This is a genomic window from Carnobacterium jeotgali MS3, assembly GCF_000745125.1.
Lineage (GTDB): Bacteria > Bacillota > Bacilli > Lactobacillales > Carnobacteriaceae > Carnobacterium_B > Carnobacterium_B jeotgali.
In genome coordinates this window covers 173015-230685 of sequence record NZ_JQNF01000007.1, presented here as the reverse complement: position 1 = coordinate 230685, position 57671 = coordinate 173015, and the positions used below count along the sequence as shown (strand labels likewise).

Genomic DNA, 57671 nt, shown 5'->3' with positions numbered 1-57671 from the left:
ATCTAGTCGTGATGCTACTGAAATGGGAGAGTTGTATGAATGGTTAGGCTTAACTGTGGGCTTAAACTTAAATTCAAAATCTTCAGAAGAAAAACGTGAAGCTTATTTAGCGGATGTTATGTACAGTACGAATAATGAATTGGGATTTGATTACCTTAGAGATAACATGGTTGTCTATAAAGAACAAATGGTACAAAGACCATTAAATTACGCTATTGTCGATGAAGTCGACTCTATTTTAATTGATGAAGCTAGAACACCATTGATTATTTCAGGTCAAGCAGAGAAATCTACAGCTCTTTATAATCGAACAGACTTTTTTGTTAAAGGATTAAAAGAAGAGGAGGACTATACAATTGATATTCCTTCTAAAACAATTGCTTTAACCGAAAATGGAATTGAAAAAGCTGAAAAAACATTTAGAATTGATAATTTGTATGATGTTGAAAATCAAGCTTTGACACACCATATTGACCAAGCGTTGAGAGCTAATTTTATTATGCATCATGACGTGGATTACGTTATCCAAGAAGGAAAAGTAATGATTGTTGACCAATTTACTGGTCGAATTATGGAAGGTCGTCGCTATTCTGATGGCTTGCATCAAGCTATTGAAGCAAAAGAAAATGTAGAGATTCAAAATGAATCAAAAACTATGGCAAATATTACGTTCCAAAACTATTTCCGTATGTATAAAAAATTAGCAGGTATGACAGGTACGGCAAAAACGGAAGAAGAAGAATTCCGTGAAATTTACAATATCCATGTTGTTTCAATACCAACGAATAAACCACTTATTCGTGAAGATAAAGCCGATTTGCTTTACCCAACATTGGAAAGTAAGTACAATGCTGTAGTGGAAGAAATTAAAGAACGCCATGCCAATGGTCAGCCAGTACTAGTTGGAACGGTTGCCGTTGAAACTTCTGAATTGATATCAGGGTTGTTAAGAAAAAATAAAATTCCACATCAAGTTTTAAATGCTAAAAATCATTTTAAAGAAGCTGAGATTATTACTAATGCTGGCCAAAAAGGCGGCGTTACTATAGCAACAAATATGGCTGGACGTGGAACAGATATCAAATTAGGCGCAGGTGTTCGTGAAGTAGGCGGATTATGTGTCATTGGTACAGAACGTCATGAATCACGTCGTATTGACAATCAATTGCGTGGACGTTCAGGTCGTCAGGGAGATCCTGGTGTGACTCAATTCTATCTTTCTTTAGAAGATGAACTGATGAAACGATTCGGTTCAGAACGTATTCAAGCTGTTCTTGAACGCTTAAAAGTTAGTGAAGAAGACGCTGTAATCCAAAGCAAAATGATTTCTCGTCAAGTAGAGTCTGCTCAAAAACGTGTTGAAGGAAATAACTATGATACACGTAAAAATGTGTTGCAATATGATGATGTGATGCGTGAACAACGCGAAATCATGTACAATCAAAGACTTGAAGTCATCATGGCTGAAGAGTCACTAAAACATGTGACTGTTCCAATGATCGAGCGTACCATTTCACGTATTGTTCAAATTAATACTCAAGGAACAAAAGAAGAATGGAAATTACAAACCATACTTGATTTTGCACAAGCTGCATTAGTTCATCCGGATGATATCTCTCTAAGTGATTTAGAAGGTAAAACAGTTGCAGAAATTGAAACAGTATTGTTAGATGCAGCACAATCTATCTATACTGAAAAAGAAAAACAATTAAATGGTAAAGAGCAAGTATTAGAATTTGAAAAAGTTGTTATTCTACGTGTGGTAGATAGTAAATGGACTGAACACATCGATACGATGGAACAATTGCGTCAAGGAATTGGACTTCGTGCTTATGGACAAAGCAATCCATTAGTTGAGTATCAAGCAGAAGGGTTCAAATTATTTGAAGAAATGATTGCTTCTATTGATTATGAAGTTACACGTCTACTCATGAAATCACAAATTCGTCAAAATTTAAAAAGAGAACAAGTTGCAAAAGGAACGACTGCACGTTCGACGGGTGATGGCCAAGTAGTGAAAGAAGCGCACAAAAAACCGATTAAAATAGAGAGTTCAAAAATAGGTCGTAATGATCCTTGTCCATGTGGTAGCGGTAAAAAATATAAAAATTGCCACGGAAATGTTGAATAAGCAGCATCCGTAAATATTTTTTTAAGAATCAAGTCAACTAAAATAGATAGAAGAAAAACACGATTTGCTAGTAGAGTCGTGTTTTTCTGAATTGGAGTGGGAATAATGGAGTTAAGTGATATTAGAAATTATTTAGAAACGGCAGATAAAAAAATAAATGGTTTTGGGAGGTCTCTTTGACTTAGAGAATCTGGAAAGAGACATTGCTGAATACAATGATAGAATGACGGAACCAACTTTTTGGGAAGATGCCCAAAAAGCTCAAACTGTTATTAATGAAGCAAACGAGTTGAAAGAAAAATACAATCAATATAATGACCTTGTAACCGAGAAAGAAGATTTAGAGTTGTTACTTGAAATGGTCAAAGAAGAGAATGATGAAGAATTAGCCAAAGAGTTAAATAGTAAAATCAGTCCTTTCTTAGATAAGTTAGATCAATATGAACTAGATCTATTATTGAGTGACCCATATGATAAAAATAATGCGATTATTGAACTTCATCCTGGAGCAGGTGGAACCGAATCACAAGATTGGGGAAGCTTATTGCTTCGTATGTACACGAGATGGGCTGAAAAAAGAGGATTTAAAATTGAAACGCTAAATTATCAATCTGGCGATGAAGCAGGTATCAAGAGTGTTACGTTGCTTATCAAAGGAATGAACGCATATGGATATTTAAAAGCTGAAAAAGGGGTTCATCGCTTAGTACGGATTTCACCTTTTGACTCTGCCGGAAGAAGACATACGTCGTTTGTTTCTATCGATGTTGTTCCAGAATTAGACGACAGTGTGGACATTAAAATTAATTCAGATGATTTGAAAATAGACACTTACAGAGCAACTGGAGCAGGTGGACAGCATATCAATACCACCGATTCTGCTGTTCGAATTACGCATATTCCAAGTGGCGTAGTAGTGGCTAGTCAAGCTCAGCGCTCACAATTGAAAAATAGAGATCAAGCTATGAGTATGTTGAAAGCAAAACTTTACCAACTTGAAGTTGAAGAACAAGAAAAAGAAATGGCTGCTATAAGAGGCGAACAATTAGAAATTGGTTGGGGTTCTCAAATCAGATCATATGTTTTTCATCCTTATTCAATGGTGAAAGATCACCGCACAAATTATGAAACGGGAAACATTGCACAAGTTATGGATGGTGGAATAGATCCGTTTATACAGGCCTATTTAAGAAGTAAAGTATCTGACCTAGAAGAATAAAATAAAAAAGTCAAAATTCCGACATATTTAATCTAATTGTCAGAATTTTGATTTTTTTGTCTGTAATAAAAGAAATCTACCTAATCCCAAAAATGTAGCCTTTTATAGAATGTATTGGGGAAAGAAACCTGTATTTAGGTTTTTTTAAAGAAAATAGTGGGAAAATAAAGATAAATGCTAAAATGCGATAGGATAAAACAGTTACATTACAAATATAATACGAATTGAAATGAATTTGTAAAGAAAATACAACCGACATATTTTTTTATAATGCTATAATAGTTAAGCATTGAGGAAAAGTACCGATTGAGGTAGAAGCAACACCTGAATTGTGATTTAGAAACTAATAAAAGTTAGGTGATAATAATGATTGAAATGCTAAATGTCTACAAGAAATACCCTAATGGCATTACAGCAATTAACGGTTTATCTGTTCGTATTGAAGCAGGTGAATTTGTTTATGTTGTCGGACCTAGTGGTGCTGGTAAATCAACTTTTATTAAGATGATTTATCGTGAAGAAAAAGCTACTAAAGGAACGATTAAAGTCGGTGATTTTGATTTAATGACAATAAAAGAAAAAAACATTCCATATTTAAGACGTTATGTAGGAGTAGTTTTCCAAGATTTTAAATTGCTACCTAAATTGACAGTTTATGAGAATATTGCGTATGCGATGGAAGTTGTCGAAAAAAACCCTAAAGCCATTCAAAAAAGAGTATTAGAAGTTCTCGAACTAGTCGGTTTGAAACACAAAGTGCGTATGTTTCCTAATGAATTATCAGGTGGTGAGCAACAACGAATTGCAATAGCAAGAGCGATTGCAAATACACCGCACATTCTGATCGCAGATGAACCTACAGGAAATCTTGATCCAGATACTTCATGGGAAATCATGAAAATTCTAGAAGAAATCAGCAATCAAGGTACAACCGTAATAATGGCTACTCATAATAGTCAAATCGTTAATGTTGTTAAACACCGTGTTCTTGCGGTTGAGAATGGACGCATCGTCCGAGATCAATTGGAAGGAGATTACGGTTATGAAGCCTAGAACAGTAAAGAGACATATAATTGATAGCTTTAAAAGTTTAAAAAGAAATGGCTGGATGTCTCTAGCAGCAGTAAGTGCTGTAACAGTAACGCTCCTACTAGTAGGAACATTTATTGCTATGTTGATGAATGTTAATAAACTAGCTACAGATATTGAAAATGATGTAAGTGTTCGAGTTTATATTGATCTAGCTGCAAATGAAGATCAGCAAAAAGAATTACAGACAGAATTAGAAACACTTGAGAATGTAGACTCTGTTGAGTTTTCAAGTCGTGAAGATGAACTGAAACAAGTAGTTGGAAGCTATGGTGATGAATTTAATTTATTTGATGGAGACGATAATCCTCTATATGACGTTTTTATTGTCAATACGGATGTTCCAGAAAATACAGCACCAGTTGCAAAACAAATTGAAGATTTAGAGTATGTTACTCAAGTCAATTATGGTGGAGCAACAGCAGACAGCTTATTTAAAACAATGAATACTGTTCGTAATATTGGAGCAGTTGTTATAGTAGCTTTAATTTTAACGGCTGTATTTTTAATCTCGAACACGATTCGAATCACGATCTTCTCACGTCGTACTGAGATTGAAATTATGAAATTAGTCGGTGCAACAAATTGGTATATCAGATGGCCTTTCTTAATTGAAGGAGCTTTAATTGGACTTGTGGGTGCCATAATTCCAGTAGCTATACTAAGTTTTGTATATGTAACGGCTTATGGTATAGGAACAGACTTCTTAAAAGGTACGTATTTTGGATTATTAGCACCAAATCCATTTTTATACCAAGTTGGAGGATTAATGTTGGCAATCGGAATTATCATTGGTGCGATTGGATCATTTATGTCAATTAGAAAATTCTTAAAAGTATAATAACTTTAACTAAAAATCAAAAACTAAAATCATTTGGGAAAACGGGGGATAACAAAGTTGAATAAAAAGTTTATTAACATAGCTTTAGTTGCAGCATTAGGATTTACAACCTATATAGCACCTATAACAGCATTTGCAAGTACAGATAAAGATATCCAAACAACTACAGAAAAATTGGTGAATTTAAAAGATAAAGAAGTTTCAGCTGAATCTCAATTAGCAGCTATTACAACTGCGATCACTGATAATGAAAACAAAGCATCATCTTTGATGAATGAAATGAAGGAAACGCAAACTAACTTACAAAAGTTAAAAGTGCAAATTTCTGATTTGAATGCAGCTATTGAGAAACGTGAAGCTAAATTAAATGAGCAAGCACGTTCTGTACAAACAGACGGAGATAGCCAAAATTATGTGGAATTTGTCATAAATGCTAAATCATTTGCTGATGTTATTGGACGCGTTGATGTTGTTTCTCAAATTGTTTCTGCAAACCAAGAGTTAGTTGAAGCTCAAGCAAATGACAAAAAAGCGGTAGCTGCAAAACAAAAAGAAACCGAGTCAAATATAGAAAAACAAACAGTAGTTGCTGCGAAATTGGAAGCTTCTAAAACAGATTTGGAACAACAAAAATTAGAAAAAGAAGCAGTAGTTGCATCGATTGCTGCTGAAAAAGCTGGTTTAGAAAGTGAAAAAGAGAAGTTCTTAGCTGTTAAAGCTGTTGCGGAACAAGGTGCAGAAGAATTGGCACTTGTTAAAACAACTACTGCTACAACTGGAAAAGTTGAAACAATTAGTACGAGTACTGAAGTGAAAGATTCTGCTACTTCAACTAATATTGCTTCAAAAGTAACAGCTAAACCAGTTGAAACAGAAAATGCTGCTTCAACAACTAAAGCTCCAATTGGTTCATGGGCAACAATTAAAAGTGCAGCCTATGGAGTTAGTGGAACACCTTATCTTTATGGTGGAACGACTATTAGTGGATTTGATTGTTCTGGTTTTACTAGATATGCATTTGCTGCAGCTGGAATCAATCTTCCTCGTACGGCTGGTGCACAATACGCAGCTACAACTAAAATTTCACAATCTGAAGCTCAACCTGGAGATTTAGTATTCTTTAATCAAACAGGAAGCATTGATCATGTGGGAATTTATCTTGGAAACAATCAGTTTATTGGCTCTCAATCTTCAACTGGAGTTGCTGTTACAACAATTAGCCAAGCTTACTGGGCTCAATACCTAGTTGGTTTTGGTCGTGTAAACTAAAAAATTCTATGTAACAATTAATTTATTCTAACCGTTTCCCAAAAACGATTTAAAAACCATTTGCTAATTTGGTGTTAGCAAATGGTTTTTTTTTTGCGTTTTTTTTAGGCCCTTCGTCAAATAGTGTGAATGCTTCTAAAAATTCTTTCGAAATAACCGGATTTGCTCGTAAGAGCTTTGAATACTACACAGGGCTACAAATAATTCTATTACTCCAGAATGTTAAACATGAACTAAATTCAACTATCTACAACAAAAAGTATGGAGGCTTTTTTCAGATAATAGAAGAAATATAAGCTAGAAACTGTTTTAAGTGTAAAAATCATGTAAACTATATTTAGAAACGGATATATCCGTGATTATATTGAATTAGTTTGATAAAATAGAAAAGAAGCAGAAAAGGAGTAGATGTAAATGGCTGCAAATTTTTTTATTGCACTAGCGCTATTTTTTGTTCAACCCGTATTTATCATTGGATTGGTTTTTACGATTTGGACAAGTTATCGTAGAATCAATCATGAAAGAAGCAATCATAGGGTAGCAATTTATAATACATTGTACGAAATTAAAAATTATTTACTATTAGGACTTCTTTTTGGAGTAGTTGGATCTATTCTGTTAACCATTATAGGAGTTCCGGTTACAATGGATTGGATTATAATCTATCAAATCGTAGCAATCGTGAGTTTGATTTTTGGCTATCGATTTATTCACCCTTTATTTACATTTTCAATAAGTTCTTTACTGCTAATAGGACTATCATTTATGTTAAACAGTAGTGATTTTTCTTTTATGCCTAGCACTTGGTACCACCCATTAAGTCAAGCTGAGTTCAATGGGAAACCGTTATTAATGAATGTGTTTATTATACTTATTTTCTTATTAGCAACCTCTATTTTTACAATTAAGAGAACCGCTGATCGTCACCTATCAGCACGGTTTTTAAAAACAAAACGTGGGAAAAAAATTGCGAAATACCCTATTAAACCATTTTGGGTATTGCCGTTACTATTAGTTGTTCCAGGCGAAAGCTTTCATGCTTTCTTTAGCTGGTGGCCAGTCTTTTCAATTGGAAATGAACAGTACTCTTTCTTTTGGCTTCCCGTGTTAATGGGCCTGCAATTTACAGTACAGTCTCAGATTCCAAAAGAAGCAGTTTCAAAAATTGCTAAAGATTTAATGATTTTATTAGGAATTGCTTTGATTAGTGTGATTAGCTCTTTCTGGGTTCCGTATGCTTTGGTTGCGGGTTTTGTCTTATTGATTGTCGGTGGACTAATCACCCTGGACCGACACCGTAAGCGCGAAAAACAGTGGAGTGTTCTTTTTGGACCAGCTGAAAATGGAATAAAAATTATTGGTATTCGTCCAGATACTCCAGCTGAAAAGATGAATTTAATGGTTGGCGATACTATTATTGAGTGCAATAATCTTACTATCGAAACTGAAACAGATTTTTATCAAGCTTTATCAAAAAACAGTGTTTATTGCCATCTGAAAGTTAGCGGTGTGGATGGTGAACTCCGGTTAACTGAAACGGCGATCTATGCAGATTCTCCACATGAAATCGGAGTAGTCATCTTAACAAAGTAATTTAGTTTATGGAACTTATAAATTAAAATTTTTTTATAGGCGGGATAAAAAATGAAAAAAGTATTAATTGTCGATGATGAACAATCAATTTTAACATTGTTAGCTTTTAATCTAGAAAAAGAAGGTTACCATGTAGATACTGCTTTGGATGGCTTAGAAGGTTATGAAATGGCACTAGCACACGCTTATGATTTTATTATTTTAGATTTGATGTTGCCATCAATGGGTGGTATGGATATTTGTAAAAAGTTGAGACAAGAAAAAATTGACGCACCGATAATGATGTTAACAGCAAAAGACGATGAACTTGAAAAAATCATTGGTCTCGAATTAGGTGCAGATGACTATATGACAAAACCATTTAGTCCACGTGAAGTACTTGCTAGAATGAAAGCCATTATGAGACGAATGAGTAGTAAAAGCAATGCAGAAGAAGCTTTAAAAACTAAAGATACTATAAAAGAAGAAGCTGAATTGGTCCAAGTAGGCGATATTCGAATTGATCCTAGTCAGTATGAAGTAATTGTTAGAGATGAAAAAGTTGATGTTACACCAAAAGAATTTGAATTACTGATGTATATGATTAAGCGAATTAACCGTATTTTGAGCAGAGAACAGTTGCTGGATGCTATATGGAATTTCGATTACGCTGGTGAAACGCGGATAGTGGATGTGCATATTAGTCACTTAAGAGAAAAAATAGAAGTTGATACAAAAAATCCTACTTATATTCGAACGGTTAGAGGTTTCGGCTATAAGTTTGAGGATCCAAAAAAATGAGAAAGCTCCAATTTCGAATTTTAGCCATCTTTATTGCGATATTTACAATTTTTAGTATTTCTATTGTTATTTTCTCAACGAACTTATTGCAAGAATATGCTAGTACTAGTCAACAAGAAGCATTGATTAAGCAAGCGAAAACAGTTGCAAGTATGCTTCAATTAGATACTGAAAATACAACAAATCTAGCATCTTTAGCGACTAGTTTAGCCACTCTGGATATGCAATCAGAAGAAAGATTAACCGTTATTGATCTTTCTGGTGTGGTAGTTTATGATTCTGTAACCAATAAAGAGGTATTAGAAAATCACAACAATCGGGAAGAATTTAAAGCTGTATTGGCAGGAGACGAAATAGGAACTTCTGTTAGAAAAAGCAAAAGTACTAATGAAACGTTGTATTATGTCGCTGTCCCATTATTCGGAAAACAAGATGAACTGTTAGGTGTTTTACGTTTGGCTAGACCAGTTGCAGATATTAATCAAATCAGCGAACAGATAAAAAAATCTCTGTTGATTTTTAGTGTACTGGCACTTATCCTAACTACCTTTATTACGCTTATTATAACTAAACGTATAGCAAAACCCATCAATGATATTATGGAAGTCGCTGAAAGTCTTTCAGATAAAAGATATGAAGTTAGATACACAGGTAATGCTTATGGAGAAGTGGCTGATTTGGGTGAAACAATCAATGATCTAGCGACTAGTTTAGAAGAACAAAACTTAGAGCTAGTTCAAAATGATAAACGACTGTATGAACTGATTAATCATCTTGTTATCGGAGTTATGCTAATTGATGAACACCGCATTATAAAAATGGTCAATCCAGCAATGAGCGTTATTTTAGGCGAAGATGTCAGTCAATTGGTCGGAAATTCATACGTAGAAGCAACAAAAAGTTATGGCTTAAGCCACATGATTGAAATGGCTTATCAAAAAAATGAACAACAAAATGATGAAATATATTTTTATTATCCTAAAGATAAAATTGTTGATGCAAATATTGTCCCAATTGATGGAAAAGAACCGGGGGAGCAAAATTTAATCGTACTTCTTTATGATATTACAGAGATTAGAAGATTAGAAAAAGTGCGAACGGACTTTGTAACGAATGCTTCCCATGAATTAAAAACGCCAGTTACAGCTCTTAAAGGTTTTTCAGAAACGTTGTTAGATGGAGCTATGGAAGATAAAGAAGTCCTAAAACAATTTTTAGAAATTATGTTAGCTGAAAGCAGTCGATTAGATTTTTTGGTGAATGATATCCTAGAGTTGTCCAAGTTGGAACAGAAACAAGTCCCACTTAAAATAGAAGAAATTAATCTTACTGAAGCTGTTATATCAACATTTCAATTGGTTAAGCAAAAAGCAGATGAGAAAAAAATGAAGTTGAATATAATCGAAGAAGATAACCTGTTCATCACTGGAGACAGCAGTCGTTTAAAACAAATATTAGCTAATCTAATCAACAATGCAGTTGTTTATACGCAAGAAAGTGGCGAGGTAGAAGTCACTATAAAAAAAGAAAATAATTTTGCTGTTATCAAGGTTTCAGATAATGGAATAGGAATACCTGAAGACGAGCAAGATCGAATTTTTGAACGTTTTTATAGAGTAGACAAAGCCCGTAGTCGTAATTCTGGTGGAACTGGTCTAGGCTTATCCATTGTTAAGTATTTAGTTGAAAACTTGAATGGATTTATTACGGTTGAGAGTAAGCTTGGATTAGGAACCACTTTTATTGTCAAATTGCCTATTCAACCGAAATGATGACAGAGCTTACTAGTAATAATGAAAGAGAAGTTGCTATTTAAAAATGATTGTCTAATAAATAGTTTGAAGCCGAAAAACCTTGGGATTAATTTCTTGAGGTTTTTTTTGTATGCAAATAGACTGTAAAGCATTTACAAAATTTTAACACTCTTTACAAAAATCAACAAAAACATTACATGAAGTGAGGCTAAAATTAATATTCATTGGGTAAGATGGGTTATGTGGACGAGGGGTAAAAGTGTCCAACATTATAACTGAAAAGGATGGGAAATATGACTATTACAAAACTATCAAAACTGACTTTAACAATGGGCGTAGGATTAACATTAGCAGCTTGTGGAGCTGATTCAGGTTCAACAGATTCATCAAAAGATGCAGGAGGATTTGATGCTTCTCAAACAATCAATGTTATTTCAAGAGAAGACGGTTCAGGTACTCGTGGAGCATTTACAGAAATTACAGGTGTGCTAGTAAAAGACGGAGATAATGAAACAGATAATACTTACTCTGCAGCAACGATTCAAAATAGTACTAGCGGTGTTATGACAACCGTTGCTGGAGATCCTACATCAATTGGGTATATTTCATTAGGTTCATTAGATGATAGTGTTAAGGCCGTGAATATTGAAGGAATAGAAGCAACAGCTGAAACTGTTCAAGATAATTCCTATGCAATTGCTCGTCCATTTAATCTTGCTCATAATGGAGAATTAAGCGAAGTAGCACAAGATTTCTGGAGTTACATCATGAGTGCTGAAGGACAAGAAATCGTTGTTGGTGAAGGTTATGTTGAAGCTGTAACGGATGCTCCTGCATATGAAGCAACTGATGGTATGTCAGGGAAAATAAGTGTTGTCGGATCTACTTCTGTAACACCTGTAATGGAAGTTTTAGTTGAAGGTTATACAGCACTTAATCCAGATGTCACAATCGATGTTACATCAAATGGTTCTTCGGCTGGTATGACAGCTGCAATGGACGGATCAGCTGATATTGGAATGGCTTCTCGTGAACTAAAAGACGAAGAATTAGAAGTCTTGACTGCTGAACCGATTGCGATTGACGGTATTGCAGTAATCGTTAATACTGAAAACTCTATTGAAGATTTAACAATGGAACAAGTTAAGCAAATTTTTACAGGTGAAGTAACAACATGGGACGAAATTGCTAAATAATCATTAGGTATAAACTAAAAATACCCAGAATGGTTCTGGGTATTTTTATAAATTGAATTTTTGTCAATTGGGAAATTGACAAATGAATCCAACCTGTTGATAGATAAAAATAAAGATAGGTTGGTTTTCATTTATGGGGATAAAAGTAGGTAAAAATTATTTACAATTATCCATAAATGCAATTGAAAACAACTGTATTTATGAATGATTTATTCTGTTTTATGTTAAAGGAGAACTCTATGAAAACGAAAAAATTAGATGGATTTATGAAAGGTGTCTTTTTTGTATCTGCATTGACATCAGTCTTAGCCATCATTTTAATCTGTATTTTTATTTTTGCAGGTGGCGTTCCATTTATACTTGATTATGGGTTGTCGGAATTTTTATTCGGCCAAAAATGGTCACCATCTAATACACCAGCCTCATTTGGTATATTGCCAATGATCATGGGATCTTTAGCTGTAACCTTTGGTGCTATTATCGTTGGAGTGCCTATAGGAATTTTAACTTCTATTTTTATGGCTGAATTTTGTCCGGTATGGTTGCATAAAATCTTGAAACCGGCAGTCAACTTAATGGCCGCGATACCTTCTATTGTTTATGGATTCTTTGCATTGCAAGCGATTGTTCCGATCATGCGACAATTTGTCGGCGGTACCGGAATGAATATGCTGACAGCAATCATCTTACTGGGAATCATGATACTTCCAACAATCATTGGCTTGTCAGAATCATCTATCCGAGCTGTTCCGAGAAGTTATTACACAGGAAGTATGGCCCTAGGAGCGACACACGAACGGTCTGTTATGAGAGTTGTTGTACCAGCTGCTAAGTCTGGAATCGTCTCTTCTGTTATTTTAGGAATCGGACGTGCCATCGGAGAAACGATGGCAGTTGTCTTAATTGCGGGAAATCAACCCATTATGCCAGAAAGTTTAACTTTAGGCGTTCGTACTTTGACAACAAACATTGTACTGGAAATGGCTTATGCAAGTGGTGAGCATAGAGAGGCACTCATTGCAACGGCAGTGGTGCTATTTGTATTCATCTTAATCATTAATGGGACGTTCTTGATTATTAAGAAAAAGGGGGCTAAATAATGATGGCCAGCAAATTAACGAGAGGGTTCATTTATTTAGCAGCAGCCATAACTTTTGGGTCACTCTTTTATGTTGTCGGATTTATATTAATTAAAGGAATACCTTACCTTAACCTTGATATGTTCGCTTGGAAGTATACGACAGATAATGTATCTTTGATGCCTTCATTAATTACAACCTTGATCGTGGTAGGCATGACGTTAGTGATTGCGACTCCTATTGGTGTGTTTACAGGTTTCTATTTAGTAGAGTATGCAAAAAAAGGCAATAAAGTCGTTGGAATTGTGCGGATTGCAACAGACACTTTAGCAGCAGTACCGTCAATTGTGTATGGATTGTTTGGAATGTTATTTTTCGTTACCTTTTTGAACTTTCAATATTCAGTTTTAGCTGGAGTACTGACTTCTGTGATTATGGTTTTACCATTGATTATTCGTTCAACAGAAGAAGCATTACTAGCGGTAAATGATTCGTTAAGAGAAGCTAGTTTTGCTTTAGGTGCTGGCAAATTAAGAACGATTTTTAGAGTTATTTTACCAGTTTCAATGCCAGGAATTTTATCTGGTGTGATTCTTGCAAGTGGACGAGTTGTAGGTGAAACAGCAGCGTTATTGTACACGCTCGGAAGTTCGACCAACTTACCAGACAGTCTGTTTTCTTCAGGAAGAACGTTAGCGTTGCATATGTACGTCTTATCAAGTGAAGGGATGCATGTAAATGAATCCTACGCAACGGGGGTCATTTTAATCGTCGTTGTGTTAATGATTAATGGGTTGTCAACATTTTTGAGTAATAGACTGACAAAGGGGACAAAGTAATGAGTAAATTAAGTATAAAAAATATGGATTTATTTTATGGTGAATTTCAAGCTTTGCATAATGTTAATTTAGAAATTCCTAAAAATCAAATTACTGCTTTTATTGGGCCATCTGGTTGTGGCAAATCAACCTTGATTAAAAGTTTAAACCGGATGAATGATCTAATTGAAGGCTGTAAAATTGAAGGTGAAATTTTACTAGATGAAAATAATATCTATAAAAAAGATTTTGATGTTAATGAGCTGCGCAAAAAAGTTGGTATGGTTTTTCAACAACCAAACCCGTTTCCGATGAGTATTTATGATAATATAGCTTATGGGCCACGAACACATGGTATTAAGGATAAAAATACATTGGATGCATTAGTTGAAAAAAGTCTTCGCGGAGCAGCTATATGGGATGAAGTGAAAAATGATCTGAAAAAAAGTGCCTTATCGTTATCCGGCGGACAGCAACAACGAATCTGTATTGCACGTGCTTTAGCGGTTGAACCTGAGATTTTACTAATGGATGAGCCTACAAGTGCTTTGGACCCTATCTCAACAGCTAAAATCGAAGAGCTAGTTACAGTTTTAAAAGAGAAGTATACGATTGTAATGGTCACACATAATATGCAGCAAGCTTCTCGTGTTTCAGATAGAACAGCCTTTTTCTTGAATGGAAAAATTGTTGAAACTGGCGAGACGAGAAAAATATTTACAAATCCAAAACAAAAAGAAACAGAAGATTATATTTCAGGTCGTTTTGGTTAACTATTCTAATAATAGATGGAGGAAAATGAATTGAGAAAAGTATTTGAAGAAGAACTTGCAGACTTACATGTTCATTTTTCGGAAATGGGTATGATGGTTAATGAGGCCATTTATAAGTCGGTTAAGGCTTTTATTAATCATGATAGAGAACTAGCCCAAGAAGTTATTGAAAATGATGTACTAATCAATACACGCGAAACAGAGTTAGAAAAGAAATGTTTTGAATTGATTGCACTGCAACAACCGGTTACAAGTGATTTGCGGAAGATAGTAACAGTCATGAAAGCTTGCGCCGATTTAGAGAGAATGGGAGACCATGCAGTGAGTGTGGCGAAATCGACTATTCGAGTTAAAGGTACTAAACGAGTTCCAAAAATCGAAGCAGAGATAGCTGAACTTTCAGAAAAAGTAAAAGTAATGGTTGAAGGTGTGCTAGAAGCATATATTAAAGAAGATGCTAACAAAGCGAAAAATCTCGCAACAGCTATTAATGCTATTGATTTTGAGTTTTATGAAATTTATCGACAATGTATTGATGAAATGAAAGTCGATCCAGAATTAGTTCTAGGAGCTACAGATTACATGTTGGTAGCGCGGTATTTAAAACGGATGGGTGATTATGTTACTAATATTTGTGAGTGGATTGTTTATTTGAAAACAGGTAAAGTTGTAGAATTAAATACAAGCAAACATTAGATAGCAATTAGGTAAGAAGGATGGTTAATAGGGTTGGGATTAGATGAAAAAGTCCTCATTAACTTATTTGTAGGATGAATAGGATAAACTAGCGTCAAATAGAGATAAAACTCAATTTGACGCTATTTTCTTTGCTCTTTTAATTTAAAAAAGATAGAATAATAATAGAATGTAAAGTGGGTTTACATAAAATTTACAATTATGCTATTTAATATTTACAATAGTAGGTTATTATTAAGAAGTATGTAATTTAGCTAAATACCTAGGAGGTATAAAATGAAACTAAAAAATAGTCGACTTATGTTAACTATTGCATTTGCATTTATTCTGACAGCATGCGGTCCAGTAGTAGAAGAGGAATCGATTACTGCAGTTGGATCATCTGCATTGCAACCACTTGTAGAAGCAGCCGGTGAACAATATGGTGCTGAAAATGTTGGGAAGTTTATTAACGTACAAGGTGGAGGTAGTGGAACAGGCTTAAGTCAAATTGCTGCAGATGCAGTAGAAATCGGAAATTCAGATATTTTTGCAGAAGAAAAAGATGGTATAGACGCCTCTAAATTAGTAGATCATCGTGTGGCGGTTGTAGGCATTACGCCAATTGTTACACCAGGTACAGGAGTTACTGATGTTAGTATAGAAGAATTACAAAAGATATTCACAGGTAAAATTACGAATTGGTCAGAATTAGGCGGGAAAGATTTACCGATAACGGTTTTAAACCGTGCATCTGGTAGTGGAACACGTGCTACATTTGAACAATGGGTTTTAGAAGAAGGACAAAATAGTATTATCACACAAGAACAAGAGTCAAGCGGTACAGTAAGACAAATCGTGGCAAATACTCCTGGAACAATCAGTTATGTTGCTTTTTCGTATGTAAACGATGATGTTGAAGCATTAACAATTAATGGAGTAGAGCCAACAGACGAAAATGTAAAAACAAATGAGTGGTTGATTTGGTCTTATGAGCATATGTATACTCATGGAGAACCTACTGGATTGACGAAAGAATTCATTGATTACATTATGTCTGATGATATTCAAGCAACATTAATTGGAGCGTTGGGATATATACCAACTAGCCAAATGGAAGTAGAACGAGATGTTGAGGGAAATACAGTGCCCGTAGAATAAGTAAATCAATAAATAACAGTATTAGAAAATTAATAGATAGCATGGATTGAAGACGACTATTCAATAGAAAAGCCGTCTTTCAACTTGTTATATTTGATATAAGAGGAGGGCTTCTTTTGGAAGAGATTCAAGCAAAATTACTTGGAAACTCAAAAAAAGGCAGACTGGAAAAATTAGGAAAAACAGTTAGTTTTATTTGTATCGCTATTATCGTATTTGTAGTTGTCTCAATTTTGTATTTTGTTACTAGCAAAGGACTTTCTACATTCTTCACAGATGGCGTTTCTTTTTGGGGCTTCCTGACAGGTTCTGTATGGAGTCCTGGTAATGTTGGTGAAAATGGTCAACCACTTGTTGGAGCACTTCCAATGATTACAGGATCATTTTTAGTTACCTTGCTTTCAGCAGTATTAGCAACACCTTTTGCAATTGGTGCGGCCATTTTTATGACGGAAATCTCTCCATCTACTGGGAAAAAAGTTCTACAGCCAGTAGTTGAATTATTAGTAGGAATACCATCGGTTGTTTATGGATTTATTGGTTTGACCGTGGTTGTTCCTGTTGTTCGTTCTGTTTTTGGCGGTACTGGATTTGGTATTCTATCTTCTACTTTCGTATTATTTGTAATGATTTTGCCAACTGTAACAAGTATGGCGGTAGATGCTTTAAATTCTGTACCAAGATATTACCGTGAAGCTTCTCTAGCTATGGGTGCAACAAGATGGCAAACGATTTATAAAGTAGTTTTGAGAAGTGCAATGCCTGGATTGCTAACAGCTGTTGTTTTTGGGATGGCTCGTGCGTTTGGAGAAGCCTTAGCGGTTCAAATGGTTATTGGGAATGCGGCTTTAATGCCGACAAGTTTAGTTACACCTGCTTCAACATTAACAAGTATCTTAACTATGAGTATGGGAAATACCGTTATGGGTACACTAGAAAACAATGTCCTTTGGTCTCTTGCTTTAATTTTAATGATCATGGCATTATTCTTTAACATCTTAACGCGTTGGATTGGTAAGAAAGGGGCTATGAAATAATGAGCGCAAAAAAATGGGATAAATTCGCAGTCGGCGTCTTGTATGCTTTATCAATATTCATCGTTCTTATTTTATTTAGCTTATTAGCTTTTATTTTAATTCGAGGCTTACCGCAAATTTCGTGGGAATTTTTAACTCAACCAGCAAAATCTTTTCAAGTTGGCGGTGGGATTGGAATTCAATTATTTAATTCATTTTACTTATTGTTCTTGACGATGCTAATTAGCACGCCTTTAGCTTTAGGAGCAGCAATTTATCTGTCTGAATATGCAAAACAAAATTGGTTAACAGATATTATTAGAACAGCGATAGAAGTGTTGAGTTCTTTACCTTCTGTAGTTGTAGGACTTTTTGGTTTCTTAATTTTTGTTATTCAATTTGATTTTGGATTCTCTATTCTTTCAGGAGCATTGGCATTAACTATTTTTAATTTGCCTTTATTGACAAGAACGATAGAAGATTCTCTGCAAGCTATACCTGGTGTTCAAAGAGAAGCAGGATTAGCTTTAGGTTTATCTCGGTGGGAAACGGTCACTCGTATTATTTTACCTGCAGCAATACCAGGTATTTTAACAGGTATGATTTTAGCCGCTGGACGTATTTTTGGTGAAGCAGCTGCTTTGATCTATACAGCTGGACAAAGTGCACCTGCACTAGATTTTGCCAACTGGAACCCGCAATCAATCACTAGTCCATTAAACATCATGCGACCAGCTGAAACCTTAGCTGTTCATATTTGGAAAATCAATAGTGAAGGGGTTATGCCTGACGGAGCGCAAGTGTCAGCAGGAGCTTCCGCTGTTTTAGTTCTTGCAGTATTGTTGTTTAATGTAGTAGCTCGTTATCTAGGGAAAAAACTACAAAAGAAAGCTACTTCTGCTTAATGAACGCAAGAGCTAGTGTGTAACAAGGATTCAGTTAGACAAGGAGGATTTAAGCAATGCCCAATCAAACTAACTTAGAAACAAATATTTTAAAAATGTCCGCTGACAAAAAAATTGACTTATCTACCGAAGATTTGCATGTATGGTATGGAGACAATGAAGCCATCAAAGGGGTTTCGTTGGAATTCGAGGAAAACAAAATCACTTCTCTTATTGGTCCTAGTGGATGTGGTAAATCAACTTATCTGCGTTCGTTAAATCGTATGAATGATGAAATTGAATCTGCTAAAGTGACAGGGAAAATCATTTATAAAGGTATTGATGTAAATGCTTCAAATATCGATGTATATGAAATGCGTAAAAATATTGGAATGGTATTTCAACGCCCTAATCCTTTTAGTAAATCAATTTATGATAATATTGCTTTTGCATTACGTAGACATGGAATCAAAGATAAAAATACGTTAGATGAAGCGGTGGAAACAAGTTTAAAACAAGCTGCTTTATGGGATCAAGTAAAAGATCAATTAAATAAAAGTGCCTTAGCATTATCTGGTGGACAACAACGCTTATGTATCGCAAGAGCTATTGCTCTTAAACCAGATATTTTATTGCTAGATGAACCTGCAAGTGCATTGGACCCCATTTCTACTAGTCAAGTAGAAGAAACATTGCTGCAATTGAAAGAAGATTATTCAATTGTTATTGTTACTCACAACATGCAACAAGCTTCAAGAATCAGTGACTATACAGCTTTCTTTTATGTTGGAAATGTTATTGAGTACGATGAAACGAGAAAAGTATTTACTCGTCCAAAAATTCAAGCAACAGAAGATTATGTATCTGGTCATTTTGGTTAGGAGGAAAAAATAGTGAGCAACGAAAAATTTATTATTGAATCGAATGACGTTCATTTGTATTATGGAAAAAATGAAGCATTAAAAGGTGTATCGCTTAATTTTAAGCCTAAAGAAATAACTGCTTTAATTGGACCAAGTGGTTGTGGGAAATCAACATTTCTAAGAACACTGAACCGTATGAATGATTTGATTCCAGATGTCACTATTACTGGTAACGTAAAATTTGAAGACAAAGAAATTTATAGTCCTAAGATGGATACCGTTGAGTTAAGAAAAAAAGTGGGAATGGTGTTTCAACAGCCTAACCCATTCCCGTTTTCAATATATGAAAATGTTGCTTACGGTTTAAAAATAGCAGGAATGAAAGACAAAGCAAAAATTGATGCTATTGTTGAAGAAAGCCTAAAAAAAGCAGCCGTTTGGGAAGATGTTAAAGATAAATTGCATAAAAGTGCTCTTTCACTTTCAGGGGGACAACAACAACGGGTTTGTATCGCACGCGTATTAGCGATTGAACCATCTGTTATTTTGCTCGATGAGCCAACAAGTGCTTTAGATCCAATATCAAGTGCAAAAATTGAAAATATGTTATTAGAACTAAAAAAAGATTACACGATGATAATTGTTACTCATAACATGCAACAAGCTTCAAGAATTTCAGATAACACAGCCTTTTTCTTAAATGGGCATTTAATTGAGTATGGAGAAACAAGACAAATTTTTACAAGACCAAAAGAAAAAGAAACTGACGACTATATTTCTGGACGTTTTGGGTAATTCGTTGCATAATTAAGAAAATGGTATAGGAGTGATGGAAAGTGAGACGCGTATTTGAAGAAGAATTAAACGATTTACACGTTCATTTTTTTGAAATGGGCAAAATGGTCAATGAAGCTATTTATAAATCAGTAAAAGCATTTATAAACCATGATAAGGAACTTGCTCAACAAGTAATTGATGGCGACATAGAAATCAATAGACGTGAAACTGATCTAGAAAAACAATGTTTTGAAATGATTGCTTTGCAACAACCGGTAACGACTGACTTAAGAAAAATTGTAACAGTCATGAAAGCTTGTGCAGATCTTGAGCGAATGGGCGACCACGCGGTTAGTATTGCAAAATCGACTATTCGAGTAAAAGGAAATAAACGTATTTATGAAGTCGAAGCAGAAATTGCTGAGATGTCTGAAAAAGTTAAAGTAATGGTTCAAGGTGTTTTAGATGCCTATATAAATTTTGATACAGCAAAAGCTAAAGAAGTAGCTTTAAGCGATAGAGCAGTAGATAAAGATGCAAAAAAAATTCATTCGGATTGTATTGAACATATGAAAATTGATTCAGAAATCGTATTAGGAGGATCCGATTACATGCTTGTAGCGGGATACCTAGAACGAATTGGTGATTATGTTACAAATATCTCTGAATGGATTGTGTACTTGAATTCAGGAAAAGTTGTGGAATTAAATACCCACAATAAAAACACACCCATAAATTAAATAGTAAAAAAAGCGACTGGAATACTATTCCAGTCGCTTTTTTAGGCTCATAATGAGATGCGTAAAACCAAGCATCTTTTGCTTTATTTGGTTTTCTATGTTAGGATTATAAAAATTTACCAAAGGGAAGGAATGAAATGAGATGGGAATGCATCAATACATTAAAAGCTTGAGTGATTTGGAAAATATATTTCGCTGTCCTGGAAAGTTTAAATACGAAGATCACTCTGTCGCAGCCCATTCTTTTAAAGTGACTCAAATTGCTCAATTTTTAGGAACTGTAGAAGAACAAGCGGGAAACGTGGTTGATTGGCGTGCTTTATATGAAAAAGCGCTCAATCATGACTATACAGAGTTATTCATTGGGGATATAAAAACGCCTGTTAAATACGCTACCCCGGAACTAAGAGAAATGTTAGCGGATGTAGAAGACTCTATGACAGAGAACTTTATAAAAAAAGAGATTCCAACAGAATTTCAAGCTGTATATTTCGAACGATTAAAAGAAGGAAAAGATGATACGTTAGAAGGTCAAATTTTATCTGTTTCAGACAAAGTAGATTTATTATATGAATCTTTTGGAGAAATTCAAAAAGGAAATCCTGAACGGGTATTTACTGAAATATATGAAGAATCTTTGCAAACAATTTTAGAGTTTAGGCATTTGGCTAGTACACACTATTTCTTGAAAGAAGTACTGCCTGATTTATTAAGTGGAAACTTTACGAATCAAGATCAATTGCAAAAGATAACACAACGAATCGTTTCAGATTCGCTAGCAGATTAATTGTGAACAAACGTTCGCCAAAATTAATAAGTTGTGATAAACTAATAGGATAAGAATAGGATGCATCTTGCTATCCTATTTTTTGTGTTTTCGTTAAACTAAACTTATCTATAAAGTAGAAGCGTAAAAAATAACTCAAAAGGAAGTAAGCATATGGCACATGATAAAATTACCGTCAGGGGCGCGCGTTCACATAATTTAAAAAATATTGACGTAACTATACCTAGAGATAAATTAGTTGTCGTGACAGGATTATCAGGATCTGGCAAAAGTTCTTTAGCGTTCGATACATTATATGCAGAAGGACAAAGACGCTATGTTGAAAGCCTTTCTGCTTACGCTCGTCAATTTCTTGGTCAGATGGATAAACCAGATGTCGACAGTATAGATGGATTAAGTCCAGCTATCTCTATTGACCAAAAAACAACGAGTAAAAATCCTCGTTCGACAGTGGGAACGGTAACAGAAATCAATGATTATTTAAGACTGTTATACGCTCGTATCGGTCATCCTATTTGTCCAAATGATGGAACTGAAATTGCTAGTCAGACCGTTGAACAAATGGTAGACCGTATACTAGAGTACCCAGAGCGGACTAAAATTCAGTTGTTGGCTCCCATTGTTACAGGAAAAAAAGGCCAGCACAAGAAAATTTTTGATAAAATTAAATCTGAAGGCTATGTTCGTGTTCGTGTAGATAAAGAAATGTATGATATTACCGATGAAATTGAATTAGATAAGAATAAAAAACACGATATTGAAATTGTCATTGATCGGATAGTCGTAAAGGAAGGTATTCGGTCGCGCTTATTTGACTCGTTTGAAGCTGCTTTACGTTTAGCGGAGGGTTATGCTATTGCGGATATTATGGGACAAGAAGAAGTTCTTTTTAGTGAGCACTATTCATGCCCTTATTGTGGGTTTAGTGTAGGCGAATTAGAACCCCGATTATTTTCGTTTAATGCTCCTTTTGGTTCTTGTCCTGATTGTGATGGATTAGGTGTGAAGCTAGAAGTTGATATTGATTTGGTCGTTCCAGATAAAAGCTTAACTTTAAAAGAAGGCGCTCTGTTACCATGGAACCCAATTAGTTCGAATTACTACCCACAAATGTTAGAACAAGCGTGTAACCACTTTAACATTGATCAAACAATTCCATTTGAAGAGATGTCGGAAGAAGATCAAGCCTTTGTTTTGCACGGCTCAAAAGGAAAACTGTTCCATTTTCATCATAAAAATGATTTTGGTGGTGTACGAGATGTTGATATTCCCTTTGAAGGTGTTCTTCGCAATATTGAAAGACGCTACCGTGAAACAAACAGTGACTTCACAAGAGATCAAATGCGGTTGTATATGACTGAATTAACTTGCCAATCTTGTGGTGGAAAAAGATTAAATCCAGAAGCTCTTTCTGTAAAAGTAGCGGGCAAAGATATTGGAGAAGTATGCGGATACCCTATTGAAGACTCCATCCAATTTTTTACTGACTTGCCGATGTCTGAGCAAGAACAGATGATTGCAAAGCCTATTTTGAAAGAAGTAAATGACCGCTTGTCATTCTTGAAAAATGTTGGCCTAAATTATCTAACATTGAGCCGAACTGCTGGAACCTTATCTGGTGGAGAGGCGCAGCGCATCCGTTTAGCAACTCAGATTGGCTCTAATTTATCAGGTGTTTTATATATCTTGGATGAACCTTCAATAGGATTGCACCAAAGAGATAATAATCGCTTAATTGAATCCTTGCAAAAAATGCGTGATTTAGGAAATACTCTTATCGTGGTTGAACATGATGAAGACACCATGAGAGCAGCCGATTATTTAATTGATATAGGTCCAGGAGCCGGCGAAAAGGGCGGCGAAATCATGGCGATTGGAACACCGGATGAAGTTGCTAATAATGAAAATTCCTTAACAGGAGCCTATTTGTTAGGTAAAAAATTTATACCTGTTCCAAAAGAGCGTCGTACAGAAGATAAAGGATTCATTCGTGTCAAAGGAGCTGCTGAAAATAACTTAAAAAATGTGAATGTAGATTTTCCACTTAGTCGTTTTATAGCAGTTACAGGTGTTTCAGGTTCGGGTAAAAGTTCTTTAGTCAATGCTGTTTTGAAAAAGACTTTGTCTCGTGATTTAAATCGTTCAAAACAAAAGCCCGGAAAATACAAATCGATAGAAGGGCATAAAGGCTTAGAAAAAGTGATTGATATTGATCAAAGCCCAATAGGACGTACGCCTAGAAGTAACCCAGCGACTTACACGAGTGTATTTGATGATATACGTGATTTGTTTGCCCAAACAAATGAAGCTAAAATAAGAGGGTATAAAAAAGGTCGCTTTAGTTTCAATGTTAAAGGTGGACGTTGTGAAGCATGCCGAGGAGATGGGATTTTAAAAATTGAAATGCATTTCCTGCCTGATGTGTATGTACCATGTGAAATATGTCATGGGACACGTTACAATTCTGAAACTTTAGAAGTGAGATACAAAGGTAAGAATATTTCTGACGTCTTAAATATGACAGTAGAAGAAGCTGTTGTCTTTTTCGAAAACGTACCTAAAATTCGTAAGAAAATTCAAACAATTATTGATGTGGGACTCGGATATGTCACCCTTGGTCAGCCTGCGACTACATTGTCAGGTGGGGAAGCCCAACGTATGAAGCTAGCTAGTGAATTGCGCAAAAGTTCTAATGGGGATAATTTCTATATCTTGGATGAACCAACTACGGGATTGCACACAGACGATATCGCACGTTTACTAGTAGTGTTAAATCGATTAGTAGAAGCGGGAAATACGGTCTTAGTTATTGAACATAATTTGGATGTCATCAAAACAGCCGATTACGTGATTGATTTAGGTCCTGAAGGTGGAGCTGGTGGTGGTACCATTATTGCTACAGGTACACCAGAAGAAGTAGCTAAGGTTAAGAAAAGTTACACTGGTATGTATTTAGCTGAAATCTTGAAAAGAGATAAAAAACGTGGAGAAAGTGTGAACTAATCCAATAATTCTCTATAAGTAAACCAATTGTTAGCTAATAAAAAATTTGAAAAGGATAGACCAACCGGATTCGTTATCGGTTGGTTTATCCTTTTTAAAGTGTTTCTTTTTTTAAATAACTTTGTTTCATGTTAAACTAGACGTGAAAAGTTGCCCTCCTGTTCAGACTATGTAACGACAATAAAATCGTACTTAAGTCCTATGACAAACTTCCTTAGATGACGCATAATGATGATAACAACAAAGCACAGCCTAAAAATAACCGCTAACTATTATCAATCAATTATTACTGAATGAATTGGAAAACTTTAAGGAGGAACTGACCATGAAACAAAGAGAAAGAATACTCGAATTAGTTAAACAAGGAATTATTTCTACTGAAGAAGCGTTAGTTTTACTAGAAAACGCAGCGAAAAAAGAAGGTAAAGAAGCAATTAAGAAAGAAAATGCGCATACTCATGTTGAGGAACCACAGCCAACTCCACCTAAAACTCCTGAAGACTCTTCTTTTGAAGACTCAACAGAGGATCCTGCATTTTCACAATCAGATGAAGACGGTCAAGATGAAAATTTTTCTAACGAAGAACAAAAAGATCGCGAACAACTAGAAAAAATCTTAGAAAGTTTAGCAAATGAAGCCTCATCTTATTCTGTTAAATTAGATGAAAAAAATCTTGAAATTGCTATGATCAAAAGCAAACTTAGATTGGTTCAAGAAAAATTAATGGTACTTGAAACAAAAGAAGATTTAGAGGGATTGAATCCTGAAAAATTACCAGAGATGAATCAAATGAAAAATGAGATAAATGAATTGAAAGCTCAATTGGAAGACTTAGAAGAAGATAAATCAGAACTAGAAAACCAATTGAAAACAGTAAAAAGAAAACAATGGGGAACTCAAAAGAAACAAATTTCAGAAAAATTTGAGATACCCGAAGATTGGAAAGAAACAATGGACGAAACGTTGAATCAAGTAACGGGCAAAGTGGTCGATACTGGAAATCAATTTGGCAAGTTCATGAAAAACACCTTCTCAACAGTGATTGAGAATATGGATTGGAAAGATGTAAATGTTCGTGTTCCTGGTTTAGCTTCAACTAAATTTACACATGAATTTAATTACCCAGAAAGTTCTGCCTCTATTCTTGATGTAAAAGTTGCAAACGGAAATGTCTTATTTAAAAATTGGGACAGCCAAGATATCAAAGTAGAAGCTGAAATTAAAATCTACGGCAAAATAGACACGGCAACTCCTTTAGAAGCCTTTGAAAAACGAAGCACAGTGGAAGTGACAGATGAAAAAATGTTGTTCCACGTTCCAAATAAACGGTTACGTTGTGACTTAGTTTTTTACCTTCCTGAAAGAGTGTATGATCATACCGCAATCAGTCTTTTAAATGGAAATGTGAAATTTGAAGATTTTGAAGGAAAAGATTTTTATATTAAATGTACAAATGGAAATGTCTTTTTCCAAAATCTTACAGCGACAATGTTGGAAACGGATGGCGTTAATGGTACAGTTACAGTGTTAGACAGCACAGTAAGAGATCTGATGGTTAAAAGCGTAAATGGTGGAATCGTTACCCGTGGTAAAATTAAGAGCGGAAACCTTTCAACAGTAAACGGAACAGTAAAGGTTACTTTAGAAGGTGAAGATTTAACACGTCTTGCAGCATCTTCTGTAAATGGCAGTGTGAAAGTGTCTTTCCCTAAAAACTATAGCGTAGAAGGCGAAGCGAAAAGCAATTTAGGAACCATCCAAAATCGAGTTGAAAATCTTGAAACATTAAAAGAAAGAAAAGACCGCACAAGTCAACTTTTGGAATTTAGAAGAATAGCCGATACTCAATCATTAATATTAAAATTAGAAACAACAACAGGAAATATCTTGTTGAAAGAAGTAGAATAAAATTATTAAGTAGTGATAAACTATAAAAGAGGTGAATGTAAATGAAAAAATTAACGAAATCAAGAGATAATAAAATGGTAAGTGGTGTACTAGCTGGAGTTGCAGAATATTTTGGCTTTGACCCAACATTGCTTCGTATCATTTATGGAGCTGCTACACTAATTGGAGTAGGTTCGCCATTTATTCTTTATATCGTATTAGCGATTGTGATTCCAGAAGCACCTATAAACGGCAACACAAAAAATCCAAAATCTTATGGGTTTAAACCAGGTGCTAAAGGACCAGAACATCATGCTCCGCGCAAGGAAGCTGAAAAAGTTAAAGAAGAAGACTGGAGTGACTTTTAGTGAGATTTTGGCAAAAAATTATTGTTAATGCGGTACTTTTTCTAGCATTAGCTGGTCTTTTGCAAAATATGTTCTATGTAGAAAGTTTTTGGGTATCGTTAGGAGCTAGTATTGTCTTGGCAATACTGAATATGGCTGTTAAACCCATATTATTTATCCTCTCGCTGCCTATTACTTTATTAACGTTAGGATTATTTACGATAGTCATAAATGCAACAATGTTGAGTTTGACCTCTTTCATTATAGGTAGCGGATTTGAATTTTCATCGTTTGGTGCGACTATGCTCATTGCTATGTTAGTGTCATTAGTCAATATGGTGCTAAATAGTCAATTCAGACAACCTAATTAAATAGACTAGGATCAGAATGAAATTGTTCTGATCCTTTTTTATTTTTTACTCAAAAAAGTTGGGAAATAAAAGAACTTAAATCATTTTACTATTTGATTAGCTTTTCTTTCTATTTCCTTTAAACGGAATGATTAAAATGTTAAAATGAAAGTTATATAATAGTTTTTTTAATGATTAAATCTAAGAATAAAAAAATGATCTTTAAATAGAGGAGAAAAAAATATGGCAGAAAGTGTAACGGTTAAACAATTAGTAGACACTTTGGAGTTAAAAGTACATAACGGAGAGGAATTTCTTGATCGTAAGATTTTAACAGAGGATATTTCACGACCAGGTCTAGAACTTACTGGCTATTTTAACTATTATCCTCAAGAACGCATTCAATTATTTGGTAGGACAGAAATATCATTTTCTGAACAAATGACTAGCGATGAGCGGTTAATTGTTATGCGAAGAATGTGTCAAGTGGATACCCCAGCTTTTCTAATTTCAAGAGGATTAACACCTCCAAAAGAATTGATACAAGCAACTACTGAAAAAGGAATTCCGTTACTTTCTTCTATGCAATCTACAACACGATTATCAAGTAATGTAACGAATTTTCTAGAAGCACAGTTAGCCGAACGAATATCTCTACATGGTGTATTGGTAGATATATACGGAATGGGTGTTATGATTACTGGAGATAGCGGTGTAGGTAAAAGTGAAACGGCCTTAGAATTAATTAAAAGAGGACATAGACTCGTAGCAGATGATCGCGTTGAAATGTACCAAATGGATAGAATAATTATTGGGGAGCCACCTGAAATTTTAAGTCATTTAATGGAGATTCGTGGAATCGGTATTATAGACGTCGTGAATTTGTTTGGGGTGGGTTCCATTAGATTAAGCAAAACGGTTAATTTAGTGGTAAATTTAGAACTATGGGACAAAGAAAAAACGTATGACAGATTAGGCAGCGGAGAAGAAAAAAAACGTATTTTAGACGTAGATGTTCCAAAAATTTCTATTCCTGTTAGAACTGGACGGAATTTAGCTGTTATTATTGAGAGTGCAGCTATGAATACCAGAGCAAAAATCATGGGGTATAATGCTACTGAAACTTTTGAGCGAAATTTAGAAAAATTGATTGAAAAAAATTCAATTGAACAGTAAGAATGGAGATTAGAAGATGAGCAATTTGTTAGGGGCAATTAATCCAATTGCCTTTTCATTAGGACCTCTGGATGTGTATTGGTATGGAATCATTATAGCTGTAGGAATTTTTTCAGCTATTTTTCTAAGTACTCGAGAAGCAGAAAAAAGAGGAATCGAAGGAGATCATATCGTGGATATGGCTCTTTGGGCATTACCGATAGCTTTTATTGGAGCACGGTTGTATTATGTCTTGTTTGAACTAGGATATTATCTTGAAAATCCTAGCCAGATCATTGCAATTTGGAATGGTGGTATAGCGATTTATGGCGGCTTAATAGCTGGGGGATTAACAGTATACTGGTATACAAAAAAGAAAGGTATTCCAATTTGGTTGATGCTAGACATTTTAGCACCTAATGTGTTACTTGCTCAAGCTCTTGGCCGCTGGGGCAATTTTATGAACCAAGAAGCACATGGCGGAGAAGTAACAAGATCATTTTTAGAAAATTTATTTTTGCCAGAATTTATTATCAAGCAAATGGAAATCAACGGTGTTTACTACCACCCTACTTTTCTTTACGAATCACTTTGGAGTCTAGCAGGTTTTGTATTGATCGTTGTTTTACGCAATAAAAAACACTTGCTGCGACAAGGTGAAGTGGCTTTGAGTTATGTTCTTTGGTATTCATTTGGGCGATTCTTTATTGAGGGCCTTAGAACAGACAGTTTATGGATTTTTGACTTCTTACGTGTATCACAAGCCTTATCATTAGTTTTATTTGTAGGAGCAATTTGTCTATGGATCTATAGAAGAAGAGATTATCCACCTGTTCCATATTACACAGATGGAATGAAGCCGCAAAAAAAGAATAAAAGTACGAAAAATTTAAAAAAGAAGTAATCGATACAAAGGAGTCTGAATAAGATGTCAAAGAAAGTAGCTGTTTTAGGAGCTGGTTCTTGGGGAACGGCTTTAGCAATGGTATTAGAAGAAAATGGGAATGACGTTCATTTATGGAGTCATAAAGCAAAACAAGCGGATGAAATCAATCTTAAACACACCAACAAACTTTATCTGCCAGCTGTAGTTTTAGCTGAAAATATTAAAGCAACTTCGCATATTGAAGAAGCAATCAAAGATGCAGATATCATTGTTTTTGTTATTCCAACTAAAGCGATCCGCGATGTAGCAAGTAAAGTTGCCCCTCTTTTAACTAAGCCAACTATTATTGTTCATGCAAGTAAAGGGTTAGAACAAGAGAGCCACAAACGTATTTCAGAAATTTTGGAAGAAGAAATCCCAGAAAGCAAACGACAAGCTGTGGTAGCTTTATCTGGTCCTAGCCATGCAGAAGAAGTTGCGGTCAAGGATTTAACAACGATTACTGCGGCTTCAACAAATGAAGAGGCTACTAAGGTAGTGCAAGACTTATTCATGACAGATTATTTTAGAGTATATACGAATGATGACATAATTGGTGTTGAACTGGGAGCAGCTTTAAAAAACATCATCGCAGTAGGAGCCGGAGCACTTCAAGGGTTAGGTTATGGAGATAATGCGAAAGCGGCTTTGATGACTAGAGGGTTGGCTGAAATAAGCCGTTTAGGTGTAGCTTTTGGAGCAGATCCGATGACTTTTCTAGGATTGAGTGGTGTAGGAGACTTAATTGTTACTTGTACGAGTGTCCATTCTAGAAACTGGAGAGCGGGTCACATGTTAGGCAAAGGCAATAGTTTGAAAGAAGTTCTCGAAAGTATGGGAATGGTTGTAGAAGGAATTGCAACAACGAAAGCAGCTTATGAATTAGCTCAGCAAAAGGGGATTGAAATGCCAATCACTGCAGCAATTTACGAAGTATTGTATAATGAAGCTAACGTGGAAGATATTATTGTTTCTTTAATGAAACGCGATGGAAAATCAGAAGCATAATATAATTTAGCTACACTACTATAAATAATTGGAGGAATACAGCATATGCAAAAAGTACGTAAAGCAGTTATCCCGGCAGCAGGGTTAGGAACAAGATTTTTACCTGCAACAAAAGCAATGGCTAAAGAAATGTTGCCAATCGTTGACAAACCAACGATTCAATTTATTGTTGAAGAAGCAATCAATTCAGGGATTGAAGATATTCTAATTGTAACTGGAAAAAGCAAACGACCTATCGAAGATCACTTTGACTCAAATCCAGAATTAGAAGCTAATTTGAAATCTAAAGGAAAAATGGAGCTATTAGAATTAGTTGAAGAAACAACTGGTTTGAATTTGTTTTTTGTTCGTCAATCGTATCCAAAAGGATTGGGCGATGCCGTCTTGCAAGCTAAAGCCTTTGTTGGAAACGAACCTTTTGTGGTTATGTTGGGTGATGACTTGATGGAAGATGAAGTACCATTAACAAAACAATTAATCAACGGATACGACAAAACGCATGCTTCAAATATTGCAGTGATGAAAGTACCGCATGAAGAAACATCAAAATATGGCATCATCGATGTTGAAGGGCAAGTAGATGAAACAACGTATAATGTTCGTCGTTTTGTGGAAAAACCAAATCCAGAAGATGCACCAAGTGATCTAGCGATTATTGGCCGTTATTTGTTAACTCCTGAAATTTTTGATATTTTAGAAAATCAAGAACCAGGAGCAGGAAATGAAATTCAGTTAACAGATGCAATCGACACACTAAATAAAACACAACGTGTATTTGCTCATGAATTCAAAGGGACCCGTTATGATGTAGGGGATAAATTTGGCTTCTTAAAAACAAGTATTCAATATGGTTTAAAACATCCAGAAATCAAAGATTCACTAAATGACTATATTATTGAGTTGGGTAAAAAATTAGAAAAAGAATAAAACTAAATAAGGTTAGCCAAAAAGATGAGCTCTAATAGTTCATCTTTTTGTGCATCTATGGGAGCGAACAAGACCTATTAAAAATGTTGCCCATATGCTATACTATTATGCAAATGTTACTTTAGAGGAGGGTTGCACATGTCTGAAATAGAAAATCAAAAGGCGACAATCATAGAAGTTATTCCAACAAGTGAATTTTATTTTCAACGTGGAATTACGGCATTTCAAAAAAATGAAATGGATCGTGCAAAAAAATACTTCTCACGAGCAGTGACGTTATCGAGAAATGAAGAGGAATCTATTTTTGCCTCTTGTCAGTTAGCTATTTGTTATCAACATACTGGTGAGTACGACGAATCAATTGAACTTTTAGATGAATTAATTGAAAAAAGTGGCGATATTTTTGCAGAAGCCTATTATTTTCAAGCGAATAATTATGCTTTTAAAGATGATTTGGAAAAATCTTTAATATTGGTAGAACAGTATCTAACGCTAGACCCAGATGGTGATTTTGTTGAAGAAGCATCTGATTTACAAGAAACGCTTAAAATGGAATTGAATGATTTTTAAGTAGCTTGCTCATTTACTTCTAATTTGTAAGCAAAAAGATGGCGGTTTGACTTTGAAAGATGTAAAGTAAAGAGAAACAATTAAGGAAAATGAGGGATTTCATTATGGAAACTGAAGAAAAAATTTATGATGTTGTCGTTATTGGAAGTGGCCCTGCAGGCATGACGGCTGCTTTATACGCTTCAAGATCAAACTTGTCTACACTTATGTTGGAACGCGGAGTACCTGGCGGACAAATGATTAATACTGCAGAGATTGAAAATTATCCTGGATTCAATAGTATTTTAGGACCAGAATTATCAGATAAAATGTTTGAGGGTTCGAAACAATTTGGTGCTGAATATGCTTATGCGGATGTACAAGAAATTCAACAAGGGGTAGAATACAAAACCATTATTGCTGGAAAAAAAATCTTTAAGACACGTTCAATCATTATTGCTACAGGAGCAGAACACCGTAAGTTAGGTGTTAGTGGTGAAAATGAATACAACGGTCGTGGAGTATCTTATTGTGCGGTTTGTGATGGCGCATTTTTCCGTAATAAAGAGTTGGTTGTTGTCGGCGGTGGAGACTCAGCTGTCGAAGAAGGAACGTATTTGACTCAATTTGCCAAAAAAGTAACGATTATTCACCGTCGTGATGAGTTAAGAGCTCAAAAAATTCTTCAAGATAGAGCATTTAAAAATGAAAAAGTTGACTTTATATGGGATTCTACTGTAGAAAATATTTATGGTGATGACAATAAAGTAACAGGTGTGAAAGTTAGAAACGTTCATACGAATGAAGTCCAAGAATATGCTGCAGATGGAGCGTTTATTTATGTAGGCATTCTGCCAAACACAGACAAATTTAGAGACTTAGGTATTACAGATGAAGAAGGCTGGATTCAAACAAACGAAACAATGGAAACTTCACAACCAGGAATTTTTGCAATAGGCGATGTCCGATTAACACCGTTACGCCAAGTTGCAACAGCTGTTGGTGATGGCAGCTTAGCAGGAAATGCTGTTTTTCATTATGTTGAAAAATTGAAAGAAAGCTTAGTAGCAAAAGTTTAAAAATGAAAAATAGTGGTCAATAAAAAGTGTAAAATTGAAAAAAGAAACGAAAGAAATCTCAATGTCATTAACTGAATAGACTTGATTACTGTAAAGAGTGAGGGTTCATGTGTTTTATGCATGACCTTTCACTCTTTTTTGATTAAAAGAGTGAAATGGAAGAGAACTTTTTTATTTTCCATTTGCCTCTTTTCTTCAATAGCCTTAAGTTAATGACATTGGCCAAGTAGTATTTCTTATTTTTGTCATTATAGTAGTGACTTTAAAATATATTTATAGATGATGTATTCTTTTCAGTTATGTTGATTACATTCGTTAATTTAGTGCATTCATACCGTGTTAAATATGTGTATCTATTCCTCAATATATTTTTGATGCCCAGTTCTGTAAAATATGTATAATTAAAAAATTTAGAAGATAACATTTATATAAAAAGTTTATTTATGATTTTTTTTTAAAGCAGATAAAACAGCGCATATTCCAAACAAGATCGCACCTAAAGAATATAAAGGGTTGTGTATTACAAGAGCTACTGTAGTTAGTGCACAGCTTAGTGATAAGTACATAACCCAAGTACTATTTTTTTCATTTTTTTTACTATTTTTCATTTTTAAAGCTCTCCTATTCATTTGTGGATTTATTTTCATTAAGTATAGCATCTCTATTTCAAAAAAATTGTTATACTTTTTGAGATAAATGTAACCCTTAACAACTTTGAAGGATAAAATATGAAAAAGCTAATGTAACATGGAAAATTATAATTGCGGTAGCAAGTTTAATAGTAGCTGTTCTAGGTTTGACTATAATACAGTAAAGCATCGTTATTCTGTTTCTAAGGTTGGCTAATCGTACCAGTAGAATACTTCATACAAAGTAAGTTAAAAGACTTTTACAATGTAAACTTACTAGAAAAAAATAGGCTAAACAACACATAATTGTTGTTTAACCTATTTTTTATATCTTTTACCTCTAGAAATTAGCAGGATAGCCATTAAAAAGACTAATAGTAGTAGTTCAAAAAACAATAAAGTCATAGTGCTTTATCCAATAGTGATTAAATGCAATATATTTAATAAAACAATTACTCCAATTACAATTACTAAAAAATAAAAAAATTTACCTCTTTTTATTTTTTCATCTAACTTTTTAACCATTTTAGGATCTCCTTTCATTAATTTGTCTAAGGAAATTGCGTAAATCTCACTAATTAAAATAAGACTATTGATATCCGGTAAGTTCCGTCCATTTTCCCAATTAGAAATAGTTTGGCGTGACACATGTATTTTTTCGGCTACTTCTTCTTGCGTCATTTTTAGAGTATTTCTTCTTTGTTTTAATCGAGTCTCTAATTTCATCTATAACTAACCTCCTTACAATTACTTTAATGAATTTCTAGAAATTTAACTATCAAAAGTAGTTATAATACTGCCATTATAATGATAAAAGTATTTTACATCTCCATTATAACGGGTTGAAAGTGTTAAAAATGAAACAAAATCTAAAATTTTAATCAGAAATTTAGTAGTGTTCTACTGATTTCATCTTCATTGATCTCAATGTAGCGCTACGTGATTTTCTCGCTGCAATGACCAAATAGTTCCATGAGTGTAACCACGTCTTTGGGTTTATTGTAATAGTGGTAACCCAATCTCTTACGTATCGTGTGCGTGATAGTATCGTATTTTACTAAAATTGTAGCAATTTTTTGAAATATCTGATAGACAAGATTGACCTCTAAGTGACCGACTTTAGTACTTTTAAACAAATGATTCTCTAGTTCTTTTTTAATAGTCTTGAATCAAGTCCTGCAGGCTACTCAAATATAAAATACTGTTTTTGGCTGTTTTTTCTCGATGATTCAAGTGTTTTATAGGAAATCAGGTCTTTTTTCTTTAATGTAATAATGTCGGACATGCGCAAAGCGTTATTAATACTGATTAACAATAGAAAAACATTCCAATCTGCGTTTTCATTGCACCTTAAACAGTCGGTTATTTCTTTCTGAGACCGTAATGATTGGATGTTGGAACTCACTTCAAAGACTCTCCGCTCACAAAAGTTATATTTGATTTTGTTTATTATACCGCAAAATCATGAGTTGGAGACTGTTGCGAAAAAATAACTCTAATTATAAAGGATTCTCGATACACGATATCAAGTATTAGCAAAAGGACTTTCTAAATCAGCAGTAGCAATTGCTAAATTAATTGACAAGAATGATAAAAATAGAAATAATGGATGGATAGACTTTTAAAAGGAGCTTTTAAATGGAATTCATTTTAATTTTTTTTGAAGAAATATTATCAGCTGTTTTAAAGATTAACAATAAAATAATTAAAAATTTTATTTTAATTATTTTATTGTTAATCATGTCCGTATTTGTTTTTTTTATGCTATATATACTTATTGGGGCTATATTTTCGACAGTAAGTTGGATTATAAAGATAATCCTATTTGCTATATTTATTCCTTGCATATATGTAATATATATAATTATTTTAAATGGTTATAGCGAATGGAAAAATTAATACCTCTGATGTTTCAATTGCATAGTATACTAAAATCCCAACCACTTTAATGGTTGGAATTTTTTTCTTGGTTGGGACTATGAACGAGTAGGGGATGGGAAGTTGCCTCTGTTTCGGAAGGTTACGACGAAAATAATAAAAAAATAGCCGATATACTGGGGGAAACGACAGTATCAAGATAAATAAAATAAATAGGTGCAATTGAAGTGGCTAAAGATGGACAAAACTTACTTTATGATTATATTGTTGTAGCCTTTGTTATTGGAGATATGGATCGGTAACTGTATTTTAAAATTACCAGTAATATTAAACATAAGAACCTTCCCCATTATACAAAAATAGATTTTACTAAGTAAGAATAACGACCAACCTTATAAAACACTAAAGAATAAATGTAAGAAACAACCTTATTAAATCAAGGTTTCTAGTACATTGATTTTCTGAAATAGTGTATTATATTTTAAGAATGGAGACTAACTATTCATGAAAATTAAAGTAGTAGAGTATAGAGAAGAATGGTCAAAATTATTCCAAGTTGAGTCAAAAAAAATACAAGATATCTTTGGTAAGGAATTGATTGCTATTCACCATATTGGTAGTACTTCTGTGCCCCACTTAAATGCTAAACCAATCATTGATATTATGCCAATAGTAAAGAAAATTGAACATGTAGACTCATTTAATATCCAAATGAGTAAAATCGGATACGAACCTCTTGGCGAGTATGGAATAGAGGGAAGACGTTTTTTTAGAAAAGGTGGAGATCAAAGGACACATCATATACATGTATTCCAAAACACAAATAAAAATGATATGGAGCGACATTTAGCGGTAAGAGATTATCTTCGAACACATTATGAAGCAAGAAGAGATTACGGTAATTTAAAAAGAGAACTAGCTATAAAATTCCCAAATAATATTAACTCCTATTCAGATGGTAAAGATGAATTTGTTAAAAATTTAGAGAGAAAGGCACTACTTTGGTACTTAGAAAAGTAGTGTTTAATATCAAAATAAAACCCTGATTAGTCAAGGTCCATAATGCATGATTTTATCTAATTTCATGTATCGCATATTATTTTTTTAGTATTAACAGTAAAGATAGTAATTTGAGCAACCTTATCTTTTTACATCTTTTTTAGATAAGATTTCTCCTATGAAAATAAATACAGCAAATACAATTGCACCTATAATAACAGCTGTTAATTCAGTCGAATCATTAATAAAGTATTGAGTTAATAAGCTAGCAACAAAATATGCCCCTGCTAGTAATAGACACTTTTTAAAATTAATTTTTTTCATAATTGGTTACTCCTTTTTTTATTTTTAGTATATCAAATATTGATAATCTTTATTTTAATTTAAAGTAATAAACTGAAAAAAGTAACCTTTCTCTCATAAGGTTCTAAATACACGATTTTATCCAATTCCATGTGTGTTAAAAGTTATATTTATTATTATCAAAATTTTATAATATCTATTTCTGCAAATAAAAAAGCTCTTATTTTAAGTGGAATCTTTAATTTTATAACTAAATACATTGTTAGTTCTTATGTAAAGTGATAGAATTACTTACATTTATCGAAGGAGTGTTTTTAACTATATGAAAAAAGAATTACTAATCACTTCACTGGCTTTTGTTATTGGACTTACCTTATTTATCCAAACACTAATTGCTCAGTCAGAAGCCCGATTATATTTACCTTTATTTTTTACTATAGGTATTGGATTGGGACTACTAAGATTATTTGTCAACAACAGCATTAAAAAAATGAAAGGTAAATCTATCGGTATAAAGATCCTTTTCTTTGCTGTATTATTAGGAATTGGCTTGCCTTTTCAAACTTGGTTTAGAACGAATATTCTTTTTTCTATGGATTCTGATATTTTACCTAGAAGTATTGCCATGCTAATTTTAGGTGTCTTATGTTTGACTTTTTATCTTTCTCACAAAAAAAAATCTTTAGCTAAATAAATCTTTAACTTCATGTTAAATTAAATATTTATGTTTTCTTTTCACAATCTTTTTCACATGATCAATCCTTTGTTGGAATGATCTTCAACCAAAACCACCTGTATCAACTAGGTGGTTTTTTGTTTTACTCAATGGTACAAATAGTTTGTGGCGACAAGTTAAATTTTTTTTGCAATCAATCATCAAAAATTATAAAATTAAGTTAAAGATTATTTAAAGAGCACGGAGGGGTGGTAAATATTTTGAATATAAACTTACTGTTATTTGTCTCATCGCTTAATCAAGAACCTACTGAGGAAAACACTCAAGCATTAGTAAAAACAGTTGAATCTAACTTTCGTCCTCAAGTAGGTGATATAATTGACGATCCTGGATTTGATTCCAACTTCCATAATGGATATGAGGTGGCTAAAGTTACAATAAATTATACTTCAAATGAGTGTTTTGTTTCACTAGTGCCGTTAGCAATAGAAGTTGAAGAAATTAGTGTTGAAGATTATATAAATAGGCTTAAAACACATGGATGGAGTATCCAGTCTAGGTAACAATTAAGCCTTTTTATTATAAGACATTATTTCACAAGCAGTTATGATTGTTGGATATGCTTTTCTTCTCGTGTTTTACCGAACGATGGAAGTAAAGACAAACGGGAAGTGTTGAGTTTAAAAAAAGAACCTTGATTAAAACAAAGTTCTTAGTTACCAAAAGTATTTTAATAGGTTATAAAAAAGGAATTCCTCTACCAAAAAAGTAGAGAGAATTTCTTTTTTACTTTTTAGCAATGATGACTACATTTTTTAACAATACGCAAGAAAACAACTTAGCGGAAATTTCAAGCGAGAAAAAGTTGAAAACTCACTATCATTGACTTAAGAGACTTAACAACTATAAAGAGTGTAATCATAATAGTAAAAAAATGTTGAAAGATGGTTTAGATTGAATTGTGTGTAAGAAGCAACAATAAGTGGTATACTCATAAGGGAAGCGTTAACTAAAAAATACTACTAATTATGTAAAGGGTGAATTAAAATGAGCTGGAGAGAGACTTATCAACTTTGGGAAAATTTTAACGATTTAGAAATGGAATTAAAAAATGAATTAAAATCTCTAAAAGATGATTCGGATACATTAGAAGATGCATTTTATGCTCCTCTAGAATTTGGTACTGCGGGTATGCGCGGTATTATTGGTGCGGGTGTTAATCGTATGAACGCTTATACCGTTAGACAAGCAACAGAAGGGTTAGCTCGTTTTATGGATAGTCTAGGAGATGAAACAAAAAAACGTGGAGTTGCCATTGCTTATGATTCAAGACACAAATCACCAGAATTTGCTATGGAAGCTGCAAAAACACTTGGAGCACATGGAATTCCTGCTTTTGTTTTTGAAAGTCTTCGTCCAACACCAGAATTATCTTTTGCAGTTCGTCATTTAAATGCATTTGCTGGTATTATGATTACGGCAAGTCACAACCCTGCAGCGTATAATGGATATAAAGTTTATGGAGAAGATGGCGGACAAATGCCACCTAAAGAAGCAGATGCTTTAACAGAGTATGTTCGTAGTGTCGAAAATATGTTAGAAATTGAAGTATTATCAAAAGAAGATCTTTTGTCTAAAGGTCTGCTTACGATGATTGGTGAAGATGTAGACAGTGAGTACTTGGAAAACGTGAAAAGTGTTACGGTTAACCCAGCACTTGTAAAAGAAATGAGCAAAGAAATGAAACTGGTGTACACGCCACTTCATGGAACGGGCAAAATGATTGGTGAAAAAGCTTTGAAAAATGCAGGTTTTGAATCTATTTATTTAGTTCCTGAACAAGCTGAAGCAGATCCCGATTTTTCAACAGTTAAATCTCCTAATCCTGAAGAACCAGGTGCATTTGAATACGCAATTAAATTAGGAAAAGAAATTGATGCCGACGTATTAGTGGCAACAGATCCTGATGCTGACCGTTTAGGAATAGCTGTTAAGACATCTGAAGGACATTACGAAGTCTTAACTGGAAACCAAATCGCAAGCTTGATGTTGCATTATTTACTAACGGCACAACAAGAGGCTGGAACATTGCCAGCTAATGGAGTGGTACTTAAATCGATTGTTTCTAGCGAGTTGCCTACTCAAATTGCTGAAAGCTTTAATGTTCAAATGGTAGATGTCTTAACAGGATTTAAATTTATTGCTGAGAAAATCAAACAATATGAAACAGATGGCAGTAAGACTTTCTTATTCGGTTTTGAAGAAAGCTATGGTTACCTTGTCTCACCATTTGTGCGTGATAAAGATGCCATTCAAGCTCTTGTATTGATTGCAGAAGTTGCTGCTTACTATAAACAAAAAGGCGATACGTTATATGATGGATTGAAACAAATCTTCCATAACTATGGTCACTATAAAGAAAAAACAATTTCTATCAGTATGCAAGGAATTACCGGAGCTGAAAAAATTAAAGCTTTAATGGTGAAATTCCGTGAAGAATCTCCAGAAGAATTTGCTGGTATTGAGGTAGCGTATGTAGAAGATTTTTCAATCAGCAAACGTAGATTAGCTGACGGTACAGTAGAAGAGATTGATTTACCTCCAGCTGATGTATTGAAATATACATTGGTAGACAACAGTTGGATTGCTATTCGACCTTCTGGAACGGAACCGAAAATTAAATTCTACATTGGAGCATGTGATGACTCAGGTGTTGAAATTGAACACAAAGTGGTTCTTCTTGAAGAAAGTATTAATTCAATCGTAAACGAATAAACAAGTTAACAAAAGAGGTCGGGATAAGTAGTTCCCAACCTCTTTTTTGTATCCTAGTTCTTGTTTAACTATAAAAAGAACATTTGATTAAGTTTTAATGAAAAGCTAGCGATGACTATACATGACACACCCGGAATGCTATAATAGTCTAGATGGAATGCGAAGAACCAAAAGAAAGAGGCGAATAAGATGGTAGATAGTCTACAATTAGTTATTCTTACTGGAATGAGTGGAGCAGGTAAAACTGTTGCAATGCAAAGTTTTGAAGATATGGGTTATTTTTGTGTGGACAATATGCCGCCAAGTTTATTGCCAAAATTTTGGGAATTAGTTAAAGAATCCGGGAAATTAACAAAAATTGCTTTGGTGATTGATTTACGTTCAAGAGCTTTTTTTGATGAAATTGTAACAGCGTTAGAATCAATGGATAATACATCTTTTGTTACGACTAAAATCGTTTATTTAGATGCAAGCGATGAAGAATTGGTTTCTCGCTATAAAGAAACGCGTCGAACACATCCTTTAGCAATGAATGGACGTTTGATAGTAGGAATAAAAAAAGAACGAGAATTATTAGAGGATATAAAAGGACGAGCGCAAGTTGTTATTGATACAACTAAACTAACGCCAAGACAATTAAGAGAACAAATCAATGGCAATTTTAAAACAGATGATACCGAGTTGTTTAGAATTGAAATGGTTTCATTTGGATTTAAATATGGATTACCAATTGATGCCGATGTCGTAATGGATGTTCGTTTTTTACCGAATCCTCATTACATTGATAACTTAAGACCGTTAACGGGACAAGATAAACCTGTATATGACTATGTAATGAAACAACCAGAAACGGAAATTTTTTATCGTAAATTTACAGATTTATTAGAGTACATCTTACCTGGTTATAAAAAAGAAGGTAAGAATAATGTTACTATCGCAATTGGTTGTACCGGTGGGAAACATCGATCAGTAGCTTTAGTAGAACGGATTGCACAAAAAATTGAAATTGATGGTTACCCTGTCCATATTACTCATCGTGATAAAGGGAAGGTTAAAGAATCGGTGAATCGTTCATGATACAAGAAAGGAAAAAAAATAATCCTAAAATAGTTGTTATTGGTGGAGGCACTGGATTACCAGTTATTTTGAATGGACTAAAATCAAAAAATGCCGATGTAACAGCTATCGTAACGGTTGCTGATGATGGTGGAAGCAGCGGGACGTTAAGAAATTATGCTAACATTGTTCCTCCGGGAGATATTCGTAACGTGCTAGTATCACTTTCGAATATTCCCTCTGTCCAAAAGGATATTTTTCAATATCGATTTGATACAAATGACAGTTTTTTAGCGGGTCATTCAATCGGAAACCTAATCATTGCGGCGATGTCTGAAATGAGAAGCAGTATATTTGAAGCGATTCAATTATTATCTAAAATGATGATGGTAGATGGACACGTATACCCAGCTGCAGAAGAGGCGCTGATTCTGCACGCTATCTTTGAAGATGGTACTAAGATTTCTGGAGAATCTAAAATAGCTAAAGAAAGAAAAAGAATAGAACGAGTCTATGTGACCCCAACCGAAGATGACCATAAAGCCAAAGCTTCTAGAAAAGTATTGGCTGCGATTCGTGATGCGGATATGGTCGTATTGGGACCCGGAAGTTTATTTACGAGTATATTACCTAATTTGATGATCGAAGATTTAGGACAAGCTGTCAAAGAAACTGAAGCAAAAGTAGTTTATATTTGTAATATTATGACTCAACTTGGTGAAACAGAAAACTTTACAGATGCAGATCACGTTTGTGTATTACATCAACATTTAGACAAAAAATTCATTGACACGGTACTGGTAAATATTGGAGAAGTTCCAGAAAATTATATGGACACAGAACGGTACAATGAATACTTAGTGCAAGTAGCGCATAACTTTAAAGGCTTAGCTCAAGAGGTGCCTTCTGTTATCTCGGATGATTTCCTTGAATTAAGAGATCAAGGTGTTTTTCATAATGGTACAAAAGTGGTCGACGAATTGTTTAAGTTGGCTTTTGATAATAGACGTTTGGAAAAAAGAACGAGTTACTAAACAAACTAAAATACAGAAAGGAGGTTAGTAGATGTCTTATGCTTCAGAAGTAAAAAAAGAATTGACCCAATTAGAAGTGCACAGAGAACATGCTAAAGCTGAGTTAGCTGCTTTAATTCGGATGAATGGAACCGTTAGTTTGGTTGATAAAAAATTCATTTTAAATGTACAAACTGAAAATGCTGCGATTGCTCGCAGAATTTATATTTTGCTAAAAGATCATTTTGATGTGGAAAGTGAATTATTGGTACGCCGGAAAATGAAGTTAAAGAAAAATAATGTTTACATTGTACGTTTAAAACATGGAACTCAAGAAGTGCTGTCAGATTTATCTATTATGGATGGTATGTCTTTGCACAGCCATGTTTCAGATGAAGTAATGGGAAACACGCAAAAAGTGAAATCTTATTTACGAGGTTCTTTTTTGGCAGGAGGTTCGGTCAATAACCCGGAAACGAGTCGTTACCATCTCGAGATACACTCAAGTTATGAGGAACATAATGATGATATCTGTCAAATGATGAATCAATTTGATATGAACGCTCGTACGTTGGAAAGACGGAACGGATACATCACTTATTTAAAAGAAGCAGAGAAAATTGCCGACTTTTTAGCTTTGATAGGTGCAACTAGCGGAATGCTTAAATTTGAAGATGTTCGTATCATCAGAGATATGAGAAACTCGGTCAATCGTCTAGTGAATTGTGAGAATGCTAATTTAAATAAAACTATTGATGCGGCTAGTAAACAAATCGAAAGTATAAAGTTCATTGATGAGGTGCTCGGGTTAGATAAAATCCCAACGAAATTAAGAGAAATTGCGCTTGTTCGTTTAGAATACCCTGAAGTAACTTTAAAAGAACTAGGAGAAATGATTCCAAGTGGAACAATCAGTAAGTCTGGGATCAATCATCGCTTACGTAAGTTAAATGAGATGGCAGAAAACTTAAGAACTAAAGATCTTATGAAAACGGGCATGCTTAGCTAAAATAAAATGAACCGAAAATAATGTGTTTAAAAAGGGTCAGCAAAAGCTTTCCTTTTTAAGAGCATTGTACGTGGTCTCTTTGGAAGTTCTGCTTGTTTTTTCATTATAACTGGGCTACACTATAATAGTTGGTATTTTACTAACACCAGAACAGCGTTTAACCATTAACGTGTTAGTGTAGTGGTCCCCTTAGTGTAATGGATATCACGTAAGATTCCGATTCTTGAAATGGGGGTTCGATTCCCTCAGGGGGCATAAAAATGCCTAACTAGACTAGATTAACAACTTTTTAAAACAGATGTCACACAATAACTAAGAGAACGTTCATTGTTTAGGGTTTCGTATTTCACTAGACAATTGGCGTTCTCTTTGTTTAATTAAATGGCTCTTCGTCAAATAGTGTGGCTGCTTCAAAAAATTCTTTCGGAATAGACGGATTTGCTTGTAAGAGCCCTGGTACCGTCTTAAGTCTAAAGTCTTAAGAACTTTCAAGCCTCAAACACCGCTTAAACGCTAAAGCGTTAAAGCGATGTAATTCGCATTGAATACTTCACAGGGCTACAAGCAATCCTATTCCTCCAGAATGTTAAGCATGAACTAAATTTATCTATCCACACTAAAAAGTATAGAGTCAATTAAATCAGTAAGCCTGTGAGATAGTAAAAAACACATGGGGCAAAAACTAGATGAGTTGAATTGGACTTATTTTATAAATAAATGTATAATTCCAGATGTTGAAAAAAGCGTCAGTTAGAAGTTAGATAGTTTTTGTATTTTTAGTTTGGGATGAAGGTGTGACCTAAAGTCCCGTTATGAGAGGATCGATTATTAAAAATGAAAGAAAATTTTTGGCAAGATTTGCCACGTCCGTTTTTTATATTGGCACCGATGGAAGATGTTACGGATGTTGTTTTTCGACATGTAGTCAGTGAAGCAGCTAGACCGGATGTATTCTTTACCGAATTTACAAATACCGTTAGTTATTGTCATCCAGATGGACGCGATAGTGTACGTGGGCGTTTAACTTTCACTGAAGATGAACAACCACTAGTAGCTCATATATGGGGAGACGAACCAAAATACTTCCGACAAATGAGTATTGGCATGGCAGAAGAAGGTTTTAAAGGAATCGATATCAATATGGGTTGTCCGGTACCAAATGTAGCTGGAAAAGGAAAAGGCAGTGGCCTTATTCGTCGTTCAGAAGTAGCTGCTGAGTTAATTCAAGCAGCAAAAGCAGGCGGCTTGCCGGTAAGTGTTAAGACGCGCCTTGGATATACAAATATCGAGGAATGGCGTGATTGGTTGACACATATTTTTGAACAAGATATTGCGAATCTTTCTATCCATTTGCGGACAAGAAAAGAAATGAGTAAAGGTGCTGCTCATTGGGAAATGATTTCAGAAGTTAAAAAATTACGAGATGAAATTGCACCGCAAACGCTGTTGACAATTAACGGAGATATTCCAGACCGCGAAACGGGATTGAAGTTGGTTGAGGAATATGGTGTAGATGGAGTTATGATTGGGAGAGGTATCTTCCAAAATCCTTATGCATTTGAAAAAGAACCGAGAGAACATAGCAGTAAAGAGCTGTTGGAACTTTTTAGATTGCATTTAGATCTTTTTGATAAATATACAGTTGATGAACCACGCTCATTTAGACCTCTTCGTCGCTTCTTTAAGATATACGTCCGAGGTATTCGCGGAGCGAGTGATTTAAGAGTGCAGTTAATGGAATCAGAGACAACGAATGAAGCACGAATCTTACTTGATGAATTCGAAGAAAACAACAAGGATATTCTGGGCGAATAGCAAAAGCTGTTCTATTCATTTAAATTTTTTGAATTATTTTTTGTGTTATACTTGTTTTATCAATCGGTAAATTAAGGATTAATAAAGACCGTTTAGTTGGAAAAAACAACGAACAAAAAAATTGACCTTTATTGACCAATGAAGTAAAATACAAGTAGTAACTTAATAAGTAGATAAATTATTTACACAATAAAGAAATGTATATTTGAGGAGGAAGCAAAATTATGAACTTAATCCCTACAGTAATCGAACAGTCATCAAGAGGTGAACGTGCTTATGATATCTATTCTCGTCTTTTAAAAGACCGTATTATTATGTTAAGTGGTCCAGTAGACGATGATTTAGCAAATGCTGTAATCGCTCAGCTTTTATTTTTAGACGCACAAGATTCTGAAAAAGATATTTATATTTACATCAATTCTCCAGGTGGAAGTGTAACAGCTGGATTAGCTATTTTTGATACAATGAACTTTATTAAAGCAGATGTACAAACGATAGCAATGGGAATGGCTGCTTCAATGGGAAGTTTCTTATTAACAGCTGGTACTAAAGGCAAACGTTATGCTTTGCCAAATGCTGAAATCATGATTCACCAACCATCAGGCGGATCACAAGGACAAGCGACAGAAATCGAAATTGCTGCTCGTCATATTTTGAAAACACGTGAGCGTTTAAATAAAATTTTGTCAGAACGTACAGGTCAACCAATTGAAGTTATCCAACGTGATACAGATCGTGATAACTACATGTCTGCAGAAGATGCAAAAGCATATGGTTTGATTGACGAAATTATGGAAAACAACTCATCTTTAAGCTAATAAACTGAGTAGAAATGAAAAAGGGACTGAGAAATCAGTCTCTTTTTTTGTTTGGAATTTTATGTAGATGAATCAATAGCATCTACCAAACACCTTATTATTTCTTTAGTAGAAAAGAAATAATAAGGCTAAAACGTTTAATCGCATTAAAATTAGCGGTATAATAAATTTAGTTAGTAAAATAAAGGAGGTTTTAAATTAATGGACATAAGTACGATTAAAGCAGAAAAAGTAAATACAACCATTGGAATTAAAATTGGAAGCGAGGACGCTCCCGTTAAAGTAATTGAATTTATTAATTTGAAATGTCCGTATTGCAAAATGTGGTATGAAGACTCAAAAGACTTATTAGCAGAGTACGTTTCAGCAGGGAAAGTCCAACGAGTCATTAAACATTTTGATAAAGAAAAGCCAAGTTTGAAAAAAGGAAATGTTCTTCATCGTTATTTAGATTATACCAATCCCGAAAAAGCGCTTGAAGAAATAGATTATTTTTTCGCACATCAGGATGAATGGGGAAATCTAGGAGATTTTGATGCAATTGCAGAGTATGCCGAAGAAAAAAGAGGACTATCTTTACAATCAAATGAAATGGCAGCCCAAGGCATTGTAGAAGAAGCCAATGAAGCAAAAGTTGTATTTGTTCCTACCGTCTTTATTGAAAAAGAAATCTTTGATGAACACATTACACCACAAGAACTTAAAGATTTGATTGAAGCACGTATTTAATTAAATAAAAGTGCAAAGATCAAATTACTTATATAGTAGTTAATGTAAGATTTAGAAACATAATAGTTGAAATTTAAGGAGTTAACTGGTACAATCATTGATGTGAGAGATGGTAATAGTGTTAATTTAAATGCTATTGAAGAATGATAAGAAAACAGCAACAGGAAACTGATAGTTTGTTTTTCATTTCGTATCTCTTGTTTTTTTAAGTAACAAGGGTCGCCGAACGACTAACGCGGTCACAAAGCGTCCAACGTGGAAAGAGGTCGCTTATGCAAAATGTATTATCAGTTGTTGAAGAAGTCATTCCAGATATCATGTATACACTTCAAAATCGTTACCACATTTTGCGCAATGTCTTTTTAATGGGTCCAGTCGGCAGAAGAGTTTTAGCTGATCGTATGGGAATTACAGAACGTGTTCTTCGTACAGAATCAGAAGGATTAAAGAAGCAAGGATTAATAAAAACTTCAAAAATGGGAATGGAATTGACTGAAAAAGGCGAATCCATTTATCACCAATTAGATCAATTAATGGGTCAACTATTGGGGATGAAAGAGAAAGAAAAACAACTTGCATCTTATTTGGAGATTGAACATTGTGTGATCATTTCAGGTAACGTAGATGAACAGGTTAAACTGCGTGAGGAAATAGGTCATGCTACATTAGAAGCTCTAGATTTTTTACTCCCAGAAGGAAACAATATTGTTGCTGTAATGGGCGGTACAACTATGGCAGAAGTAGCAAATCAAATGAATGAAACTCTCTCGAGAAAAAGAAAGTTGATTTTTGTTCCAGCTAGAGGCGGTTTAGGCGAATCGGTGGATATTCAAGCGAATTCCATTAGCGCTTTAATGGCACAAAAAACTGGTGGCGAAAATCGGGTTCTCTATGTTCCAGAACAAGTAAGTGAAGAAACATATAAACCACTTTTACAAGAACCTGGTATAAAAAAGACCCTTAAAATGGTCGATGATGCCAATTGTGTTTTATATGGCATAGGAGAAGCTATGCATATGGCAGAACGCAGAGGGATGAACGAAGAAGTTCTAGCTCTGATTAAAAATAAAGCTGCAGTTGGGGAAGCCTTTGGAGAATTTTACAATCAGTCTGGTGAAGTGGTTTATAAAATACCACGCATTGGGATGCAATCAAATAACTTAGCAAATATTGCTAGTGTGATTGCGATAGCTGGCGGTAAATCTAAAGCAGAAGCAATTGAAGCTCATATGAAAAACGCACCTCGCCATACGTGGCTCATCACAGATGAGGGTGCTGCTAACGAGATTTTAACAGGGATAACCCTTTAAAATAAATATATTGTACGATTCCTAAAGGAGGAAATCTATTTATGACAGTTAAAGTAGGTATTAACGGTTTTGGACGTATTGGTCGTTTTGCATTCCGTCGTATTCAAGAATTAGAAGGTATTGAAGTGGTAGCAGTTAACGACTTAACAGATCCAAAAATGCTAGCTCACTTATTAAAATATGATACAACACAAGGACGTTTCAACGGTGACGTTGAAGTTAAAGATGGCGCATTTACTGTTAACGGTAAAGACATCAAAGTTTTAAGTAACCGTAACCCAGAAGAACTTCCATGGGGAGAACTTGGAGTTGAAATCGTATTAGAATGTACTGGTTTCTTCACTACTCAAGAAGCTGCTGAATTACACATTAAAGCAGGAGCTAAAAAAGTTGTTATCTCTGCACCAGCAACTGGTAACATGAAAACAATCGTTTACAATGTAAACCACGAAACTCTTGACGGTTCTGAAACAGTTATCTCAGGTGCTTCATGTACTACTAACTGTTTAGCTCCTATGGCTCAAGTACTAAATGACAAATTTGGTATTGAATTAGGATTAATGACTACAATCCACGCTTACACAGGTGACCAAAATACATTAGATGCTCCACATCCAAAAGGCGACTTCCGTCGTGCTCGTGCTGCAGCAGCTAACATTATCCCTAATACAACTGGTGCTGCTAAAGCAATCGGTGAAGTATTACCAGAATTAAAAGGTAAATTAGATGGAGCTGCACAACGTGTTCCAGTTGCAGCAGGTTCATTAACTGAATTACAAACTGTATTAAAAACTAAAGTAACTGCTGAAGAAGTAGATGCAGCAATGAAAGCAGCAGCTAACGAATCTTACGGATATACTGAAGATGCAATCGTTTCTTCTGATATCTTAGGAATGTCATTCGGTTCATTATACGATGCAACTCAAACTAAAGTTATCACTGTTGGTGACAAACAAATCGTTAAAACTGTTGCTTGGTATGATAACGAAATGTCATACACTTCACAATTAATTCGTACTTTAGAATACTTTGCTAAATTAGGTTAATCTTTAAAGAGAAACTTAAATTAGGATAGAAAATAATAAAAGCGGGGAGGCAGCGCGCTTCCTCGCTTTTCTTTTTTCAAAGATTAGTATTTACACATAATTGCTCGATACAGGAGGAATCTTTAATGGTGAAAAAAGTTGTAACTGATTTAGACTTAAAAGGTAAAAAAGTTTTAGTACGTGCAGACTTTAATGTTCCAATGAAAGACGGCGTTATTACTAATGACAACCGTATTCAAGCAGCATTACCAACTATTCAATATGTTATTGAACAAGGTGGGAAAGTTATTTTATTCTCTCACTTAGGTAAAGTAAAAACTGAAGAAGATAAAGCAGGCAAAAGTTTACGTCCAGTCGCTGAACGTTTAAGCGAATTATTAGGAAAAGACGTTACATTTGTACCTGAAACACGTGGCGAAAAATTAGAAAGTGCTATCGAAGGCTTAAATGCTGGAGATGTATTAGTATTTGAAAACACACGTTTTGAAGATGTTGATGGTAAAAAAGAAAGCAAAAATGATCCTGAACTTGGCAAATACTGGGCAAGCTTAGGCGACGTTTTCGTTAATGATGCATTTGGTACGGCTCACCGTGCACATGCTTCTAACGTAGGAGTTGCTTCAAATCTTGAATCAGCTGCTGGTTTCTTAATGGATAAAGAAATCAAATTTATCGGTGGCGCTGTTGATGAACCTAAACGTCCGTTTGTGGCTATTTTAGGTGGAGCAAAAGTTAGTGATAAAATTGGTGTTATTGAAAACCTATTAAGTAAAGCAGATAAAGTTCTTATCGGAGGCGGAATGACTTACACTTTCTACGCTGCTAAAGGCATTGAAATTGGTAAATCATTAGTTGAAGAAGATAAAATTGAGTTAGCTAGAACATTGATTGAAAAAGGCGGAGACAAATTAGTCTTACCAATTGATTCTGTTACTTCTCCAGAATTCAGCAATGACACACCAACTGAAATTCATGATGGTGCTGTACCAGCTAATCAAATGGGTCTTGATATTGGACCAAAAACAATTGAATTATTCACTAAAGAATTACAAGGTGCTAAAACAGTTGTATGGAACGGACCAATGGGTGTTTTTGAAATGTCTAACTTTGCTCAAGGTACAGTTGGAGTCTGTGAAGCAATTGCTAACTTAACAGATGCAACGACTATCATTGGTGGTGGAGACTCTGCAGCTGCAGCAATGCAATTAGGTTTTGCAGATCAATTCACACACATTTCTACAGGTGGCGGAGCGTCATTAGAATACCTTGAAGGTAAAGAACTTCCAGGCGTAGCATCTATTTCAGATAAATAAGTTAGTTCAATTAGAGAAAGGAAGTTAATTATGCGTAAACCAATTATTGCTGGTAACTGGAAAATGAACAAAACAGCTGCTGAAGCTGCTGCGTTTGTTGAAGCAGTTAAAACAAAAATCCCTTCTTCTGAACAAGTAGATTCAGTTGTTGGAGCTCCTGCTTTATTTTTACAATCATTAGTTAAAGCATCAGAAGGAACAGAATTGAAAATTGCGGCTCAAAACAGCCACTTTGAAGCATCTGGAGCATTTACAGGCGAAATTAGCCCTGTAGCTTTAGGAGACTTAGGAGTTGATTACGTAATCATTGGTCACTCTGAACGTCGTGAATTCTTCCACGAAACAAATGAAGAAATCAATAAAAAAGCACATGCTATTTTCAAAAATGGTATGGTTCCAATTATTTGCTGTGGCGAAACGTTAGAACAACGTGAAGCTGGAGAAACAAATGAATGGGTAAGTGGTCAAGTTAAAGCTGCAATCGCTGGTTTAACAGATGGTCAAGTAGCTGAATCAGTTATTGCATACGAACCAATCTGGGCAATCGGAACTGGTAAATCTTCAACATCTAAAGATGCAAACGACACTTGTGCTGTTATCCGTCAAACGATTGCAAAAGAAGTTTCTCAAGATGCTGCTGATGCGGTACGTATTCAATACGGCGGTAGTGTAAAACCTGAAAATATTGCTGAATACATGGCTGAATCAGATATTGATGGAGCTTTAGTAGGAGGAGCAAGTTTAGAAGCAGAATCGTTCTTAGCATTATTGGAGGCTGTTAAATAATGACAAAAGCACCAGTAGCTATTATCATTCTTGATGGATTAGGATGGCGTCATGAAGTTATGGGTAATGCCGTAGCTCAAGCTAAAAAACCAAATTTTGATCGTCTTTTAGAAAAATACCCTCATAGTACATTAAAAGCTTCTGGATTAGACGTTGGTCTTCCAGTAGGTCAAATGGGGAATTCTGAAGTAGGACATACAAATATTGGAGCTGGACGTATTGTATATCAAAGCTTAACACGTATTGATAAAGCAATTGAAGATGGCGAATTCCAAACGAACCCTGTTTTAAGCGATGCAATGGATAGTACAATTAAACACCAATCTAATTTGCATTTGTTTGGATTATTATCAGATGGTGGAGTGCATAGTCACATCAATCATTTGATTTCATTAATCAAAACAGCTAAAGAAAAAGGCGTTCCGAACATTTATGTTCATGCTTTCCTTGACGGACGTGATGTTTCTCCTAATTCTGGAATCAACTATGTTGAGCAATTAGAAGAAGCAATCAAAGAAATCGGAGCAGGTGAAATTGCCACTATTTCTGGTCGTTTCTATGCAATGGATCGCGACAAACGCTGGGAACGTGTAGAAAAAGCTTATAATGCTATTGCTCATGGCGAAGGCGAAAAAGCAACTAGTGCACTAGCTGCTGTTCAAGCAAGCTACGACAAAGAAAAATTTGACGAGTTTGTTATGCCAACCGTTATTGAAAAAGACGGAAAACCTGTAGCAACTTTACAAGATAATGATTCTATTATTTTCTTCAACTTCCGTCCGGATCGTGCAATTCAATTATCAAATGCTATTACTGATGATGAATGGACATTCTTTGATCGTGGACAAAGAGCACAAAATCTTAAACTTGTTACGATGACAATGTATAACCCAAGTATCAAAGCTGAAATAGCATTCCCACCAGTAGCCTTGAAAAATGTTATTGGCGAAGTTCTTTCAAATGAAGGGTTATCTCAATTGCGTATTGCGGAAACTGAAAAGTATCCACATGTTACCTTCTTTATGAATGGTGGACGTAATGAAGAATTTCCAGGTGAAAATCGTATCTTAATTCCATCTCCAAAAGTGGAAACATATGACTTGAAACCTGAAATGAGTGCTTATGAAGTAACGGATGCTTTAGTGGCAGATATTGAAGCGGATAAACATGATGCAATTATCTTAAACTTTGCTAACCCGGATATGGTTGGACACTCAGGTATGCTTGAACCAACAATCAAAGCGATTGAAGCTGTTGATGAAAACTTAGGTCGTGTAGTTGATGCAATTACTGCTAAAGGTGGATATGCTATTATCTTTGCCGATCACGGTAATGCAGATACAATGACAACACCTGAAGGCAAGCCGCATACAGCTCATACAACTGTTCCTGTTCCTGTAATTGTAACTAAAGAAGGAGCAACAGTACGTGAAGGCGGACGTCTAGCTGATATTGCACCAACAATGTTAGATTTACTAAACATTGAAAAACCAGTTGAAATGACTGGCGTATCTTTAATTCAAAAGTAAATTAAACTAAATATTATGCGAAAGAAAATGATGTAAAAGCTGCAGACTTTGCATAAATTCTTTCCATTAATAAGATTAATAAAAGAAACTGCTAGACAATGCTTAAAGTGTTTGCATTTAGCAAGTAAACTCATTAAAATGTAGCTATGGGCAAAGCCCTGGCACTAAAAATTTTTTATACTCAAAGGAGAGAAATTAAATGCCATTTATTACAGATATTTTAGCTCGTGAAGTATTAGACTCACGCGGTAACCCAACAATCGAAGTAGAAGTTTACACAGAAAGCGGAGCATTTGGCCGTGGAATGGTACCATCAGGAGCTTCAACAGGAGAACACGAAGCAATTGAATTACGTGACGGAGACAAATCTCGTTACCTTGGAAAAGGTGTTTTAAAAGCAGTAGAAAACGTGAACAACGTTATTTCTGAAGCTCTTATTGGATTTGACGTTCGCGATCAAATGGCAATTGACAAAACAATGATCGAATTAGACGGAACTCCTAACAAATCTAAATTAGGCGCTAACGCTATTTTAGGTGTTTCAATCGCTGTAGCTCGTGCTGCTGCTGATTACCTAGATGTTCCTTTATACCAATACCTAGGTGGATTCAATACTAAAGTATTGCCAACTCCTATGATGAACATCATCAATGGTGGATCACATGCTGATAACAGCATTGACTTCCAAGAATTCATGATCATGCCTGTAGGAGCTCCTTCATTCAAAGAAGCTTTACGTATGGGTGCTGAAGTATTCCACGCATTAGCTGGAATCTTAAAAGCAAAAGGTTTAGCTACTTCAGTTGGTGACGAAGGTGGATTCGCTCCTAACCTAAGTTCTAACGAAGAAGGATTTGAAGTTATCATCGAAGCTATCGAAAAAGCTGGTTACAAACCAGGTGAAGACGTTATGCTTGCAATGGATGCTGCTTCATCAGAATTCTACAACAGTGAAAAAGGTGTTTATGACTTAGCTGATTCAGGCGAAGGTGAAAAAACTGCTGATGAAATGATCGAAATCTACAAAAACTTAGTTGAAAAATACCCAATTATTTCTATCGAAGATGGATTAGATGAAAATGACTGGGAAGGTACTAAAAAATTAACTGAAGTTTTAGGCGATAAAGTTCAAATCGTTGGTGACGATCTATTCGTTACAAACACTGAAAAATTATCTAAAGCAATCGAAATGGGAGTAGCAAACTCTATTCTTATCAAAGTTAACCAAATTGGTTCATTAACTGAAACTTTTGACGCTATCGAAATGGCTAAAAAAGCTGGTTACACTGCAGTAATTTCTCACCGTTCTGGTGAAACTGAAGATTCAACAATTGCTGATATCTCAGTTGCTACAAATGCTGGACAAATCAAAACTGGTTCTCTTTCACGTACTGACCGTATTGCAAAATACAACCAATTGTTACGTATCGAAGATCAATTAGGCGATTTAGCTGTATACGAAGGCAAAAAAGCTTTCTACAACCTAAAAAACAAATAAGAATTTAAGTTAAACTAAATTCTTGAATAGAGAAACACTTCATTAGTTGAGGCAACGCAACTAATGAAGTGTTTTTTTCTCTTTTCTTTAAATGATGTAGCTGCTTCTAAAAATTCTTTCGGAATAGACGTATTTGCTTGTAAGAGCCCTGGTACCGTCTTAAGCCTAAAGTTGTCATGGTTGTTGCTGCTTCAGCTGCTTACAAACATGATAGACTTGGGCATGAGTGCCCACAGTGCTACCCTTTCATTTTTCTACAGGGCGACAAGCAATCCTATTCCTCCAGAAGTGTGAAGCATGAACTAAATTCATCTATCAACACTAAAAAGTATAGAGCCCAAAAAAATCACTTGTGGTTGTGAACAAAAAATGAACATTAACACCAGATTTGATACACAAATTTTACTGTATCAAATATTAGGATACAAAGCCGTTTATTTGTGATAGACTGTAAGCGATTAAGACTAAAAGAAAGCAGGTAGCTAAATGAAAAGAAAAGATTTAGTTTATCAGTTTGTAAAAAATCATACTGAAAACCTTACTAGTGATGAAATAGAATTCGGATCAGGAATGACAACTATTGAAATTTCTGAGGCGCTAAATATCATTCGCAATAATGTAAGTAAAGAGTTGAATCTTTTAGTTCGCGAAGGAAAGATAGCGAAACTTGAAGGAAGACCTGTGCGATATATTGACAGTGGTTGCTTAAAATGGAAGCCGTTATCGAAAGTTGTAAAATCCTATAAAGATGAAACCTTGATAAAAAAAGAACCCACAATAGAACAACAAGAAGATACTAGAAAAAATGATCATAATTTATTTGAATACATGATTGGCTCAAATGGTAGTTTGAAAAACCAGATGGAGCAAGCAAAAGCAGCTATTTTTTATCCACCTAAAGGCTTAAACAGCTTAGTAATTGGTCCAACGGGCTCTGGGAAAACTTTTTTTGCGAATGCGATGTATCAATATTCGCAAGACAAAGGAATCATTGAACCAAATCAATCAATGATCATCTTTAACTGTGCGGACTATTCGCAAAATCCGCAATTGTTGATGTCTCATTTGTTTGGACATGCTAAAGGGGCCTATACAGGAGCTACAGAAGCAAAAGAAGGCTTATTGCTTAAAGCTGACAATAATATGTTATTTCTAGATGAGATTCACCGATTGCCTCCTGAAGGACAAGAAATGCTCTTTTATTTTATGGATACAGGAACGTTTCAACCAATGGGGGAAACGGATAAACGGTATTCAGCCAAGGTTAGAATTATTTGTGCAACAACTGAAGATCCAAATTCGACTTTGCTAAAAACATTTGTAAGACGTATTCCCGTTACCATTCAATTGCCAGCTTTTAATGATCGTCCTGCTAGTGAACGTGTACAATTGCTTAAATTATTGCTTTCTATTGAAGCAAAACGAATCGACAAACGAATTGTTGTAGAAGAAGACGTCGTCAAGGCATTGCTTGGAAGTGTCACTTATGGAAATATTGGACAATTAAAATCCAGCATCCAATTAGCTTGTGCCAAAGCCTTTTTGAATAGTATGGATAATAACGAAGAAATGTTGATCAATATGGATGGTTTAACAGGAGAATTACAAGAAGGACTAATCAATATTGCAAGAAATCGAGATGAATTAAATGAAATCTCCAATTATCTTGAACCACGTATGATAATTCAGCCAAAAGATTCGGTTTATATTTTAGACAAAGATTCTTATGAATTGCCGTTTAATTTATATGAGATTATTGGAGATAAAGCCGTGATGCTAAAAGATGAAGGGCTAACACAAGAAGACATCGAAAATTTTATCACGACTGATATCAATCTTCATCTGAAATCCTTTTATAAAACCAATCAATTGATTCCAAATAATGAACACAACTTAAGAGATATTGTTGAACAAGAAGTCATAACTTTAACAAAAGAAGTATGGAAAATGGCGGAAGAACATCTAGGTTATAAGTTTAAACAAAACTTTTTATATGCCATGAGTCTTCATCTCAGTTCATTTATCAAGCGGTCTAAAGAAGGCTTTGTGCAAATAAAACAAAATAGTGAATTAGATAAAATAATTTTAAATTATCAAAAAGAATATGAAGTAGCCATTATGATTAAGGATCATATGAAAGAAAATTATCAAATTATTGTGCCAGAAGTAGAGTGTTGGTACTTAACGATGTTATTAGTGTCTTTAAAAGATCCAAATAATTTGGGAGATGTTGGAATAGTCGTTGCAGCACACGGTCGCTCAACAGCTACGAGTATGGTGCAAGTAGTATCAAAATTGTTAGATGTTAAAAATATTGAAGCTGTTGATATGCCTCTGGAAATGAGTCCGCAACAAGCCTATAAACTGGTTCTTGAAGCTATTCGAAATGTAAACGAAGGTAAAGGGGTGCTGTTGTTAGTCGATATGGGCTCATTAACTACTTTTGGCATAAAAGCGATGAGAGAAACGGATATTGCTGTCCAAATGTTAGATATGGTGACGACTCCGCTTGTATTGGAAGCTGCGCGTAAAACATCTTTAATGGATAACCAATTAGATGAAGTTTACTGGTCTTTGAAAAACTTTAGAGGATACAGCAATCTTCCTGAGGAAAAAACAGCTCTTTCTCCTGTGTTTCAACAGCAAGAAATCAATAAACCAAAGGCCATTATTACCATTTGTTCAACAGGTGAAGGAACCGCTATCCGAATAAAACAACGTGTAGAAAGTGTATTAGAAACTTTTATTGATGAGACAATTGAAGTTTTTTCTGTCTCTTTAGTCGGATTGGAAGAAGAAGTTTCAAAAATTGCTCAAGAGTATCATGTGTTAGCAACTGCAGGTGTTCAAAAGACAACTTTAGAGGTTCCACATCTTTCTTTAGAAGAGTTATTTCAAACTTCTGGAGATGAAAAAGTTAAACAAGTCATTCTAGCACAGCAATATCTTGAAGGAAACTACGCTAAGTCAATGGACACAAAGCAGCTTTGTGAAGAGTATTTAGCTACTTACTTTACCTTCTTAAATCCCCGTAAATTTATTAATATATTATGGGATTACACAGAATTTATTGAAGAAAAATTAAATACAACACTCAGCAACAGTGTTCAAATAGGGTTGTTGATGCACATGGCTGGAGTGATTGAACGAGTTTTATTTAAAGATCCACTCAATCAGCCAGATGAAGCCATTGATAAAAACTCTATTTATTATCAAGCGATAAAAGAAGCTAATTTAGTGCTTGAATCAAAATTAAATATGAGTATTCCAGAATCAGAATCGTTTTATATTGTTAAAATAGTTGATGTACAAAATGAAACGATTTAGGGTTGAAATCGATCAGTCTATCTATCTAATTTGTTGCAATGTGTAAAAGGAGAATGAGTGAAAATGTCAATGGAAATTCGTTTAGCTCGTATTGATGATCGTTTGATTCATGGTCAGGTTGCAACGGTATGGGCGAAAGTAACAAAAGTAAACCGTATTTTAGTGGTCAGTGATGAGGTAGCAAAAGACATATTGAGAAAAACGTTGTTAAAACAGGCCTCTCCTCCAGGAATTATTGTAAATGTCATTACTATTGATAAAATGATCTCAATATTTAATGATCCAAAATTCGATAGTTTTAAATCAATGTTGTTGTTTACAAGTCCACATGATGTAAGAAGAGTAGTGGAAGGCGGAGTAATTCTTGACTCTATCAATATTGGAGGCATGAGTTTTTCAGGTGGTAAAAAAATGATTACAAATGCTGTAGCAGTAAATAGTCAAGATATAGAAGACTTGAAGTATTTAAATGATAAAGGAATCAAT

General features: G+C 34.7%; 50 protein-coding genes, 1 tRNA gene and 2 pseudogenes (2 of these 53 running past the window's edge). 50 read left to right on the top strand and 3 right to left on the bottom strand.

Translation table 11 applies throughout. The features are described from left to right. From secA to trxB, 31 genes and pseudogenes are all read left to right on the top strand, one after another. Positions 1-1985, top strand: a pseudogene (gene secA / locus BP18_RS07180) (preprotein translocase subunit SecA) (its annotated part extends 398 nt beyond the left edge of the window); the annotation flags it as partial. 68 nt (positions 1986-2053) lie between these two features. Next, positions 2054-2131: pseudogene (locus tag BP18_RS13015) on the top strand (SEC-C metal-binding domain-containing protein); the annotation flags it as partial. A gap of 105 nt (positions 2132-2236) precedes the next feature. Beyond that, a protein-coding gene (gene prfB, locus BP18_RS07175) for a peptide chain release factor 2 (RefSeq protein ID WP_197050098.1) occupies positions 2237-3350 on the top strand; the annotation gives its coding sequence in 2 pieces (ribosomal slippage) (positions 2237-2308 and positions 2310-3350; 1113 coding nt in all). 366 nt (positions 3351-3716) lie between these two features. Further along, positions 3717-4403 carry a cell division ATP-binding protein FtsE gene (gene ftsE, locus BP18_RS07170; RefSeq protein ID WP_007721581.1) on the top strand — a complete coding sequence of 229 codons (687 nt, stop codon included), beginning with the start codon at positions 3717-3719 and terminating at the stop codon, positions 4401-4403. Continuing rightward, positions 4393-5280 (top strand): permease-like cell division protein FtsX, encoded by an 888-nt coding sequence (ftsX, locus tag BP18_RS07165; protein WP_007721580.1) that lies wholly within the window; start codon positions 4393-4395, stop codon positions 5278-5280. The genes ftsE and ftsX overlap by 11 nt, the downstream gene beginning before the upstream one ends. A gap of 57 nt (positions 5281-5337) precedes the next feature. Beyond that, positions 5338-6549, top strand: a complete 1212-nt coding sequence (locus BP18_RS07160; protein ID WP_035050527.1) for a C40 family peptidase — start codon at positions 5338-5340, stop codon at positions 6547-6549. Between the two features lie 414 nt (positions 6550-6963). Continuing rightward, positions 6964-8142: a PDZ domain-containing protein gene (locus tag BP18_RS07155; protein WP_035050525.1), complete on the top strand. Its 1179-nt coding sequence runs from the start codon at positions 6964-6966 to the stop codon at positions 8140-8142. A 51-nt stretch (positions 8143-8193) separates the two neighbouring features. After that, the gene (locus BP18_RS07150) at positions 8194-8922 is read left to right on the top strand and encodes a response regulator transcription factor (protein ID WP_007721576.1); all 729 of its coding nucleotides are present in this window, start codon (positions 8194-8196) and stop codon (positions 8920-8922) included. Then, complete coding sequence (gene pnpS, locus BP18_RS07145; RefSeq protein WP_029277399.1) at positions 8919-10694, top strand: two-component system histidine kinase PnpS; 1776 nt, start codon at positions 8919-8921, stop codon at positions 10692-10694. Before BP18_RS07150 ends, pnpS begins: the two co-directional genes overlap by 4 nt. Before the next feature lie 275 nt (positions 10695-10969). Further along, positions 10970-11872: a substrate-binding domain-containing protein gene (locus BP18_RS07140; RefSeq protein WP_007721573.1), complete on the top strand. Its 903-nt coding sequence runs from the start codon at positions 10970-10972 to the stop codon at positions 11870-11872. A gap of 239 nt (positions 11873-12111) precedes the next feature. Next, positions 12112-12972 carry a phosphate ABC transporter permease subunit PstC gene (pstC, locus tag BP18_RS07135; protein WP_007721571.1) on the top strand — a complete coding sequence of 287 codons (861 nt, stop codon included), beginning with the start codon at positions 12112-12114 and terminating at the stop codon, positions 12970-12972. 2 nt (positions 12973-12974) lie between these two features. Further along, the gene (pstA, locus tag BP18_RS07130; RefSeq protein WP_029277397.1) at positions 12975-13790 is read left to right on the top strand and encodes a phosphate ABC transporter permease PstA; all 816 of its coding nucleotides are present in this window, start codon (positions 12975-12977) and stop codon (positions 13788-13790) included. Further along, positions 13790-14542, top strand: a complete 753-nt coding sequence (gene pstB, locus BP18_RS07125) for a phosphate ABC transporter ATP-binding protein PstB (RefSeq protein ID WP_035050524.1) — start codon at positions 13790-13792, stop codon at positions 14540-14542. The genes pstA (BP18_RS07130) and pstB (BP18_RS07125) overlap by 1 nt, the downstream gene beginning before the upstream one ends. Positions 14543-14557: 15 nt before the next feature. Next, positions 14558-15238: a phosphate signaling complex protein PhoU gene (gene phoU / locus BP18_RS07120; protein ID WP_029277395.1), complete on the top strand. Its 681-nt coding sequence runs from the start codon at positions 14558-14560 to the stop codon at positions 15236-15238. A 276-nt stretch (positions 15239-15514) separates the two neighbouring features. Then, entirely contained in the window at positions 15515-16378 is an 864-nt protein-coding gene (locus BP18_RS07115; RefSeq protein ID WP_007721549.1) for a phosphate ABC transporter substrate-binding protein PstS family protein, read from the top strand. A 116-nt stretch (positions 16379-16494) separates the two neighbouring features. After that, entirely contained in the window at positions 16495-17415 is a 921-nt protein-coding gene (pstC, locus tag BP18_RS07110) for a phosphate ABC transporter permease subunit PstC (protein ID WP_007721548.1), read from the top strand. Then, entirely contained in the window at positions 17415-18299 is an 885-nt protein-coding gene (gene pstA / locus BP18_RS07105; protein WP_007721547.1) for a phosphate ABC transporter permease PstA, read from the top strand. The genes pstC (BP18_RS07110) and pstA (BP18_RS07105) overlap by 1 nt, the downstream gene beginning before the upstream one ends. A gap of 56 nt (positions 18300-18355) precedes the next feature. Next, entirely contained in the window at positions 18356-19159 is an 804-nt protein-coding gene (gene pstB, locus BP18_RS07100; protein ID WP_035050521.1) for a phosphate ABC transporter ATP-binding protein PstB, read from the top strand. 12 nt (positions 19160-19171) lie between these two features. Next, entirely contained in the window at positions 19172-19936 is a 765-nt protein-coding gene (gene pstB / locus BP18_RS07095) for a phosphate ABC transporter ATP-binding protein PstB (protein ID WP_007721545.1), read from the top strand. Positions 19937-20031: 95 nt separating this feature from the next. Further along, complete coding sequence (gene phoU / locus BP18_RS07090) at positions 20032-20658, top strand: phosphate signaling complex protein PhoU (protein ID WP_407921357.1); 627 nt, start codon at positions 20032-20034, stop codon at positions 20656-20658. A 142-nt stretch (positions 20659-20800) separates the two neighbouring features. Next, positions 20801-21445, top strand: coding sequence for an HD domain-containing protein (locus BP18_RS07085; protein ID WP_007721541.1), 645 nt, complete (start codon positions 20801-20803; stop codon positions 21443-21445). Between the two features lie 153 nt (positions 21446-21598). After that, entirely contained in the window at positions 21599-24448 is a 2850-nt protein-coding gene (gene uvrA, locus BP18_RS07080; RefSeq protein WP_007721539.1) for an excinuclease ABC subunit UvrA, read from the top strand. Positions 24449-24773: 325 nt separating this feature from the next. Further along, on the top strand, positions 24774-26357 hold the full coding sequence (gene liaX, locus BP18_RS07075) for a daptomycin-sensing surface protein LiaX (RefSeq protein ID WP_029277392.1): 1584 nt from the start codon (positions 24774-24776) through the stop codon (positions 26355-26357). Positions 26358-26398: 41 nt separating this feature from the next. Further along, positions 26399-26704, top strand: a complete 306-nt coding sequence (locus BP18_RS07070) for a PspC domain-containing protein (protein WP_007721535.1) — start codon at positions 26399-26401, stop codon at positions 26702-26704. Next, entirely contained in the window at positions 26704-27054 is a 351-nt protein-coding gene (locus BP18_RS07065) for a phage holin family protein (protein ID WP_007721534.1), read from the top strand. The genes BP18_RS07070 and BP18_RS07065 overlap by 1 nt, the downstream gene beginning before the upstream one ends. Positions 27055-27276: 222 nt before the next feature. Continuing rightward, on the top strand, positions 27277-28209 hold the full coding sequence (gene hprK / locus BP18_RS07060) for an HPr(Ser) kinase/phosphatase (protein WP_007721532.1): 933 nt from the start codon (positions 27277-27279) through the stop codon (positions 28207-28209). Positions 28210-28225: 16 nt separating this feature from the next. Next, positions 28226-29092, top strand: a complete 867-nt coding sequence (gene lgt, locus BP18_RS07055) for a prolipoprotein diacylglyceryl transferase (protein WP_007721530.1) — start codon at positions 28226-28228, stop codon at positions 29090-29092. 24 nt (positions 29093-29116) lie between these two features. Next, positions 29117-30121 (top strand): NAD(P)H-dependent glycerol-3-phosphate dehydrogenase, encoded by a 1005-nt coding sequence (locus tag BP18_RS07050; RefSeq protein ID WP_007721528.1) that lies wholly within the window; start codon positions 29117-29119, stop codon positions 30119-30121. A gap of 45 nt (positions 30122-30166) precedes the next feature. Then, positions 30167-31048: a UTP--glucose-1-phosphate uridylyltransferase GalU gene (gene galU / locus BP18_RS07045; RefSeq protein ID WP_007721526.1), complete on the top strand. Its 882-nt coding sequence runs from the start codon at positions 30167-30169 to the stop codon at positions 31046-31048. Positions 31049-31186: 138 nt separating this feature from the next. After that, positions 31187-31618 (top strand): tetratricopeptide repeat protein, encoded by a 432-nt coding sequence (locus BP18_RS07040; protein WP_007721524.1) that lies wholly within the window; start codon positions 31187-31189, stop codon positions 31616-31618. 104 nt (positions 31619-31722) lie between these two features. Beyond that, on the top strand, positions 31723-32676 hold the full coding sequence (gene trxB / locus BP18_RS07035; RefSeq protein ID WP_007721522.1) for a thioredoxin-disulfide reductase: 954 nt from the start codon (positions 31723-31725) through the stop codon (positions 32674-32676). Between the two features lie 437 nt (positions 32677-33113). Here trxB and BP18_RS12590 read toward each other — a convergent pair whose 3' ends face one another. Together BP18_RS12590 and BP18_RS07030 are read right to left on the bottom strand one after the other, a co-directional pair. Beyond that, on the bottom strand, positions 33114-33284 hold the full coding sequence (locus tag BP18_RS12590) for a hypothetical protein (RefSeq protein WP_007721521.1): 171 nt from the start codon (positions 33282-33284) through the stop codon (positions 33114-33116). A gap of 432 nt (positions 33285-33716) precedes the next feature. After that, positions 33717-34031, bottom strand: a complete 315-nt coding sequence (locus BP18_RS07030; RefSeq protein WP_007721519.1) for a helix-turn-helix domain-containing protein — start codon at positions 34029-34031, stop codon at positions 33717-33719. 1656 nt (positions 34032-35687) lie between these two features. On the opposite strand from BP18_RS07030, the gene BP18_RS07020 reads away from it, so the two are divergent. Next, positions 35688-36203 (top strand): GrpB family protein, encoded by a 516-nt coding sequence (locus BP18_RS07020; protein WP_007721513.1) that lies wholly within the window; start codon positions 35688-35690, stop codon positions 36201-36203. Positions 36204-36323: 120 nt separating this feature from the next. On the opposite strand, the gene BP18_RS07015 is transcribed toward BP18_RS07020, so the two are convergent. Next, positions 36324-36506 carry a hypothetical protein gene (locus BP18_RS07015; protein WP_007721512.1) on the bottom strand — a complete coding sequence of 61 codons (183 nt, stop codon included), beginning with the start codon at positions 36504-36506 and terminating at the stop codon, positions 36324-36326. A gap of 301 nt (positions 36507-36807) precedes the next feature. Between BP18_RS07015 and BP18_RS07010 the strand changes: the two genes are divergently transcribed. From BP18_RS07010 to BP18_RS06925, 18 genes are all read left to right on the top strand, one after another. Beyond that, positions 36808-37179, top strand: a complete 372-nt coding sequence (locus BP18_RS07010) for a hypothetical protein (protein ID WP_007721510.1) — start codon at positions 36808-36810, stop codon at positions 37177-37179. Positions 37180-37421: 242 nt separating this feature from the next. Further along, a complete protein-coding gene (locus BP18_RS07005; RefSeq protein WP_007721508.1) occupies positions 37422-37724 on the top strand; it encodes a hypothetical protein in 303 nt (100 codons plus the stop codon). Between the two features lie 484 nt (positions 37725-38208). Beyond that, a complete protein-coding gene (locus BP18_RS07000) occupies positions 38209-39936 on the top strand; it encodes a phospho-sugar mutase (RefSeq protein WP_007721506.1) in 1728 nt (575 codons plus the stop codon). Positions 39937-40125: 189 nt separating this feature from the next. Next, positions 40126-41013 (top strand): RNase adapter RapZ, encoded by an 888-nt coding sequence (gene rapZ, locus BP18_RS06995; RefSeq protein ID WP_007721504.1) that lies wholly within the window; start codon positions 40126-40128, stop codon positions 41011-41013. Continuing rightward, positions 41010-42026: a gluconeogenesis factor YvcK family protein gene (locus BP18_RS06990; protein ID WP_007721502.1), complete on the top strand. Its 1017-nt coding sequence runs from the start codon at positions 41010-41012 to the stop codon at positions 42024-42026. The genes rapZ and BP18_RS06990 overlap by 4 nt, the downstream gene beginning before the upstream one ends. Before the next feature lie 31 nt (positions 42027-42057). Further along, on the top strand, positions 42058-43014 hold the full coding sequence (gene whiA / locus BP18_RS06985) for a DNA-binding protein WhiA (protein WP_007721500.1): 957 nt from the start codon (positions 42058-42060) through the stop codon (positions 43012-43014). Positions 43015-43197: 183 nt separating this feature from the next. Next, positions 43198-43269: transfer RNA gene (locus tag BP18_RS06980), tRNA-Arg, on the top strand. Between the two features lie 579 nt (positions 43270-43848). Further along, positions 43849-44829: a tRNA dihydrouridine synthase gene (locus BP18_RS06975; protein WP_007721498.1), complete on the top strand. Its 981-nt coding sequence runs from the start codon at positions 43849-43851 to the stop codon at positions 44827-44829. Positions 44830-45053: 224 nt separating this feature from the next. Beyond that, positions 45054-45647, top strand: a complete 594-nt coding sequence (gene clpP / locus BP18_RS06970) for an ATP-dependent Clp endopeptidase proteolytic subunit ClpP (RefSeq protein WP_007721495.1) — start codon at positions 45054-45056, stop codon at positions 45645-45647. A gap of 201 nt (positions 45648-45848) precedes the next feature. Beyond that, positions 45849-46376, top strand: coding sequence for a DsbA family protein (locus BP18_RS06965; RefSeq protein WP_007721494.1), 528 nt, complete (start codon positions 45849-45851; stop codon positions 46374-46376). 272 nt (positions 46377-46648) lie between these two features. Next, positions 46649-47686, top strand: a complete 1038-nt coding sequence (locus BP18_RS06960; protein ID WP_007721492.1) for a sugar-binding transcriptional regulator — start codon at positions 46649-46651, stop codon at positions 47684-47686. Between the two features lie 41 nt (positions 47687-47727). Further along, positions 47728-48732 (top strand): type I glyceraldehyde-3-phosphate dehydrogenase, encoded by a 1005-nt coding sequence (gene gap, locus BP18_RS06955; RefSeq protein WP_035050519.1) that lies wholly within the window; start codon positions 47728-47730, stop codon positions 48730-48732. Between the two features lie 125 nt (positions 48733-48857). After that, positions 48858-50045, top strand: coding sequence for a phosphoglycerate kinase (locus tag BP18_RS06950; RefSeq protein WP_029277631.1), 1188 nt, complete (start codon positions 48858-48860; stop codon positions 50043-50045). Between the two features lie 30 nt (positions 50046-50075). Continuing rightward, entirely contained in the window at positions 50076-50831 is a 756-nt protein-coding gene (gene tpiA, locus BP18_RS06945) for a triose-phosphate isomerase (RefSeq protein ID WP_007721484.1), read from the top strand. Then, positions 50831-52360, top strand: coding sequence for a 2,3-bisphosphoglycerate-independent phosphoglycerate mutase (gpmI, locus tag BP18_RS06940; RefSeq protein ID WP_007721482.1), 1530 nt, complete (start codon positions 50831-50833; stop codon positions 52358-52360). Before tpiA ends, gpmI begins: the two co-directional genes overlap by 1 nt. A 199-nt stretch (positions 52361-52559) precedes the next feature. Further along, positions 52560-53858 carry a phosphopyruvate hydratase gene (gene eno, locus BP18_RS06935; RefSeq protein ID WP_007721480.1) on the top strand — a complete coding sequence of 433 codons (1299 nt, stop codon included), beginning with the start codon at positions 52560-52562 and terminating at the stop codon, positions 53856-53858. A 486-nt stretch (positions 53859-54344) separates the two neighbouring features. Further along, the gene (locus BP18_RS06930) at positions 54345-57185 is read left to right on the top strand and encodes a sigma 54-interacting transcriptional regulator (RefSeq protein WP_007721476.1); all 2841 of its coding nucleotides are present in this window, start codon (positions 54345-54347) and stop codon (positions 57183-57185) included. Positions 57186-57248: 63 nt separating this feature from the next. Further along, a protein-coding gene (locus BP18_RS06925; RefSeq protein ID WP_007721473.1) for a mannose/fructose/sorbose PTS transporter subunit IIB crosses the window boundary here: on the top strand, positions 57249-57671 show its 5' portion. 75 nt of this gene lie beyond the right edge of the window; only the first 423 of its 498 coding nucleotides appear in the window; it begins with the start codon at positions 57249-57251; the stop codon falls past the right edge of the window.

Coding starts and splice junctions, on each gene's coding strand:
- phoU (WP_029277395.1), top strand. CDS start 14,558: ATGGAGGAAAATGAATTGAGAAAAGTATTTGAAGAAGAACTTGCAGAC.
- BP18_RS07050 (WP_007721528.1), top strand. CDS start 29,117: ATGTCAAAGAAAGTAGCTGTTTTAGGAGCTGGTTCTTGGGGAACGGCT.
- phoU (WP_407921357.1), top strand. CDS start 20,032: ATGGGCAAAATGGTCAATGAAGCTATTTATAAATCAGTAAAAGCATTT.
- BP18_RS07150 (WP_007721576.1), top strand. CDS start 8,194: ATGAAAAAAGTATTAATTGTCGATGATGAACAATCAATTTTAACATTG.
- BP18_RS07115 (WP_007721549.1), top strand. CDS start 15,515: ATGAAACTAAAAAATAGTCGACTTATGTTAACTATTGCATTTGCATTT.
- clpP (WP_007721495.1), top strand. CDS start 45,054: ATGAACTTAATCCCTACAGTAATCGAACAGTCATCAAGAGGTGAACGT.
- BP18_RS07015 (WP_007721512.1), bottom strand. CDS start 36,506: ATGAAAAAAATTAATTTTAAAAAGTGTCTATTACTAGCAGGGGCATAT.
- pstB (WP_035050524.1), top strand. CDS start 13,790: ATGAGTAAATTAAGTATAAAAAATATGGATTTATTTTATGGTGAATTT.
- BP18_RS06960 (WP_007721492.1), top strand. CDS start 46,649: ATGCAAAATGTATTATCAGTTGTTGAAGAAGTCATTCCAGATATCATG.
- BP18_RS06990 (WP_007721502.1), top strand. CDS start 41,010: ATGATACAAGAAAGGAAAAAAAATAATCCTAAAATAGTTGTTATTGGT.
- tpiA (WP_007721484.1), top strand. CDS start 50,076: ATGCGTAAACCAATTATTGCTGGTAACTGGAAAATGAACAAAACAGCT.
- BP18_RS06975 (WP_007721498.1), top strand. CDS start 43,849: ATGAAAGAAAATTTTTGGCAAGATTTGCCACGTCCGTTTTTTATATTG.
- trxB (WP_007721522.1), top strand. CDS start 31,723: ATGGAAACTGAAGAAAAAATTTATGATGTTGTCGTTATTGGAAGTGGC.
- lgt (WP_007721530.1), top strand. CDS start 28,226: ATGAGCAATTTGTTAGGGGCAATTAATCCAATTGCCTTTTCATTAGGA.
- BP18_RS07030 (WP_007721519.1), bottom strand. CDS start 34,031: ATGAAATTAGAGACTCGATTAAAACAAAGAAGAAATACTCTAAAAATG.
- whiA (WP_007721500.1), top strand. CDS start 42,058: ATGTCTTATGCTTCAGAAGTAAAAAAAGAATTGACCCAATTAGAAGTG.
- BP18_RS07140 (WP_007721573.1), top strand. CDS start 10,970: ATGACTATTACAAAACTATCAAAACTGACTTTAACAATGGGCGTAGGA.
- pstC (WP_007721571.1), top strand. CDS start 12,112: ATGAAAACGAAAAAATTAGATGGATTTATGAAAGGTGTCTTTTTTGTA.
- eno (WP_007721480.1), top strand. CDS start 52,560: ATGCCATTTATTACAGATATTTTAGCTCGTGAAGTATTAGACTCACGC.
- ftsX (WP_007721580.1), top strand. CDS start 4,393: ATGAAGCCTAGAACAGTAAAGAGACATATAATTGATAGCTTTAAAAGT.
- rapZ (WP_007721504.1), top strand. CDS start 40,126: ATGGTAGATAGTCTACAATTAGTTATTCTTACTGGAATGAGTGGAGCA.
- BP18_RS12590 (WP_007721521.1), bottom strand. CDS start 33,284: ATGAAAAATAGTAAAAAAAATGAAAAAAATAGTACTTGGGTTATGTAC.
- BP18_RS07010 (WP_007721510.1), top strand. CDS start 36,808: ATGAAAAAAGAATTACTAATCACTTCACTGGCTTTTGTTATTGGACTT.
- galU (WP_007721526.1), top strand. CDS start 30,167: ATGCAAAAAGTACGTAAAGCAGTTATCCCGGCAGCAGGGTTAGGAACA.
- BP18_RS06950 (WP_029277631.1), top strand. CDS start 48,858: ATGGTGAAAAAAGTTGTAACTGATTTAGACTTAAAAGGTAAAAAAGTT.
- BP18_RS07085 (WP_007721541.1), top strand. CDS start 20,801: ATGGGAATGCATCAATACATTAAAAGCTTGAGTGATTTGGAAAATATA.
- BP18_RS06930 (WP_007721476.1), top strand. CDS start 54,345: ATGAAAAGAAAAGATTTAGTTTATCAGTTTGTAAAAAATCATACTGAA.
- pstB (WP_035050521.1), top strand. CDS start 18,356: ATGCCCAATCAAACTAACTTAGAAACAAATATTTTAAAAATGTCCGCT.
- gap (WP_035050519.1), top strand. CDS start 47,728: ATGACAGTTAAAGTAGGTATTAACGGTTTTGGACGTATTGGTCGTTTT.
- BP18_RS07020 (WP_007721513.1), top strand. CDS start 35,688: ATGAAAATTAAAGTAGTAGAGTATAGAGAAGAATGGTCAAAATTATTC.
- pstA (WP_029277397.1), top strand. CDS start 12,975: ATGGCCAGCAAATTAACGAGAGGGTTCATTTATTTAGCAGCAGCCATA.
- uvrA (WP_007721539.1), top strand. CDS start 21,599: ATGGCACATGATAAAATTACCGTCAGGGGCGCGCGTTCACATAATTTA.
- BP18_RS07040 (WP_007721524.1), top strand. CDS start 31,187: ATGTCTGAAATAGAAAATCAAAAGGCGACAATCATAGAAGTTATTCCA.
- BP18_RS06965 (WP_007721494.1), top strand. CDS start 45,849: ATGGACATAAGTACGATTAAAGCAGAAAAAGTAAATACAACCATTGGA.
- ftsE (WP_007721581.1), top strand. CDS start 3,717: ATGATTGAAATGCTAAATGTCTACAAGAAATACCCTAATGGCATTACA.
- hprK (WP_007721532.1), top strand. CDS start 27,277: ATGGCAGAAAGTGTAACGGTTAAACAATTAGTAGACACTTTGGAGTTA.
- BP18_RS07000 (WP_007721506.1), top strand. CDS start 38,209: ATGAGCTGGAGAGAGACTTATCAACTTTGGGAAAATTTTAACGATTTA.
- BP18_RS07070 (WP_007721535.1), top strand. CDS start 26,399: ATGAAAAAATTAACGAAATCAAGAGATAATAAAATGGTAAGTGGTGTA.
- liaX (WP_029277392.1), top strand. CDS start 24,774: ATGAAACAAAGAGAAAGAATACTCGAATTAGTTAAACAAGGAATTATT.
- pnpS (WP_029277399.1), top strand. CDS start 8,919: ATGAGAAAGCTCCAATTTCGAATTTTAGCCATCTTTATTGCGATATTT.
- pstA (WP_007721547.1), top strand. CDS start 17,415: ATGAGCGCAAAAAAATGGGATAAATTCGCAGTCGGCGTCTTGTATGCT.
- gpmI (WP_007721482.1), top strand. CDS start 50,831: ATGACAAAAGCACCAGTAGCTATTATCATTCTTGATGGATTAGGATGG.
- BP18_RS07155 (WP_035050525.1), top strand. CDS start 6,964: ATGGCTGCAAATTTTTTTATTGCACTAGCGCTATTTTTTGTTCAACCC.